Annotated in this window: 54 protein-coding genes and 3 pseudogenes (2 of these 57 only partly in view); 40 read left to right on the top strand and 17 right to left on the bottom strand. The window is 51.9% G+C overall.

Annotation, left to right across the window (positions count from 1 at the left end; translation table 11 throughout):
• The 6 genes from HPC37_RS01395 to HPC37_RS01370 all read left to right on the top strand — a co-directional run.
• Positions 1-338 carry the 3' portion of a cytochrome b562 gene (locus HPC37_RS01395; RefSeq protein ID WP_208121464.1) on the top strand. It extends 58 nt beyond the left edge of the window, so 338 of the gene's 396 nt are visible here — the last part of the coding sequence; the start codon falls outside the window, past its left edge; the stop codon is at positions 336-338.
• Between the two features lie 42 nt (positions 339-380).
• Entirely contained in the window at positions 381-1,235 is an 855-nt protein-coding gene (locus HPC37_RS01390) for a co-chaperone YbbN (RefSeq protein ID WP_208121463.1), read from the top strand.
• A 9-nt stretch (positions 1,236-1,244) separates the two neighbouring features.
• The gene (gene trxB / locus HPC37_RS01385; RefSeq protein WP_208121462.1) at positions 1,245-2,198 is read left to right on the top strand and encodes a thioredoxin-disulfide reductase; all 954 of its coding nucleotides are present in this window, start codon (positions 1,245-1,247) and stop codon (positions 2,196-2,198) included.
• Between the two features lie 43 nt (positions 2,199-2,241).
• Entirely contained in the window at positions 2,242-4,002 is a 1,761-nt protein-coding gene (gene cydD / locus HPC37_RS01380) for a heme ABC transporter permease/ATP-binding protein CydD (protein WP_208121461.1), read from the top strand.
• A 7-nt stretch (positions 4,003-4,009) separates the two neighbouring features.
• Positions 4,010-5,743: a heme ABC transporter ATP-binding protein/permease CydC gene (gene cydC, locus HPC37_RS01375; RefSeq protein ID WP_208121460.1), complete on the top strand. Its 1,734-nt coding sequence runs from the start codon at positions 4,010-4,012 to the stop codon at positions 5,741-5,743.
• Between the two features lie 188 nt (positions 5,744-5,931).
• Positions 5,932-6,885, top strand: a complete 954-nt coding sequence (locus tag HPC37_RS01370) for a sigma 54-interacting transcriptional regulator (protein ID WP_427915938.1) — start codon at positions 5,932-5,934, stop codon at positions 6,883-6,885.
• 57 nt (positions 6,886-6,942) lie between these two features.
• Here HPC37_RS01370 and mglC read toward each other — a convergent pair whose 3' ends face one another.
• From mglC to HPC37_RS01345, 5 genes and pseudogenes are all read right to left on the bottom strand, one after another.
• The gene (gene mglC / locus HPC37_RS01365) at positions 6,943-7,953 is read right to left on the bottom strand and encodes a galactose/methyl galactoside ABC transporter permease MglC (RefSeq protein ID WP_208119578.1); all 1,011 of its coding nucleotides are present in this window, start codon (positions 7,951-7,953) and stop codon (positions 6,943-6,945) included.
• Between the two features lie 19 nt (positions 7,954-7,972).
• A pseudogene (gene mglA, locus HPC37_RS01360) lies at positions 7,973-9,495 on the bottom strand (galactose/methyl galactoside ABC transporter ATP-binding protein MglA).
• A gap of 45 nt (positions 9,496-9,540) precedes the next feature.
• A complete protein-coding gene (gene mglB, locus HPC37_RS01355; protein ID WP_208121458.1) occupies positions 9,541-10,533 on the bottom strand; it encodes a galactose/glucose ABC transporter substrate-binding protein MglB in 993 nt (330 codons plus the stop codon).
• A 210-nt stretch (positions 10,534-10,743) separates the two neighbouring features.
• Entirely contained in the window at positions 10,744-11,745 is a 1,002-nt protein-coding gene (locus tag HPC37_RS01350) for a substrate-binding domain-containing protein (RefSeq protein WP_208121457.1), read from the bottom strand.
• Positions 11,746-11,827: 82 nt separating this feature from the next.
• Positions 11,828-12,547, bottom strand: coding sequence for an MgtC/SapB family protein (locus HPC37_RS01345; RefSeq protein WP_427915937.1), 720 nt, complete (start codon positions 12,545-12,547; stop codon positions 11,828-11,830).
• A gap of 185 nt (positions 12,548-12,732) precedes the next feature.
• Between HPC37_RS01345 and galT the strand changes: the two genes are divergently transcribed.
• The 3 genes from galT to galM are packed head-to-tail and all read left to right on the top strand — an operon-like array spanning position 12,733 to position 15,985.
• On the top strand, positions 12,733-13,785 hold the full coding sequence (gene galT, locus HPC37_RS01340) for a galactose-1-phosphate uridylyltransferase (protein WP_208121455.1): 1,053 nt from the start codon (positions 12,733-12,735) through the stop codon (positions 13,783-13,785).
• A gap of 11 nt (positions 13,786-13,796) precedes the next feature.
• Positions 13,797-14,954 carry a galactokinase gene (gene galK, locus HPC37_RS01335; RefSeq protein ID WP_208121454.1) on the top strand — a complete coding sequence of 386 codons (1,158 nt, stop codon included), beginning with the start codon at positions 13,797-13,799 and terminating at the stop codon, positions 14,952-14,954.
• Entirely contained in the window at positions 14,951-15,985 is a 1,035-nt protein-coding gene (galM, locus tag HPC37_RS01330; RefSeq protein WP_208121453.1) for a galactose-1-epimerase, read from the top strand. The genes galK and galM overlap by 4 nt, the downstream gene beginning before the upstream one ends.
• A gap of 43 nt (positions 15,986-16,028) precedes the next feature.
• Here galM and HPC37_RS01325 read toward each other — a convergent pair whose 3' ends face one another.
• From HPC37_RS01325 to sfsA, 3 genes are all read right to left on the bottom strand, one after another.
• Positions 16,029-16,232: a glycine zipper 2TM domain-containing protein gene (locus tag HPC37_RS01325; protein WP_208121452.1), complete on the bottom strand. Its 204-nt coding sequence runs from the start codon at positions 16,230-16,232 to the stop codon at positions 16,029-16,031.
• 108 nt (positions 16,233-16,340) lie between these two features.
• Positions 16,341-17,528 carry a tyrosine--tRNA ligase gene (gene tyrS, locus HPC37_RS01320; protein ID WP_208121451.1) on the bottom strand — a complete coding sequence of 396 codons (1,188 nt, stop codon included), beginning with the start codon at positions 17,526-17,528 and terminating at the stop codon, positions 16,341-16,343.
• 218 nt (positions 17,529-17,746) lie between these two features.
• The gene (sfsA, locus tag HPC37_RS01315; protein WP_208121450.1) at positions 17,747-18,490 is read right to left on the bottom strand and encodes a DNA/RNA nuclease SfsA; all 744 of its coding nucleotides are present in this window, start codon (positions 18,488-18,490) and stop codon (positions 17,747-17,749) included.
• Positions 18,491-18,719: 229 nt separating this feature from the next.
• On the opposite strand from sfsA, the gene pntA reads away from it, so the two are divergent.
• The 6 genes from pntA (at position 18,720) to hpf (ending at position 23,320) form a co-directional block, all read left to right on the top strand.
• Positions 18,720-20,255: a Re/Si-specific NAD(P)(+) transhydrogenase subunit alpha gene (gene pntA / locus HPC37_RS01310; RefSeq protein WP_208121449.1), complete on the top strand. Its 1,536-nt coding sequence runs from the start codon at positions 18,720-18,722 to the stop codon at positions 20,253-20,255.
• A 10-nt stretch (positions 20,256-20,265) separates the two neighbouring features.
• Entirely contained in the window at positions 20,266-21,636 is a 1,371-nt protein-coding gene (gene pntB / locus HPC37_RS01305; protein WP_208121448.1) for a Re/Si-specific NAD(P)(+) transhydrogenase subunit beta, read from the top strand.
• A gap of 53 nt (positions 21,637-21,689) precedes the next feature.
• Positions 21,690-22,331, top strand: coding sequence for a dephospho-CoA kinase (coaE, locus tag HPC37_RS01300; protein WP_208121447.1), 642 nt, complete (start codon positions 21,690-21,692; stop codon positions 22,329-22,331).
• Entirely contained in the window at positions 22,312-22,524 is a 213-nt protein-coding gene (gene yacG, locus HPC37_RS01295) for a DNA gyrase inhibitor YacG (RefSeq protein ID WP_208121446.1), read from the top strand. Before coaE ends, yacG begins: the two co-directional genes overlap by 20 nt.
• A 9-nt stretch (positions 22,525-22,533) precedes the next feature.
• Positions 22,534-22,794, top strand: a complete 261-nt coding sequence (locus tag HPC37_RS01290; protein WP_208121445.1) for a GNAT family N-acetyltransferase — start codon at positions 22,534-22,536, stop codon at positions 22,792-22,794.
• A gap of 205 nt (positions 22,795-22,999) precedes the next feature.
• Positions 23,000-23,320: a ribosome hibernation-promoting factor, HPF/YfiA family gene (hpf, locus tag HPC37_RS01285; protein WP_208121444.1), complete on the top strand. Its 321-nt coding sequence runs from the start codon at positions 23,000-23,002 to the stop codon at positions 23,318-23,320.
• 41 nt (positions 23,321-23,361) lie between these two features.
• On the opposite strand, the gene HPC37_RS01280 is transcribed toward hpf, so the two are convergent.
• Positions 23,362-24,342 (bottom strand): L-cysteine desulfidase family protein, encoded by a 981-nt coding sequence (locus tag HPC37_RS01280; RefSeq protein WP_427915936.1) that lies wholly within the window; start codon positions 24,340-24,342, stop codon positions 23,362-23,364.
• Between the two features lie 572 nt (positions 24,343-24,914).
• On the opposite strand from HPC37_RS01280, the gene HPC37_RS01275 reads away from it, so the two are divergent.
• From HPC37_RS01275 to HPC37_RS01225, 11 genes are all read left to right on the top strand, one after another.
• Entirely contained in the window at positions 24,915-25,718 is an 804-nt protein-coding gene (locus HPC37_RS01275; protein ID WP_208121442.1) for a gluconate 5-dehydrogenase, read from the top strand.
• Between the two features lie 183 nt (positions 25,719-25,901).
• A complete protein-coding gene (gene rlmN / locus HPC37_RS01270; RefSeq protein ID WP_427915933.1) occupies positions 25,902-27,041 on the top strand; it encodes a dual-specificity RNA methyltransferase RlmN in 1,140 nt (379 codons plus the stop codon).
• Positions 27,042-27,050: 9 nt separating this feature from the next.
• Entirely contained in the window at positions 27,051-27,578 is a 528-nt protein-coding gene (locus HPC37_RS01265) for a type IV pilus biogenesis/stability protein PilW (protein ID WP_208121440.1), read from the top strand.
• Positions 27,579-27,679: 101 nt separating this feature from the next.
• A complete protein-coding gene (locus HPC37_RS01260) occupies positions 27,680-28,723 on the top strand; it encodes a RodZ domain-containing protein (protein WP_208121439.1) in 1,044 nt (347 codons plus the stop codon).
• 10 nt (positions 28,724-28,733) lie between these two features.
• Positions 28,734-29,849, top strand: coding sequence for a flavodoxin-dependent (E)-4-hydroxy-3-methylbut-2-enyl-diphosphate synthase (gene ispG, locus HPC37_RS01255; RefSeq protein WP_208121438.1), 1,116 nt, complete (start codon positions 28,734-28,736; stop codon positions 29,847-29,849).
• A 12-nt stretch (positions 29,850-29,861) separates the two neighbouring features.
• Positions 29,862-31,145, top strand: a complete 1,284-nt coding sequence (hisS, locus tag HPC37_RS01250; RefSeq protein WP_208121437.1) for a histidine--tRNA ligase — start codon at positions 29,862-29,864, stop codon at positions 31,143-31,145.
• Positions 31,146-31,148: 3 nt separating this feature from the next.
• Positions 31,149-31,766 carry a tetratricopeptide repeat protein gene (locus HPC37_RS01245; RefSeq protein WP_208121436.1) on the top strand — a complete coding sequence of 206 codons (618 nt, stop codon included), beginning with the start codon at positions 31,149-31,151 and terminating at the stop codon, positions 31,764-31,766.
• A gap of 29 nt (positions 31,767-31,795) precedes the next feature.
• Entirely contained in the window at positions 31,796-32,620 is an 825-nt protein-coding gene (dapD, locus tag HPC37_RS01240) for a 2,3,4,5-tetrahydropyridine-2,6-dicarboxylate N-succinyltransferase (RefSeq protein ID WP_208121435.1), read from the top strand.
• Between the two features lie 176 nt (positions 32,621-32,796).
• Entirely contained in the window at positions 32,797-33,576 is a 780-nt protein-coding gene (locus HPC37_RS01235) for a hypothetical protein (RefSeq protein WP_208121434.1), read from the top strand.
• 198 nt (positions 33,577-33,774) lie between these two features.
• On the top strand, positions 33,775-34,407 hold the full coding sequence (locus HPC37_RS01230; RefSeq protein WP_208121433.1) for a glutathione binding-like protein: 633 nt from the start codon (positions 33,775-33,777) through the stop codon (positions 34,405-34,407).
• A gap of 1 nt (position 34,408) precedes the next feature.
• Positions 34,409-34,837, top strand: coding sequence for a ClpXP protease specificity-enhancing factor (locus HPC37_RS01225; protein ID WP_208121432.1), 429 nt, complete (start codon positions 34,409-34,411; stop codon positions 34,835-34,837).
• 12 nt (positions 34,838-34,849) lie between these two features.
• Here HPC37_RS01225 and cueR read toward each other — a convergent pair whose 3' ends face one another.
• On the bottom strand, positions 34,850-35,248 hold the full coding sequence (gene cueR / locus HPC37_RS01220; RefSeq protein WP_208121431.1) for a Cu(I)-responsive transcriptional regulator: 399 nt from the start codon (positions 35,246-35,248) through the stop codon (positions 34,850-34,852).
• Positions 35,249-35,318: 70 nt separating this feature from the next.
• Here cueR and HPC37_RS01215 point away from each other — a divergent pair, with 70 nt between their 5' ends.
• Positions 35,319-37,976, top strand: a complete 2,658-nt coding sequence (locus HPC37_RS01215) for a cation transporter (RefSeq protein WP_235961241.1) — start codon at positions 35,319-35,321, stop codon at positions 37,974-37,976.
• 40 nt (positions 37,977-38,016) lie between these two features.
• On the opposite strand, the gene HPC37_RS01210 is transcribed toward HPC37_RS01215, so the two are convergent.
• A complete protein-coding gene (locus tag HPC37_RS01210) occupies positions 38,017-38,394 on the bottom strand; it encodes a surface-adhesin E family protein (RefSeq protein ID WP_208121430.1) in 378 nt (125 codons plus the stop codon).
• Between the two features lie 170 nt (positions 38,395-38,564).
• On the opposite strand from HPC37_RS01210, the pseudogene trmJ reads away from it, so the two are divergent.
• From trmJ to fdx, 8 genes and pseudogenes are all read left to right on the top strand, one after another.
• Positions 38,565-39,289: pseudogene (trmJ, locus tag HPC37_RS01205) on the top strand (tRNA (cytosine(32)/uridine(32)-2'-O)-methyltransferase TrmJ).
• A gap of 109 nt (positions 39,290-39,398) precedes the next feature.
• A complete protein-coding gene (gene iscR, locus HPC37_RS01200) occupies positions 39,399-39,875 on the top strand; it encodes a Fe-S cluster assembly transcriptional regulator IscR (RefSeq protein ID WP_208121429.1) in 477 nt (158 codons plus the stop codon).
• 30 nt (positions 39,876-39,905) lie between these two features.
• A complete protein-coding gene (locus HPC37_RS01195) occupies positions 39,906-41,120 on the top strand; it encodes an IscS subfamily cysteine desulfurase (RefSeq protein WP_208121428.1) in 1,215 nt (404 codons plus the stop codon).
• A 16-nt stretch (positions 41,121-41,136) separates the two neighbouring features.
• Positions 41,137-41,520, top strand: coding sequence for a Fe-S cluster assembly scaffold IscU (gene iscU, locus HPC37_RS01190; protein ID WP_208117689.1), 384 nt, complete (start codon positions 41,137-41,139; stop codon positions 41,518-41,520).
• Between the two features lie 25 nt (positions 41,521-41,545).
• Positions 41,546-41,869, top strand: a complete 324-nt coding sequence (iscA, locus tag HPC37_RS01185; protein WP_208121427.1) for an iron-sulfur cluster assembly protein IscA — start codon at positions 41,546-41,548, stop codon at positions 41,867-41,869.
• 2 nt (positions 41,870-41,871) lie between these two features.
• Positions 41,872-42,387 (top strand): Fe-S protein assembly co-chaperone HscB, encoded by a 516-nt coding sequence (hscB, locus tag HPC37_RS01180; protein ID WP_208121426.1) that lies wholly within the window; start codon positions 41,872-41,874, stop codon positions 42,385-42,387.
• Between the two features lie 39 nt (positions 42,388-42,426).
• Positions 42,427-44,286, top strand: coding sequence for a Fe-S protein assembly chaperone HscA (hscA, locus tag HPC37_RS01175; RefSeq protein WP_208121425.1), 1,860 nt, complete (start codon positions 42,427-42,429; stop codon positions 44,284-44,286).
• Between the two features lie 9 nt (positions 44,287-44,295).
• Positions 44,296-44,634, top strand: coding sequence for an ISC system 2Fe-2S type ferredoxin (gene fdx, locus HPC37_RS01170; protein WP_208121424.1), 339 nt, complete (start codon positions 44,296-44,298; stop codon positions 44,632-44,634).
• Positions 44,635-44,687: 53 nt separating this feature from the next.
• Here the strand turns inward: fdx and HPC37_RS01165 are convergent, their stop codons facing one another.
• Positions 44,688-46,079, bottom strand: a complete 1,392-nt coding sequence (locus HPC37_RS01165) for an MATE family efflux transporter (protein ID WP_427915935.1) — start codon at positions 46,077-46,079, stop codon at positions 44,688-44,690.
• A 536-nt stretch (positions 46,080-46,615) separates the two neighbouring features.
• Between HPC37_RS01165 and HPC37_RS01160 the strand changes: the two genes are divergently transcribed.
• The 3 genes from HPC37_RS01160 to cspD all read left to right on the top strand — a co-directional run bounded on the left by HPC37_RS01160 (position 46,616) and on the right by cspD (position 50,464).
• On the top strand, positions 46,616-47,242 hold the full coding sequence (locus HPC37_RS01160; protein WP_208121423.1) for a riboflavin synthase subunit alpha: 627 nt from the start codon (positions 46,616-46,618) through the stop codon (positions 47,240-47,242).
• Between the two features lie 119 nt (positions 47,243-47,361).
• Entirely contained in the window at positions 47,362-49,962 is a 2,601-nt protein-coding gene (gene topA / locus HPC37_RS01155; RefSeq protein WP_208121422.1) for a type I DNA topoisomerase, read from the top strand.
• Between the two features lie 289 nt (positions 49,963-50,251).
• Entirely contained in the window at positions 50,252-50,464 is a 213-nt protein-coding gene (cspD, locus tag HPC37_RS01150; RefSeq protein ID WP_208121421.1) for a cold shock domain-containing protein CspD, read from the top strand.
• Between the two features lie 55 nt (positions 50,465-50,519).
• Here cspD and HPC37_RS01145 read toward each other — a convergent pair.
• Both HPC37_RS01145 and HPC37_RS01140 read right to left on the bottom strand, forming a co-directional pair.
• A pseudogene (locus HPC37_RS01145) lies at positions 50,520-52,213 on the bottom strand (ABC transporter permease).
• An 8-nt stretch (positions 52,214-52,221) separates the two neighbouring features.
• A complete protein-coding gene (locus HPC37_RS01140; protein WP_208121420.1) occupies positions 52,222-53,397 on the bottom strand; it encodes an efflux RND transporter periplasmic adaptor subunit in 1,176 nt (391 codons plus the stop codon).
• 174 nt (positions 53,398-53,571) lie between these two features.
• Here HPC37_RS01140 and glnS point away from each other — a divergent pair, with 174 nt between their 5' ends.
• Positions 53,572-55,248 carry a glutamine--tRNA ligase gene (gene glnS, locus HPC37_RS01135; protein ID WP_208121419.1) on the top strand — a complete coding sequence of 559 codons (1,677 nt, stop codon included), beginning with the start codon at positions 53,572-53,574 and terminating at the stop codon, positions 55,246-55,248.
• 32 nt (positions 55,249-55,280) lie between these two features.
• Positions 55,281-55,718, top strand: coding sequence for a YcgN family cysteine cluster protein (locus HPC37_RS01130; protein ID WP_208121418.1), 438 nt, complete (start codon positions 55,281-55,283; stop codon positions 55,716-55,718).
• Positions 55,719-55,730: 12 nt separating this feature from the next.
• Here HPC37_RS01130 and HPC37_RS01125 read toward each other — a convergent pair whose 3' ends face one another.
• The 3 genes from HPC37_RS01125 to ycaO form a co-directional block, all read right to left on the bottom strand.
• Complete coding sequence (locus HPC37_RS01125; protein WP_208121417.1) at positions 55,731-56,159, bottom strand: type II toxin-antitoxin system HicB family antitoxin; 429 nt, start codon at positions 56,157-56,159, stop codon at positions 55,731-55,733.
• 29 nt (positions 56,160-56,188) lie between these two features.
• Positions 56,189-56,374: a type II toxin-antitoxin system HicA family toxin gene (locus HPC37_RS01120; protein ID WP_208121416.1), complete on the bottom strand. Its 186-nt coding sequence runs from the start codon at positions 56,372-56,374 to the stop codon at positions 56,189-56,191.
• 172 nt (positions 56,375-56,546) lie between these two features.
• On the bottom strand, positions 56,547-57,444 hold the 3' portion of the coding sequence (ycaO, locus tag HPC37_RS01115; RefSeq protein WP_208121415.1) for a 30S ribosomal protein S12 methylthiotransferase accessory factor YcaO. Its footprint extends 857 nt past the window's final position; 898 of the gene's 1,755 nt are visible here — the last part of the coding sequence; its start codon lies beyond the right edge, outside the window; it ends in the stop codon at positions 56,547-56,549.

Raw genomic sequence — 57,444 nt, 5'->3', positions numbered from 1 at the left:
CACAGGTGCTGGCCCACGGGCAAATCTCACATGATATGCGAGAGATTATGCAAAGCACGCGCCAAGCGCTGCGTGCCGATGACAGTCAATCTTTCCTTAGCGCCATTGACAGCGTGATTGAGGCGGCTAAAAGCAGCAAAGCGCAAACCCCGCACCGCTTAGCCGACCAAGCGCCAGACAGCGAAGCGATGCAGGATTACCAGCACGGCATGCAGGAATTTATCGACACCGCCGAGCAGGCCAAGCGTGATGCCGAGCAAGGCAAGCTTGACGACGCCAAAGCGCAGGTGCAAAAGCTCTATGACCTGCGCGATGTTTATCACCCAAAATATAAATAAAAGCCGCCGCTATCGTGCGGCGTGAGTGTTTCAAGGAGTGTTATGCAAAATCAGCCTGCGGTTATTGACCTGACCCAACACAATTTCAACGATGTGATGCAAAGTGCCGCCCAGCAGCCGATGGTGGTGACCTTTTTCAGCCCGGCCAGCCCGCAATCGCTGGAGTTTACCGCACTGTTAACGCGCATCGCCGAGCAGCACAACGGCGCGTTTTTGCTGCTGAAAGTCAACTGCGACACCGACATGATTGTCGCCCAGCAATTTCAAGTGCAAAGCGTGCCAACCACTTATTTGTTCAAAGACGGCACGCCGTTTGACGCCTTCCCGGGTGTGTTGAGTGAAGAAGAACTCAAAGTGCGGTTGAGCGCCTTGCTGCCGAAAGAAGAAGAGTTGAAATTCAACCTCGCGCTGGATTATTTGCAAGCGGAGGATTACCACAACGCACTGCCGCTGCTCAAAGAGGCGTGGGAGCTCTCGGATCAAAAAAACAGCGACATCGCGCTGCTTTATGCTGAAACCTACATTGCGATGAAAAATGCCGACAGCGCACAGCAGATTTTAAACCAAATCCCGCTGCAAGACAGAGATTCGCGCTGGCAGGGCTTGCAGGCGCAAATTGAGCTGATGAACAATGCGGCCAACACGCCTGAAATCCAGCAGCTGCAAGAGGATTTCAAAAAATCGCCGCGCGCGGATATCGCCTTGAAACTGGCGCTGCAACTGCACCAAGCGGGCAAAAATGAAGAGGCGTTAAAACTGCTGTTGTCATTTTTAAAGCACGATTTAAACGTAGAAAACGGCGAGCTGAAAAAAGAGTACCTCGCGATTTTGCAAGCGCTCGGCACCGACCCGCTGGCCAATCAATACCGCCGTTATATTTATTCACTACTGTATTAAGGATTTTTTATGAGCGTTAAACATTGCAAATTATTAATCTTAGGCTCAGGCCCGGCGGGCTACACCGCGGCGGTTTACGCAGCGCGCGCTAATCTCAACCCCGTGTTGGTCACCGGCATGCAACAAGGCGGGCAGCTGACCACCACCAGCGAAATTGAAAATTGGCCAGGGGATTTTGGCGACACCACCGGCCCCGAGCTGATGCAACGCATGCTACAACACGCGGAAAAATTCAACACCGAAATTGTGTTTGATCACATCAATAAAGTCGACCTCAGCGCTCGCCCGTTCAAACTGTGGGGCGACAGCCACGAATTTACCGCCGATGCCTTGATTATCGCAACCGGCGCCTCAGCCAAATATTTGGGGTTGGAGAGCGAAGAGCAATATAAAGGCAAAGGCGTGTCGGCCTGTGCCACTTGTGATGGCTTTTTCTATCGCAACAAGCCTGTGGCGGTGATTGGCGGCGGCAACACCGCGGTGGAAGAGGCGCTTTATTTAGCCAATATCGCCAGCGTAGTGCACTTGGTGCACCGCCGTGATGAATTCCGCGCCGAGAAGATTTTGATCGACCGTATGCAAAAACGCGTGGCTGAGGGCAAAATTGTGCTGCACACCAACCGCACTTTAGCCGAAGTGCTGGGGGATGACATGGGCGTGACAGGCGTGAAACTGCAAGACACCCAATCCGACGCGCAAGACGAGGTTGCACTCGATGGCGTGTTTGTTGCCATTGGCCATGCGCCGAATACCGCACTTTTTGAAGGGCAATTGACGCTAAACGGCGGCTATATCGTGGTCAACTCCGGCCTCAACGGCAACGCCACCGCCACCAGCGTTGAAGGCGTGTTTGCCGCAGGGGACGTGATGGATCATATCTACCGCCAAGCGATCACCTCCGCCGGCACTGGCTGCATGGCGGCATTGGACGCTGAGCGCTTTTTAGACAACCAAGAACAATAATCACAAACGGGCGACACTGACGTTGCCCGCATCAAGGAGTGACATGGACAAAGCACGCCAAAAGCAGGTCAACCATTGGCTGCGCGCGCAACGCGCGGTGGTTAAACGCCAGCTTAACCTCAATGTGCTGCTCGGCTGCACAAGTGCGGTTTTGCTGGTGGTGCAAACCTGGGGCTTGGCCTTTTTGCTTGAGCAGCTGATCATCAAACAGGTCCAGCCGCGGGCATTTTTGCCTTATTTTGCGGGGCTTTTGGCCATTTTTGTGCTGCGCGCGGGGATCTTATATTGGCGTGAAAAAATCGGTTTTGCCAGTGGCAAGCGCCTGCGCAACCACATCCGCGCGCAGGTGCTCGACAAGCTTGCGCAAATTGGCCCCGTTGCGATGAAACAGCGCCCCGCGGGCAGTTGGGCCACCATTGTGCTCGAGCAGGTGGAAAATCTGCACAATTTTTATGCCCGCTATTTGCCGCAGCAATACCTCTCGATGCTTGTGCCGCTTATTATCGTGGCCGCCGTGTTCCCGATCAACTGGGTGGCGGGTGCGATTTTGCTTATCACCGCGCCGTTGATTCCTGTTTTTATGGCCTTGGTGGGGCTTAAGGCGGCGGAAACCAGCCAAAAAAACATCACCGTTTTGCAGCGCCTTAGTGGCCGCTTTCTTGACCGCCTGCGCGGGCTGGAAACGCTGCGGTTGTTTGACCAAGCCGAGCATGAAAAACAGGCTATGAGCCAAGCGGCGGACGACTTTCGCGTCACCACCATGGACGTGCTGAAAGTGGCGTTTTTATCATCAGCGGTGCTGGAGTTTTTCACCTCGATTTCGATTGCGATGATGGCGGTCTATTTCGGTTTTAGCTACCTCGGCCAAATCGAGTTTGGCCACCACGGCGTGGCGTTAACGCTGTTTGTCGGCTTTTTCTCCTTGATTTTAGCCCCCGAGTTTTATCAACCGCTGCGCGATCTCGGCACTTATTACCACGATCGCGCCGCCGCCATTGGTGCCGCCGACAGCATTGAGGCGTTCATCAGCCAAGATGTGCAAGGCGTGCAAAGTGCTGAGCATTACTTGGCGGATGGCGCGTTGATCGACATCAGCGCGCGCGATCTCGAAGTGCTCACCCCAGCGGGCGAGCCACTGAGTGGCAAATTGAATTTTAGCGTGGCCAAAGGCGAGCGGGTGGCGCTGGTGGGGCAAAGTGGCGCGGGCAAAAGCTCCTTGATGAACGTGTTGCTCGGCTTTTTGCCTTATCGTGGCAGCCTTTTAGTCAACGGCGTGGAGCTGCGTGAGCTGGACTTGCGCGCATGGCGTGAGCACATTGCCTGGGTGGGGCAAAACCCGCTGCTGTTGCCAGGCAGCATTCGTGATAATTTGCTTATCGGCAACCCACAGGCCGATGAGGCTGCACTAATGGCCGCGCTGGAGCAGGCCGATGCCAAGCCTTTTGTGGCGCAACTGGGGCTGGATTACACCTTGCAAGAGGGCAATGCGGGCCTCTCAGGTGGGCAAATTCAGCGCCTGGCCGTTGCGCGCGCGATTTTGCGCCGTAGCCACTTGTTGCTGCTTGATGAGCCCACCGCCAGTTTGGATGCCAACAGTGAAAGTGCGGTTTTGCGCTCACTGGCGGCGTTGAGCCAGGCGCAAACCACGCTGATGATCACCCACCGAATTGAAGACTTGCGCGAAAGTGACCAAATTTGGGTGATGCGCCAAGGTGAAATTGTGCAACACGGGCGCTTTGATGCGCTTGCGCAAACGGGCTACTTCGCACAACTCTTAAACGAACGCCAATATGAGATAAATTGAGGCAACCATGCGAGCGATTTTTCCTTTTCTCGCCCTGTTCAAACACGCTCTTGGGCGCTTGATTTTCGGGGTGGTGTTGATGATTTTGGGCTTGAGCGCCAGCATTGGCTTGCTCACCCTCTCGGGCTGGTTTTTGGCCGCCGCGGCACTGGCGGGCAGTGAAATTATTTTTAACTTTTTCTACCCCTCCGCGGGCGTGCGTGGGCTGGCAATTGGCCGCACCGCCATTCGCTATGCCGAGCGCCTTGTCACCCATGATGCCACCTTCCGCGTGATTGCCAAGCTGCGCATTGCCGTGTTTGCCAAGCTGATCCCGCTCACGCCTGGGGTTTTGGCGCGCTTTCGCAACAGCGATTTGTTAAACCGCCTTGTCGCCGATGTGGATACCTTAGACAACCTCTATTTGCGCCTGACCGCGCCGTTTATCAGCGCGCTGGCGGTGATCGCCTTTTTGTATTTAGGCTTGAGCTTGATTGACCGCACTTTGGCACTGGTGCTGGTGGCCTTTTTGCTGGTGCTGACGTTTTTAGTGCCGTTTATGTTTTACCAACTGGGCAAGCGCTTTGGCCCAGAGTTGACGCACGCGCGGGCCAACTTCCGCGTGCGTTTTATTGACTGGCTGCAAAACCACGCCGAGTTGTTGCTGTTTAATGTTGAATCGCGTGCGCGCGCGGGCTTGACGCAAAAAGAGCAGCAATGGCAGCAGCTGCAAGCCAAAGAAGCTGCACTCACTGGCCTTTCCAGCGCGGTGGTGTTGCTGATCAACGGCGTGTTGCTGCTGGTGATGCTCTATTTGGCGGGCGGCACCGAGTTTGCCCAGCAGCATGATTTTGTGCTGGCGAATATCGCGCTATTCACCTTTGCTGCGCTTGCCTCGTTTGAGATCATCATGCCGCTCGGCGCGGCCTTTTTGCGCCTTGGGCAGGTGATAAGCTCGGCACAGCGCATTAATGATATTATTGAGCAGCCGCCGTTGGTGCGCTTTGACGGCACACGCAGTACACTTTCGCAAAGTGCGGTTGCGCTTGGGCTTGAGAACGTGAGCTTTTGTTACCCTATGACGCAACGCCGTGTGCTGAGTGACATCAACCTGCAAATTAACACCGGCGAAAAGGTGGCACTGCTGGGCAAAACGGGTAGTGGCAAATCCTCACTTTTGCAACTGCTGGTGCGTAATTTTGACCCCAGCGAGGGGCAGATTACCCTTGCTGGCAGCCCGATTAGAGAATATAGCGAGGGTGCGCTGCGCGCGGCGATTAGCCTGATGAGCCAGCGAGTGTATGTTTTCAGCGATACCTTGGCGAATAATCTGCGCCTAGCCAAGCGTGAGGCCAGCGATGAAGAGCTCGAACAGGTGCTCAGTGCGGTCGGGCTTGGGCATTTGCTCACGCAAAACGAGGGGCTGGCGCAGTGGCTGGGTGACGGCGGGCGGCCGCTCTCAGGTGGCGAGCAGCGCCGCTTGGCACTGGCGCGCGTGCTGTTGCGTGATGCGCCGATTGTCCTGCTCGATGAGCCCACCGAGGGGCTTGACCGCGAAACCGAGCGCGAGATGCTGTCGCTGATTTTAAACCACTGCCGAGACAAAACCTTGATAATGGTCACACATCGGCTGACCGCACTTGAGCAATTTGATCGCATTTGTATAATGGATAATGCGCGCTTGGTTGAGCAAGGCCGCTTTGCTGACTTGGCCTGCGCGCCTGAAAGCGTGTTTAGCCGCTTTATTCACCGCATTGGTTAGGAGATGACATGATCCTTAGCATTACCACGGACACCCCCAACGACGCCATTACCCACATTGCGCAGTGCGCGCGCGAGGTTAATTTTGCTATCCGCTCGCTGCGTGAGGCAGGCCAAACACTGCTGCTTGAGCTTGATGATAGCGCCGATGTGGGCACAGTGCTCAACGCCTTGCAACGTGCACCAGCCATCAGCGCGGTGGCCGCGCTCGAGGACAAGCGGGATGACATCATTGCCCAAAGTGCGGTTATGCAAGGCCTGCTTGAGCAGCTTGAAACCTACGCGCAATCCAACGCGCCGCTGCTGATTCAAGGGGAAACTGGCACGGGTAAAGATCTGTTTGCCAAGCGCTGTCACCAACTCAGCCCGCGCCGTGCGCACAAGTTCATTGCCGTGAACTGCGCCGGCCTGCCGCCGGAGGATGCCGAGCAGGAAATGTTTGGCCATGCCAGCGGTGAGCACACCAGCATCGGCTTTTTTGAATACGCCAATCACGGCACCGTGCTGCTTGATTCCATCAATGAGCTCTCATTGGCGTTGCAGGCGAAATTGCTACGCTTTGTCAACGACGGCACCTACCGCCGCGTGGGGGAGGAAAAAGAACACAAAGCCGATGTGCGCGTGATTTGCACCTCGCAAAAGCCGCTGTCTTATTATGTTGAAAAAGGCGAGCTGCGTGAAGATTTATACCACCGCTTGAATGTGCTCAGCCTGGAGATCCCACCGCTGCGTGCTCACGCAGAGGATATTGAACCGCTGGTGCAGCACTTTTTGCCCCACATCAGCCAACAGCTGGGTAAATCTGTGCCGGCCTATGACCGCACTTTTATCCAACAACTTGAGGCCTTTGAGTGGGCCGGCAACGTGCGCGAGCTTTACAACGCGCTTTATCGCAGTTGCGTTAACGCCGCACCCAACGCCTTGCTGCGCTTGACAGAGAGTACTGGCAAACACAGCTATGAAAAAATCGACATTGATGATTTTGCCAACATGACGCTCGATGAGATCATCGGCCAGTATGAAGCGCAAGTGCTGCAAGCGTTTTATCACGCCTACCCCAGCACCCGCAAACTCGCCACCCGACTAGGCACCTCACACACCACCATCGCCAATAAGTTGAAGTTGTATGGGATTAAGCGCTAACGATTTGAGGGCATAAAAAACCGCACTTTAAAGTGCGGTTTTTGTTTGTTGGGGAGGTTATTTTTTCTTGGCGTATTTCAAGGAGTCGATGGCCACCGCGAGGATGATGATCGAGCCTTTGATGATGTATTGCCAGTATGGGTTGACGCCGATGTAGGTTAAGCCGTAGTTGATTACGGTGAAGATCAGCACCCCAGTCACCACGCCAATCACGGTACCGACACCACCGGCGAAGGAGACGCCGCCCACCACGCACGCGGCGATGGCATCCAACTCGTACATAAAGCCGAGGTTGTTGGTGGCAGAGCCGATGCGGCCGGCTTCAAGCATACCGCCGAAGGCGTAGAACATACCCGCGATCATGTAGATCACAACCAAGTTGCGGGTCACGTTCACGCCGGATACGCGTGCGGCTTCTGGGTTGCCGCCGATGGCAAAGATGTTTTTACCAAAGCGGGTTTTGTTCCACATAATCCACACCAGCACGGTGGCGATAATCGCGTAAATGGTGATATACGAGAGCCTAAAGTGCCCGAAGCGGAAGTACCCCTGCGCAAACTCAGAGAAGTTGGCGGTGAAGCCTGCAATTGGTGATGAGCCCACGGCATCGTAGTATAGCGAGTTGATACCATAGACGATAATCATGGTGCCCAAGGTGGCGATAAATGGTGTTACGTTGAGCACCGCGATGATAAAGCCGTTGAGCAAGCCGATGATAGCCCCGATGGCGCACACGGTCAAAATCACCAATGGGATTGGGATTTCAGGCAAATCTGGGAAAACGCGGTTGACGTTGGTAATCGCCTGTAACAAAGTGGCGGACACCACCGCCGCCAAACCCACTTGGCGCCCTGCGGACAAGTCGGTGCCTTGGGTGACCAAAAGGCCTGCCACGCCGAGGGCGATAATCAACCGCACGGAAGATTGGGTCAAAATATTACTAAAGTTGATCAAACTTAAGAAACTGGAGTCTTGGATAATGATAATCGCCAAGAGAATTAACAACACAAAATAAATCGCGTTTTGTTTGAGAAACTCAAGCGACTTGTTTTTTCCTATTTCAGCCATTTTCGTGTTCCTTCTATTTTTATAAGTATTTGGCGGCAAGTTGTAAGATCTCTTGCTGCGATGTTTCTTTGGTGTTGACAATGCCGGCGAGTTTGCCGTTACTCATCACCATGATGCGGTCTGTGATGCCAAGCAGTTCAGGCATTTCCGAAGAGATGATAATAATGCCTTTGTCTTTTTTGGCTAGTTCCATAATTAATTGATAAATCTCATATTTCGCACCCACGTCGATACCGCGTGTTGGCTCGTCGAGCATCAAAATTTCAGGTTGGGTTAAAAGCCAACGGCCGATGATCACCTTTTGTTGGTTCCCGCCCGAGAGGGAGCCGATGGTGGTTTTGTGCGATGGGGTTTTCACGTTCATCGCATCAATCACCCATTGGGTATCGCTTTTCATTTTGGCGCTGCTGAGCAGGCCAAATTTGGTCATATAAGATTTAATATTAGAAATCAGTGAGTTGAACTCAATGGTCAAGTTGGAATAAATCCCCGTTGAGCGGCGCTCTTCGGTGACCAGCGCAAAGCCGTTGTTAATCGCCTCAAGTGCGGTTTTGTTGCGCATTTCTTTGCCATGGAGCTTGATGCTGCCGCCTTTGCGTTCACGAATGCCGAAAATGGTTTCCACAATGTCGGTCCGTTTTGCGCCCACCAAGCCTGCAATGCCGAGAATTTCCCCTTATGCAAGGTGAAACTGACATCTTGCACCGACGGTTGGTTAAGTGCGGTCAGGTGGTCAACTTCCAAAATCACCTCTTTTGGCACATTGGTTTTTGGCGGGAAGCGTTGGGTCAGCTCACGGCCTACCATCATTGCCACAATGCCGTCCATTGTGGCGCCTTTGACGGGGATGGTATTGATCCATTTCCCGTCCCGCAATATGGTGATTTCGTCACAGATTTTGAAAATTTCATCCATTTTGTGGGAGATATAAATAATCCCACAGCCTTTGTTTTTCAGTTTTTCGATGATCGTAAAAAGGTGATTGACCTCTTTTTCAGACAGTGACGACGTTGGCTCGTCCATAATCACGATTTTCGCGTTGTAAGAAAACGCTTTAGCAATTTCGATCATCTGCATTTGTGAAACGGATAACTTGCCGACTTTTTCTTTCGGGTCAATGTCAATATCCAGTTCTTTAAAAATCGCTTTGGTGTCGTTATACATTTTGCTGTGATCAACAAAGCCTGCTTTGGTTGGGTAGCGCCCCAGCCACAGGTTGTCCATCACGCTGCTTTGTTTCACCAAGTTGAGCTCTTGGTGCACCATAGAAATCCCGTTTTCCAGCGCCTCTTTGGAGGTTTTGAAATTCACCGGTTTGCCTAAAAATAAAATATCGCCTTCATCTTTGGCATAAATGCCAAACAAGCATTTTAAAAGCGTGGATTTGCCCGCGCCGTTTTCCCCCATCAGCGCGTGCACGCTGTGTGAGCGAACGGTTAAATTGGCATTATCTAACGCTTTAACACCAGGGAAGGTTTTGCTGACACCTTTCATTTCCAGCAAAATTTCACCTGTTGGAGAAGTGGGTTGTTGTGTACTCATAGCCAACCTCAAGGAAAAGGGGAGAGCACGCTCTCCCTTGATGGATTATTTTAAGAATTTATCTAAGTTATCGGCGTCAACACCCACATAAGGCACGCGCACGTTGCGGTTTTTCACTTCCCATTTGGTGCCTTCGGTGGCTGGTTTGCCTTTGGCAAGGTTGTTTGACAAATCCACAACAGCTTGTGCTTGGTTCACACCATCGTTAAGCACGGTGCCGGCGATTTGGCCGCTTTTAATCAGCTGCAACACTTCAGGCAGGGCATCCACACCAAAGATTGGCAGTTTTTTGCCGTGCGCTTTGGCCGCTTCCAATGCACCCATCGCCATGCCGTCGTTGTTTGAAATGATCATTTCAATTTCGTTCGCTTTAGGGCCTGAAAGCCATGCATCACTTTTATCTTTCGCCAGTGCTGCATCCCACATGCCGGTGTCAACATAGAGTTGCTCGGTTTGAATGCCGTTGGCGTTCAAGCGTTCGATCACGTATTTGGTACGTGCTTCAGCGTCTGGGTGGCCTGGCTCACCTTTGAGCAAGACGTATTGGATTTTGCCGTCTTTGTTCAAGTCAAGCTCTGGGTGGGCTTTCCATTGTTTGGTGATAAGTTCACCTTGGATTTCACCAGACTCTTTCGGGTCGGTGCCCACAAAGTAGGCTTTTTCATAGCTATCTAATGCTGCTTGGCCTGGGTCTTTGTTGAAGAAGACAACAGGAATGTCGTATTCAGAGGCTTTTTTGATAATAGTTGGTGCCGCCGCTGGGTCAACAAGGTTGATCGCCAGTGCTTTCACGCCTTTTGAAATCAACACATCCACTTGGTCATTTTGGATGGATTGCGCATTTTGAGAGTCGTTCATCAACAGTTCAACGTCTTTCAGCGCTTGTGCGTCTTTTTCAATTTCTTGGCGCATTAAAGACATAAAGTTGTCGTCATATTTATAAATGGTTACACCGATTTTGTCTTTTGCTGATGCGCTTGAAACCGCAACACCCATGCCGACAGCTACTGCGATGGCAGATAAAACAGCTTTTTTCATAGTTCTCTCCATATTTATCTATTGAAAGATCTGGATTATCGGCACAATTGCGAAACCGCACTTTTCACCGAGTCCAAGAAATTACCGCCTTGGCGATAACGTGGCTCAAGCATACGCAACAACGTGTGAAAAGTATGTGATCATTTTCACATAATGAAAACGATTACATTATTAAGATAAAAATATGCGACACAGATCACAAAAGTGCAGTTATTTCACGAAATCAACGGAAAAGCGTTTCACTAAAGTTGGATTGAAGGTGACATTTTCTGGCCCTTGCATACGGGCATTGACTAAACTCAGCGCCAATTGTGCGGCATAACTTGCCATCAAATCAATAGGATAACGAATGGTGGTGAGTTTTGGGATCAAATAACTCGCCAGTGGCATGTCATCAAAGCCAATCAGCGAGAATTGCTCTGGCACAGTAATAGCGTTTTCATTGAGAATCGACAAAGCACCGGCGGCCATGGAGTCGTTGTAGCACACCACGGCGGTGAGTTTGTCATTAAAGCTGAGCAATTTCACCATTGCTTCTTCGCCGCCTTGATAATCGGGGCTGGCGCTGACCATATAAGACGGCTGAGAGGGAATATTGTTTACGCTCAAAGCATTGAGATAGCCTTGTTTGCGGTCAATTTCATCGCTGATTTTGTGGTTGGAGCCGATATAACCAATGGCGCGGTGGCCGTGGTTGATCAGCGTTTGGGTGGCGAGAAAAGTGCCTTTTTCGTTGTTGAGATCAACACAGCGCTGCTCAAAGCCAGGCAAAGTGCGGTTGATCAACACCATGCCTTTGTGGCGCTGCATATAATTGCGCAACACCTCATCACTCAAGGCTTTGGCATGTACCACCAGTGCTGAGCAGCGCTTGCGCAAGAGGAGATCGATGGCGGCCTTTTCTTTTTGCGCATCGTGATAGCCAATGCCGATCAGGATATTGTGCGCGTTCGCGCTGGCGACTTGGTCAACGGATTTGACCAAAATGCCAAAAAAGGCGTCGGTTACATCAGTCACCACCACGCCGAGCGCATCGGAGCTTTGGCTGGCGAGGGCTTGGGCGTTGGCGTTAGGGTAGTAGCCGAGCTTTTCCACGGCGCTGAGCACCGCGCGGCGGGTTTTGTCGCTGATTTTGGCATGCCCGTTTAACACGCGCGAAACGGTCGCCACAGACACATTGGCCGCTTGCGCCACATCACGAATGGTAACCATAAATTCCCTTACAAAAAATGTAACCGTTTTCTATGATAGCGACTTTTTTGGCCCTTGGGTAGCCTTTTAAGGCAAAGTGCGGTCAGTTGAAATACTTTATTTCAATATTGCTGATCCCGATCACTTTTTTCAGCTCTTTATACAACTCATAAGATGAGCCATGTTCTGGAATTTGCGCATTGATGGTGACTACCAGCTTGTGCTCGTCTTGCTCTTTGATGCTGATGGTTTCAATGTCGCACGCCTCTCGGTGGAGCACTTTTGACACTTGATTGACCAAATGAGTGTCTTGCATGTCGAGCTTGATCATCACGCGGTTGATGTTTTCATGTTTTGGAATCACTCGCTTGAGCCCCGCGCTGTATTTCAAAATAAAGATGATAATCGCCGAGGCGAACAGGGCATAAAGATAAAAGCCCGCACCTACGGTGATCCCAACCCCAGCCACCGCCCAGATGATGGCTGCGGTGGTGATGCCGGAGATGACATCATTATTTTTTTGCAAAATTACGCCACCGCCGATAAACCCGATGCCGCTGATCACCTGCGCGGCCAAGCGCATTGGGTCGGTGCGGATATTGTTGGAAAGCGAGGCGTAATATTCCGCCGCGTGAATGGAGACAATCGTCAACACCGAGGTGGTCACCGCAATCACCACGCAGGTTTTCACGCCCACGGGCTTGCGTTTGATTTCACGCTCAATGCCAATCAGCCCACCTAAAAGTGCGGTCAGCAGCAATTTGCCGAGCACCTCCACATCCATTTGCTGGCCTAAGCTGGCCAAAAAGTGCGATAAGTTCATCATTTCCTTCATTTTTACCCATCATCGCTTTATTGTAGCCTACTTTGAGGGCAAAAGTGCGGTTAATTGTGGCAATTGAGGGAAGAATTTGCCGGCTCAATGTTGAAACTTGTGATCCATTTAACAGTTTAAAAATACATTCATTGCTAAAGTAGCGATGAAAACGTTTACATTCAGGAGGCGTTATGTCTAGCATAACATTTGATGCAACCGAACACCCGCACCGCCGCTATAATCCGCTCAAAGATGAATGGATCTTGGTCTCCCCGCACCGCGCCAAACGCCCGTGGAGTGGGCAAAATGAAGCGCCCGCGCGCGATGAACTGCCAAGCTATGACCCCAACTGCTTTCTCTGCCCTGGCAACACGCGCATATCCGGCGAGAAAAATCCGGATTATAAAGGCACCTATGTTTTCCAAAACGACTTTGCCGCGTTGATGACCGACAGCCCCGATGCGCCACAAAGTGATAATCCGCTCTTTCAAGTGCAAGGCGTGCGTGGCTTAAGCCGCGTGATTTGCTTTTCACCCGACCACAGCAAAACCCTGCCGGAGCTGGAGTTGAGCGCCATACGCGGCGTGATTGACACTTGGGATGCGCAACTGCAAGAGCTCGGCAAGGAGTATTTGTGGGTGCAAACCTTTGAAAACAAAGGCGCAATGATGGGCTGCTCCCAGCCGCACCCGCACGGGCAAATTTGGGCCAACAGCTTTTTGCCCAACGAAATCGCCACCAAAGAGAAAAACCTCAAAGCCTACTTTGACAAGCACGGCAGCAATTTGTTGCTTGATTACGTCAACGCTGAACTCAAAGACGGCGCGCGCACCGTGGTGGAAACCGAGTTTTGGCTGGCCGTGGTGCCGTATTGGGCGGCGTGGCCGTTTGAAACTATGCTGCTGCCGAAAGTGAAAGTGCGCCGCTTTGATGAGCTCAACGACGCCCAGCGCGATGACTTAGCCGTGGCGATCAAAAAACTCACCACCAAATACGACAACTTGTTCGAGTGCGCCTTCCCGTATTCCATGGGGTGGCACTTTGCGCCGTTTTTCAAAGACGGGCGCAACATCGACCACTGGCAGCTGCACGCCTGCTTCTACCCGCCACTGCTGCGCTCAGCCACCGTGCGCAAATTTATGGTCGGCTATGAAATGCTCGCCGAAGCACAACGCGACCTCACCGCCGAACAAGCCGCCGAGCGCCTGGCGAAATTAAGCGACGTGCATTACAAAGCAAAATAAGGAGATGACAGATGAACCTACAACAAAAAGCCCCGCAAGCGTTTGAACAACAATTTGGCGCCAAGCCTGAACTGAGCGTGTACGCGCCAGGGCGGGTGAACATTATTGGTGAACACACCGACTACAACGATGGCTTTGTGATGCCGTGCGCGATTGATTACGGCACCGCCGTGAGTGGCAAAGTGCGGTCAGACAGCCTGTTTAAAGTCTATGCCGCCGACCTGGACGAATGGGATGAGTTTGACCTTAAAGCGCCGATTGAGCCGAATAACAGCAAAAAATGGACGGGCTATGTGCGTGGCGTGGTAAAATTCATTCAAGAAAAATGCCCGCAATTCACCCAAGGGGCGGATTTGGCGATCAGCGGCAATGTGCCGTTGGGCTCGGGCTTGAGCTCGTCGGCGGCGCTGGAGGTGTCGGTGGGCAAATTCTGCCAACTGTTAGGTGATTTACCACTGAGCAACGTTGAGCTGGCGTTGATCGGCCAAAAAGCGGAAAACAAATTTGTTGGCTGCCAATGCGGCAACATGGATCAACTCATCTCCGCCCTCGGGCAAGAAGATCATCTGCTGATGATTGACTGCCGCAGCCTGGAAACCAAGCCAACCCCAGTGCCAAAAGGCGCAGCGGTGATGATCATCAACTCCAACGTCAAGCACGATCTCGTCACAGGCGAATACAACACCCGCCGGCAACAGTGCGAAAAAGCGGCTGAGTTTTTTGGCGTGAAAGCGCTGCGAGATGTCAGTGTTGAGCAATTCAAAGCCAAAGAGCAAGAGCTTGAAGCGCTGGATAAAGACGTGGCCAAACGCGCTCGCCATGTGGTGACTGAAAATCAGCGCGTGCTCGATGCGGTGAAAGCACTTAAACAGGGTGATTTGGCCGCGTTAGGCAAACTGATGGGGCAATCCCATGACTCGATGCGCGATGACTTTGAAATCACCGTGCCAGAGATTGATTATTTGGTGGAGCTCGCGCAAGAAGCGATTGGCACTACGGGCGGGGCGCGCATGACTGGCGGCGGCTTTGGTGGCTGCATTGTCGCACTAGCGCCAGCGGATAAAGTGGACAGCGTGCGCGCGTACATCGCCAAGCACTACAAAGCGCGCTTTGGTAAGGCGGAAACCTTCTACGTTTGCCACGCCTCACAAGGAGTGCATCAGCTATGACCGAGATGCTCGCCGATGATGGCAAACCCTTCAAACTGATTGAATTGAGCAACACCCACGGCATGCGTGTGCTGCTCACCGATTGGGGCGCAACTTGGCTGGCCTGCTCGGTGCCTGTGGGCGGGCAGCTGCGCGAGGTGCTGTTGCGCGCGGATAACCCGCAAGTGCATTGCGCCCAAGGGGCGTATCTCGGCGCCAGTGTGGGGCGCTATGCCAACCGCATCGCCAACGCGCAATTCACGCTCAACGACCGCACTTTTACCCTTGATGCCAACCAAGATGGCAAGCATCAACTCCACGGCGGGCGTGAGGGCTTTAGCCACAAACGCTGGGCGGTGGTGGAGCAAAGTGAAAGTGCGGTTGTCTTTGCGCTCACCTCCGCTGACGGCGAGCAAGGCTTCCCGGGGGAGGTGAAAGTGCAAGTGCGGTTTTCGCTCAGTGATGACAACGCATTGCGCATTTGCTACACCGCCGAGGCGAGCGCCGACACGCCACTGAATTTGACTTGTCACCCTTATTTCAACCTTGATGGCATCCGCGCAGGGTGCGATGTGCTCGCTCACAGCTTGCATATTGCCGCCAGCCACTATTTGCCAGTCGATAGTGAGGGCATACCGCAAGGTGAGCTCAAAGCCGTGGCGGGCACGGGGTTTGATTTCACTCAACCCAAAATCATCGGGCAGGATTTTATGCGCGATGACGACCAGCACGCCACGCGCGGCTACGATCACGCCTTTTTGTTTGATGAGCAAAGTAGTGAAAAAGTGCAAGTGCGGTTGCAATCCAGACAAGGCGATTTGGGCTTGGCGATCACCACCAATCAGGCGGCGATCCAAGTGTACACTGGCAACTTTTTGCACGGCACGCCCAATAGCCAAGGCGGTGAGTACGCCAATCAATCAGGCGTGGCGCTGGAAACCGAAGCACTGCCTGATGCGCCGAATCACCCACAATGGCTGTGCTATGGCGGGGTGAGCAAGGCAGGTGAGCGCTATTGCAACGACACGCTGTTTACCTTTTACACCCCATAATAAAAAACCGCACGTTAACGTGCGGTTTTTGTATGAAGGGAACTTATTTGACTTGGCTGCCGATCACGCCGCCCAGTGCAGCGCCACCTAATGTTGCGCCTGTGCTGTTGCCGATCACATTACCGGCCACGCCACCAATTGCCGCCCCCACAGCGGTATTTTTTTGCTGTTGATTCATGTTGGAACACGCGGTTAAAAACGCCAAGCTCGCAACCACAGCCACTGTTTTTAATACTGATGTTTTCATAGTTCCTCCTTTTTGATTTCCTTCTATCCTACACAAGGGGGGGAGAAAAAGCAAATTAAACGCAAAAACCGCACCAAAAAGTGCGGTTTTTCAATGAGATAAAACGTGTTATTTGACAGTGACTTTAGCAAAGCGGCGTTTGCCGACTTGATAAATCGCCGTTGATGCGCCAATAAGGCGTTTGCTGTCATCGACTTTTTCACCGTCGATTTTCACCCCGCCTTGTTTCACCATGCGAATGGCCTCAGAGGTGGAGCCAACAAGGCCGGCGTCTTTGAGCAAATTCGCCAGCGGCAGCTCGCCTTCAAGAGTGACTTCTGGGATGTCTTCCGGCATTGCGCCTTTTTGGAAGCGGTTGATGAAGTTTTGCTCCGCTTGCTCGGCGGCGGCTTCATCGTGGAAGCGCGCGACAATTTCTTTTGCGAGCAGCACTTTCACATCACGCGGGTTTTTGCCGCCTTCAACCGCACTTTTGAGTTCTGCAATCTCTTGCAGTGGGCGGAAGGAGAGCAGGTCATACCAGCGCCACATCAAATCATCTGAAATCGACATCACTTTGCCGAACATCTCATCAGGTGCTTCGCTCACGCCGATGTAGTTACCGAGTGATTTCGACATTTTCTTCTCGCCGTCAAGGCCTTCAAGTAATGGCAAAGTGATCGCCACCTGTGGCTTGTGGCCAGCGGATTTTTGCAGTTCGCGGCCAACCAACAAATTGAATTTTTGGTCTGTCCCGCCAAGCTCCACGTCGGCTTCAAGGGCGACGGAGTCATAGCCTTGCAACAGCGGGTAGATAAATTCGTGAATGGCGATAGGTTGTTGGTTTGTAAAGCGTTTTTTGAAATCATCGCGCTCCAGCATGCGCGCCACGGTGTAGCTGGAGGCCAGGCGAATCATGCCCTCAGTGCCAAGGTCGCCAAGCCATTGGGAGTTGAACACCACTTTGGTTTTGGCCGGATCTAAGATTTTGAAAATCTGCTCTTTGTAGGTTTCGGCGTTGCGCAACACGTCTTCGCGTGTCAGCGGTGGGCGAGTGGCGCTTTTGCCGGTTGGGTCACCCACCATGCCAGTGAAATCACCTATTAAGAAGTAAATTTCGTGGCCGAGTTGCTGGAATTGACGCAGTTTGTTGAGCACCACTGTGTGGCCTAAGTGAATGTCGGGCGCGGTTGGGTCAGCCCCGAGTTTGATTTTTAAAGGGCGGTTTTCTTTGAGTTTTTCAATCAAATCCACCTCGGATAAAATTTCTTCAACGCCGCGTTTGAGCTCGGCGAGCACCGTGTTTAACTCCGTCATAGTTTCTACTCAATGTGATAAATAAAAATATTATAGGGATAAATCGGCAAAGATAAAGCCCTTCTCGCCATTTGGGCGGAAAAAGGGCAAAAAAAAGCCTCTTTGTGGGGAAGAGGCGTAAGTGTTGGAGTGATTATTTTTTATCTTATCGTTATCTAGCGGAGTCAATGATAATGGTTATCATTTAACTTTGAAACCGAAATTACATTTTTTTACACTCACCACGTAATCGGCAGGGTTTTCGTCAGCGTGATGGCCTGCGGCACGCCGTGTTGCCGCGCAAAAGCCGCTTGCAAGGCATAAACCTCAACGCCTGCCTCATGGGCGGCATAAAGCAGCTTGGCATAGGCTGGGTCAATCGGCTGGCTGGCGTGCAGCCGCGTGATGCCCTCGTGCAGCGCGGCGTACACCACCGCTGCGCGCGCGCCTTGGGTGTGAATATGCATTAGCTCGCGCAAATGCTTTTGCCCGCGAGTGGTCACAGCATCGGGGAATAAGCCGCTGCCTTTTGGCAGGCTGACCGCACTTTGCGCGTCGCTTAACAACGTGACGGATTTTACCTCGATATAAATAGCCTGACCGCGTTCGTTTTGCAGAAAAAAATCGATGCGGCTGTTTTCTTGGCCGTATTTCACCTCACTTTGCAGCTGGTTGAAGCCGACCAATTCAGGCAAAACCGCACTTTGCAACGCCTCTTTCACCAGCGCGTTGGCGCGGGTGGTGTTAACGCAAATCAAATCGCCGTTGGGCTTTTCGGTCAGCTCCCAGGTGTGGGCGTATTTGCGCTTGGGGTTGTCAGATGTGGAAAACCATACCATGTCGCCTTCATCGGCGCAGCCTGTCATCGCGCCTGTGTTAGGGCAGTGGAGGGTGAGTCGCTCGCCGTTGGGGAGTGTGACATCGGCTAAAAAACGTTTGTAACGGCGAATTAAGGTAGCCGATTGCAAAGCGGGTAGTTGCATGGAGTGCCTCATCAAAAGTGCGGTTGGGGCGCTATTTTAACCCGAAGTGAGATCTATGGCGATTTTTTTGAAAAAATTGCTCAAATTTGGCGTATAAAAATGCTAAAGTTAAAGGCGAATTTTCTGTGTATTGCAGTGATGTCATAACGTCGAAAATCAAGCATTTTGGCGTGGTTAGGGGGGATATGGCTCATATCCAAAGAGTAATTCCAATAAAAGGATAAAGACAATGCGAATTGGTGTACCTAAAGAGCGGCTGGACAACGAAAGCCGCGTGGCAGCCACACCGAAAACCGTCGTGCAGATGAAAAAGCTCGGGTTTGAGGTGGCAATTGAACATGACGCCGGCTTCAAAGCCAGCTTTGAGGATGACATGTATGCCGCCGAAGGGGCGAGCATCGTTGATCAAAGTGCGGTTTGGCAAAGTGACATTATCTTTAAAGTCAACGCGCCAACGGATGACGAAATTGCCTTGATTAAAGAAGGCGCCACCTTGGTGAGCTTTATTTGGCCGGCGCAAAACGAAGCGCTGTTGAAAAAATTAAGCGAGAAGAAAATCAACGTGCTGGCGATGGACGCCGTGCCACGCATTTCACGCGCGCAAGCCCTTGATGCCTTGAGCTCAATGGCCAATATCGCCGGCTACCGCGCCGTGGTCGAAGCCGCCCACGAGTTTGGCAGCTTCTTCACCGGCCAAATCACGGCCGCAGGTAAAGTGCCACCAGCGAAAGTGCTCGTGATTGGTGCAGGTGTGGCAGGCCTTGCCGCGATTGGTGCCGCCAATAGCCTCGGTGCAATTGTGCGGGCATTCGACTCCCGCCCTGAGGTGAAAGAGCAAGTTGAGAGCATGGGCGCGTCCTTCTTGGAAATCGATTACCAAGAAGAAGGTGGCAGCGGTGATGGCTACGCCAAAGTGATGTCGGAAGAGTTCAACCGCCGCGCCTTGGCTCTTTATGCTGAACAAGCCAAAGAGGTGGATATCATCATCACCACTGCACTTATTCCAGGCAAACCAGCGCCACGCTTGGTCACCAAAGAGATGGTCGAGAGCATGAAACCGGGCAGTGTAATTGTCGACCTCGCGGCCGCCACAGGCGGCAACTGTGAGTTGACCAAAGCCGGTGAGGTGGTCACCACCGACAATCAAGTGAAAATTATCGGCTACACCGATTTGCCAAGCCGCTTGCCAACGCAATCATCACAACTGTATGGCACTAACTTGGTCAACCTGCTGAAACTGTTGTGCAAAGAAAAAGACGGCAACATCAACATTGATTTTGACGACGTCATTTTGCGCGGTGTGACCGTGGTGCGTGAAGGCGAAATCACATGGCCTGCGCCACCAATCAAAGTATCTGCCCAGCCGCAACAAAAACCACAAGCGGCCGCCAAAGTGGAAAAAGAAGCGCCGAAAAAGGCGAACCCAAAAATCAAATACGGCGCAATGGCGGCCGTGGCGGTGCTGTTCTTGTGGCTGGCCTCGGTTGCGCCAACGGCGTTTTTATCCCACTTCACCGTGTTTGTGCTCGCCTGCGTGGTGGGTTACTACGTGGTGTGGAATGTCAGCCACGCGCTGCACACCCCGCTGATGGCGGTGACCAACGCCATTTCAGGCATCATCATTGTCGGTGCGCTGTTGCAAATCGGCCAAGGCAATGGGGTGGTGACTTTCTTAGCGTTTATCGCGGTGTTAGTCGCCAGTATTAATATTTTCGGTGGGTTTAAAGTGACCCAACGAATGCTTGCTATGTTTAGAAAAGGGTAAGGAGTCTGCCATGTCAGTAGGTTTTGTACAAGCGTCATATATTGTCGCCGCATTACTGTTTATTATGAGTTTGGCAGGATTGTCGAAACACGAAAGCGCCAAAGCCGGTTGTTGGTTTGGCATCGTGGGGATGACCATTGCCTTAATCGCCACCATTTTTGGGCCGCACACTGAAGGCCACATTTGGATTGTGATCGCCATGGCGATCGGCGCCGTGCTCGGCATCCGCCAAGCCTTGAAAGTGGAAATGACCGAAATGCCAGAGTTGGTTGCAATTTTACACAGCTTCGTGGGTTTGGCTGCGGTGTTGGTCGGCTTTAACAGCTACCTTGAGCACCCTGCATTGGATTCTGTGATGCAAAACATCCACGATGTGGAAGTCTTTTTAGGCATCTTTATCGGGGCGGTGACCTTCACCGGCTCCATCGTCGCCTTTGGTAAACTGCGCGGCATCATCAAATCGAAAGCATTAATGCTGCCACATCGCCACAAATTGAACCTCGCGGCGATCATCGTTTCAGCCTTGTTAATGATCGGCTTTGTTGGCGACGCTAGCCTGTTCCCGTTGATTTTGATGACTATCATTGCGCTGGCCTTTGGCTGGCACTTGGTGGCTTCAATCGGTGGCGCGGATATGCCAGTTGTGGTGTCTATGCTCAACTCTTACTCTGGTTGGGCGGCGGCGGCTGCGGGCTTTATGCTCAACAACGACTTGCTTATCGTCACCGGTGCCTTGGTGGGCTCAAGTGGTGCAATCCTCTCATACATTATGTGTAAAGCGATGAACCGCTCTTTCATCAGCGTTATTGCAGGTGGCTTTGGTAACGACGTGCAAGCGTCAAGCAGCGAAGAGCAAGGCGAGCACCGTGAAATCACCGCTGAAGAAGTGGCAGAATTGCTGCGCAATTCAAGCTCTGTAATCATCACCCCAGGCTACGGCATGGCGGTGGCGCAAGCGCAATACCCTGTGGCGGAAATCACCCAAAAATTGCGTGATGCTGGCGTGAACGTGCGCTTTGGTATCCACCCAGTGGCCGGGCGTTTGCCAGGGCATATGAATGTGTTGTTGGCGGAAGCCAAAGTGCCTTACGACATTGTGTTGGAAATGGATGAAATCAATGATGATTTCAGCGATACCGACACTGTGCTGGTCATCGGCGCCAACGACACCGTCAACCCAGCCGCACTTGATGATCCAAATAGCCCAATTGCGGGCATGCCAGTGCTGGAGGTGTGGAAAGCGCAAAACGTGATCGTGTTCAAACGCTCTATGAACACCGGTTACGCCGGCGTGCAAAATCCACTGTTCTTTAAAGACAACACCCAGATGCTCTTTGGTGATGCCAAAGAGAGTGTGGATAATATCTTGAAAGCACTGTAATCACCAACCCTCAGAAAAGCCGCTTGATAGCGGCTTTTTTATCAGGAGTGACTATGACAATTAAACCCTACGTGGTGGGTCTCACTGGCGGCATTGGCAGTGGTAAAAGCACGATTGCCGATCTTTTCGTCGCCCTTGGTGTGCTTGTGATTGATGCCGATGTGGCCGCGCGCGAAGTGGTAGCGAAAGGCTCGACCGCACTTTCGCGTATTGCTGAGCATTTCGGGCAAGATGTGTTGAATAGCGATGGCACGCTCGATCGCGCCGCGCTGCGCGCGAAAGTGTTTAATGACAAAGCGCAAACAAGTTGGCTCAATGACTTGCTGCACCCGTTAATTCGCGAAAAAATGCTCAGCGATCTCAACGCCGTGCGCGCGCCCTATGCGTTGTGGGTGGTGCCTTTGTTATTTGAAAATCAGCTCGAGGTTTTTTGCGACCGCACTTTGGTGGTGGATGTCAGCCGTGAAACGCAAATTGAACGCGCCACGCGGCGCGATAGCAACAAGCGCGCGCAAATTGAAAAAATCATGGCGGCGCAAATTGACCGCGAAACGCGTTTGACAAAAGCCGATGATGTGATTAACAATGATAAACCATGGCAGGAAAGCCAAGCGGCGATCACCGAACAGGTGATGGCACTACATCAATTTTATTTAGCCCAAGCGAAGAAAAAACATGAAAAAACCGCACGTTGACAGCGTCCCATGCCCGATTTGTAAAAAGCAAGTGGTCTGGAGTGACGAAAGCCCATATCGCCCATTTTGCTCCAAGCGCTGCCAGCTGATTGACCTGGGCGAATGGGCCAACGAAGAAAAAGCCATCAGTGCGGGCAGCGCGGATTTTGCTGAAGATGCGCGCATTAATGAAGGCAGTGACTGGACACATTAAGGAGACACTATGGAAATTCAACAAAGCCACAACACGCAAGGCGGCGCGTTTTTCATCGAGCAAGGCGATGAGCGCATCGCTGAGCTGACGTATCGAAAAATCAATGACGACACCATTGATGCCAACCACACGTTTGTTTCCCCGAGTTTGCGTGGCCAAGGCGTGGCGGATAAACTGTATCAAGCGTTGATGGCCTATGTTGAGCGCGAAAACCTAAAAGTGCAGGCCAGTTGTTCTTATGTGGCGGCCAAGCTTGCGCGGGCAAAATAGCAAAGTGCGGTTTAGGCTCACAATTGACCATATTAGCAACTTGTTTTGTTTAAACCAATAAAAAAATTCGTTGTAAAAGAATATTTTATTGTTTTGTGATCTCACGCGGCAGAATGAACAATTGCCCTTGAAATTTGTGCGCGAGGATACTATGTTAATACTAACCCCACGGGGTTTTTATCACACAAGTCGAGAGGTAGGTACTATGATCGTGAAAATTACAAGTAAACAAATGGACATCACCCCCGCAATTCGTACCCATATTGAAGAACGTGTGGCCAAGTTAGAAAAATGGCAAACTCAGTTGATCAACCCGCACTTTATCCTTAACAAGGTGCCAAAAGGCTTCAGCGCCGAGGCCAACATCGGCACACCGTATGGCGATTTGTTTGCCAGTGCAGAGAATGAAGATATGTACAAATGCATTAATCAGCTTGAAGAGAAGCTCGAGCGTCAGCTCAATAAACTACAACACAAAGATGAAGCGCGGCGCAACGCCGAGCGGCTGAAAGACTCTTTTGAATAATACCTAAGCCAGCGCAAGCTGGCTTTTTTGTGACCGCACTTTTACTTTTTCGGCTTGTTGCTCATGATTTCAATCACTTGCTTGTCGGTGTGCAGCATGCTGCGTGAGGCAATGGCGCAGAGGTTGTTGATGGAGGCATCAATATCAAACTCCACAATCCCTTCGTTGCCTGTCACGTGCGTGTTATCCATCGCCATCAACACCGCTTTATAGCCGCTTGACACACTGGTGGAGACTTTCATCGCGCAGCTGTTGGCTGCCCCATCGCAAATGATGCCACTGATATCGCCGATCATCGAGCAAATGCCCATGCTCACCGTTTCAAACTTGCCTGTCAGCAGCCAAGCAATGCCGGCGCAACTGCCCATCGAGGCGGTGGTCACGGCACACAGCGCAGAAAGTTTTGGCAATTTATTGTGGATGAAAATCGCCATCAAGTGAGACAAAAACAGCGCGCGGGTGAGTTTTTCATCACTCACGCCAAGGTAATTGGCCACCACCACAACGGGCATGGTGGCGGCAATACCTTGATTACCTGAGCCTGAATTACTCATCGCCGGCAGGCTGGCGCCACCCATGCGCGCATCTGAGGCGGCGGTGGTGCGGATGATGATGCGGCTTAACAAATCGTCTGACATCAAGCCACTGCCCACATGCTTTTGCAGCGTGCGGCCGATGTGCAAGCCATAATCTGCTCGCAGCCCTTCATCTGAAAGTGCGGTATTGAGCTTGGCGGCTTGCAGGATAAACGCGATTTTATCTATCGCCACGGTGGTGGCGACATCAAATAGCGCTTTGGCGTGGGTATTGTTGAGCAACTCATGTTCGCTGTCGTGGGTGCAGCCTTTGGGCGCAAGATCTTCAAAGATGACTTCGCCGTTTTTCTCAATCAAAATTACGTTGGTGTGGTGGTCTTGAATGCACACCCGCACCGAGTTTTCACCGGCAAAAAGCGTCGCCTCCGAGTAGAGAATATGCTCCGTGTCAAAAATGCCAACGTCGACTTTGCCTTGGCTGAGCATCGCTTTGGCGCGGTCAAGTTGCTCGGTGGTGATGCCTGCAAGCACCTCAAGCCCCGCTTTTGCGTTGCCACCAAGGGCGCCGATGGCCGCAGCAATCGGCAGGCCAACCATGCCCGTGCCAGGCACAGAAACACCGAGGCCATTTTTCATTAAATTGGGGGAAACTTTCGCCACAATGCGCTTGGGCGCGCAGCCCAAATGCTCGCGCGCAATGGCACAGGCCAGCGCCAGTGAAATCGGCTCCGTGCAGCCTAACGCAGGCACCACATCTTCACGAACAATCTCAATTAAACGGTCTTCAAAACTCAAGCTTGGCATAATCACTCACTTTGGCAAAAAGATGCGCACCATTCTAGCGGAAATTTACGTTATTTTTAATCATCACTGCGCGTTAAAACCGCACTTGGTGATAAAATAACGCACAATTGGCCAGAAATGTGAAATCAATCACGTTCTATTTTCATAATGGGCTAGGATTAAAAATAAAATTGTGGTTTAATAATGCTAAAATTCAGTTTAGCTGAATTGCGTGTTCAAAATATAACCTTGCATAAGGAGTTAAAGGAGCAACTATGTCAAACATTTTAGAACAATTTTCATTAAAGGGTAAAATCGCCTTGGTTACTGGCGCGTCATACGGCATCGGCTTTGCGATCGCCACTGCGTTGAGCCAAGCGGGCGCGAAAATCGTCTTCAACGATGTCAACGAAGAAAACCTCAAAAAAGGCCTTGCCGCGTATAAAGAAGCGGGCATTGAAGCGCACGGCTATTTGTTCGACGTGACCAACGAAAGTGCGGTTAAAGAACACATCGAAAAAATCGAAAAAGAAGTGGGCGTGATTGACATCCTCGTCAACAACGCTGGCATCATCCAACGTATCCCAATGTTGGAAACCACCGCCGCGGATTACCGCAAAATCATCGACATCGATTTGACCGGCCCATTCATCATGTCTAAAGCTGTATTGCCTTCCATGATCAAAAAAGGCCACGGTAAAATCATCAACATTTGTTCAATGATGAGCGAATTAGGCCGCGAAACTGTAGTGGGCTACGCTTCCGCCAAAGGTGGCTTGAAAATGTTGACCAAAAACATCTGTTCAGAATTTGGTGAAGCCAACATTCAATGTAATGGTATCGGCCCAGGCTACATCGCCACACCACAAACTGCACCATTGCGTGAAAAACAACCAGACGGCTCACGTCACCCATTCGACCAATTCATCATCGCTAAAACACCAGCCGCTCGCTGGGGCACCCCTGAAGATTTGGCCGGCGCTGCCGTGTTCTTGTCATCTGATGCATCCAACTTCATCAACGGCCACATCCTCTACGTGGACGGCGGTATCTTGGCTTACATCGGTAAACAACCGTAATCGCCATCACAGATACAAACAAAACCCAACCGCGTGTTGGGTTTTTTGTTTTAAGCTACCGGTTTTGCGATCCCCCTTCCAAAAAAGGCAAAGTGCGGTCGCTTTTTTGTGCGAAAAAGACTAGATTAAATCGCAACAAATCAGTAGAATTGCGCGTTTATTTAATTCAACGGTTTGGCCGTAATGTGTGACAACGAGGCAACAATGACAACACGCACCAATTTACTCAATTTAAATCGCCAGCAGCTGCGCGAGTTTTTGCAAAACTTAGGCGAGAAGCCTTTTCGCGCTGATCAATTGATGAAGTGGATCTATCACTTTGGTGAAGATAACTTTGATAACATGACCAATATCAACAAAGCGCTGCGCGAGAAACTCAAAGCGGTGGCGGAGATTGTTGCACCCACGGTGGCGCAAGAGCAGCGCTCAAGCGATGGCACGATTAAATGGGCGATGCAAGTGGGTAGCCAGCAGGTGGAAACGGTCTATATCCCTGAAGATGACCGCGCTACGCTGTGCGTCTCGTCACAGGTGGGCTGCGCGTTGGAATGTACTTTTTGCTCCACCGCCCAGCAGGGTTTTAACCGCAATTTGACGGTGTCAGAGATCATCGGCCAAGTGTGGCGCGCGTCTCAAATTATCGGCAATCATGGCAAAACAGGCGTGCGCCCGATCACCAACGTGGTGATGATGGGCATGGGCGAGCCGCTGTTAAACGTGGCCAACGTGGTGCCGGCAATGGAAATCATGCTCGATGATTTTGGCTATGGCCTTTCTAAGCGCCGTGTCACGCTCTCTACCTCCGGCGTGGTGCCCGCACTTGACCGTTTGCCGGAGATGATCGATGTGGCGTTGGCGATATCATTGCATGCGCCGAATGATCAGCTGCGTGATGAGATTGTGCCGCTGAACAAAAAATACAATATCGCGATGTTGATGGACTCGGTACACCGTTATCTGGCGCAATCAAAAGCCAACCACGGCAAGGTGACGATTGAATATGTGATGCTCAATCACGTCAACGACAGCACCGAGCACGCGCACCAGCTGGCGAAATTGCTGGCGAATACGCCGTGTAAAATCAACCTGATTCCGTGGAATCCGTTCCCACAGGCGCCGTATAGCAAAAGCTCCAACTCGCGCATTGACCGCTTTCAAAAAGTGCTGATGGAGTATGGCTTGACGGTGATTGTGCGTAAAACGCGCGGGGATGATATTGATGCCGCCTGCGGCCAGCTCGCCGGCGATGTGATTGACCGAACCAAGCGCACCATGAATAAAAAAGCGTTTGGCCAAGCCATTGATGTGGCGCAACCTCGATAAGGAGTCAAAGTGCGGTTAAGCGTTATTTTAAGTTGTTTTGCTATCCTGCTCACTGGCTGCGCCACGCAGCTCAACCAAGACACAGCGCAAGGCAAGGCCTACGCCCGCGCGCAGGTGGCGCTGGGTTATATGCAGCAAAATCAGTTTGATAGTGCTAAGCAAAACATCGACAAAGCGCTGGAATTTGCACCCGATTACTACCTGCCTTATCTTTTGTTGGCGCACTATTGGCAGCAAACGGGCAATGTGATCCAGGCCGAGCATTACTACCAATTGGCGATGGAAAAAGACCCAAGCCAAGGCGATGTGTACAACAACTACGGTGCATTTTTGTGCCAGCAGGCGCGTTTTGGCCAAGCATTTGCGATGTTTGACAAAGCACTGGCGCAAAAATCCTATTACAAAGTGGCGCAAACACTGGAGAACACCGCACTTTGTGCCAATTTAGCCCATGACGCCACCCGCCAAGCGCAGGCATTGCAAAAACTCCACAAACTTAACCCCGAGCGCGCGGCACAATTACGCCAGCAATTGTAATGTAAAAAGCGGAGAAATCGCGCAATATTTTGGATTAATTGTTGCAAATCGTACCTTGTAAATTTAAACTCTTCGTTTGATATTAATTACTGGATAAGCGTATGGACAACGAGCAACAACACACCCCATCAAGCATAACGCTTGGACAACAATTTCGTCAGCGTCGTGAGGCGTTGGGCTTGACAATTGAAGATGTCGTGCAGCAAACCCACCTCAAAACCGCCGTGATCAACCACCTTGAAAACGACGAATTTATTGTGCCGAATTATCCGCCAACGTTCATGCGCGGCTATGTGCAAAACTACGCCAAATTTTTGAAAATCCCGAAAGAGCAGTGGCAAGCCGCTCACATTTCTTTTGGTGCGCCAGTTGAAAACGATCTGCAAAAAAACTTACGCAACAACAATAAAGTCAATCACTATTCCTCATATTCAGGCTGGGTGGGGCGTTTGACGTGGATTATTGTGCTCATCATGATCGGCATGACAGGCTACTGGTGGTGGCAAAACTACTATCAACAATCGCAAAATGAACGCGAAAGCCTGGTGGAAAACTTTTTAAATCAAAATGACACCCAAGCAAACCAAAGCAATACAACAACGCTAGAGCCTGTGGTGGACAACACGCCAACGCAAGCAGAAGCCACCGTGGCACCAACCACTGTGGACGCACCACAAGCAGCCATTGAGCCGGCTGTGGAGCCCGTTAGCGTTGAAGACAAAGCGCTTGAAGCCCCAAGCAATGCCGCGGTGCAAAACGACAGTGCTGTTGATGGCAATAGCGTGCAGGGGCAAACCTCAGGCGAGGTGCTGAGCAACGCGATGGAAAAACTCAACGGCAATGCACAAAGTGCGGTTGAGCAAACTGATGACGCACAAGCCAGCGACACCCCCGCCGCGGCAAGTGAAACCAGCTTGAGCATTGAAATCACTGGCAGCAGCTGCTGGTTGAGTGTCAAAGATGCCAATCGCAAAGTGCTGGCGCAAAAAGAATATAAACGCGGAGAAGTGCTCAACTTTGACGGCAGTGAAGCCTACTCGCTGGTTATCGGCGCGCCACAAAATGTGAAGATCACCTTCCGTGGCGAAGAAGTGCCACTGAAAATCGACGGCCGTGTTGCGCGCTTTAAATTACCGAAAAATTAATTAGGAACCTATGCAAGCTCAATCTCCAATCAAACGCAGAGTGTCGAAACAAATCCACGTGGGCAATGTGCCAGTGGGCGGCGATGCGCCGATTTCGGTGCAGTCAATGACCAACACTCGCACCACCGATGTGGACGCGACCGTGGCGCAAATTCACCAGCTAGAAAAGGTGGGGGCTGACATTGTGCGCGTGTCGGTGCCGACTATGGACGCGGCAGAGGCATTTAAACTCATCAAGCAGCAAGTGAGTGTGCCATTGGTGGCCGACATTCACTTTGATTATCGCATCGCCTTGAAAGTGGCGGAATATGGTGTCGATTGCCTGCGCATTAATCCAGGCAACATCGGGCGGGAAGATCGCATCCGCGCGGTGGTGGACTGCGCCCGTGATAAAAATATCCCGATTCGCATTGGGGTGAACGCAGGCTCCCTTGAGCGCGATTTGCAAGAAAAATACGGCGAGCCAACTCCGCAAGCCTTGTTGGAATCGGCGCTGCGCCACGTGGATATTTTAGATAAATTCAATTTTGATCAATTTAAAGTCAGCGTCAAAGCCTCTGATGTATTCCTTGCGGTGGAGTCCTACCGCTTGCTGGCGGCGCAAATTGAGCAGCCATTGCATTTAGGCATCACCGAAGCGGGCGGCGCGCGCGCAGGTGCGGTGAAAAGTGCGGTCGGGCTTGGTATGCTGTTGGCGGAAGGCATTGGTGACACTTTGCGGGTGTCGCTGGCGGCCAACCCGGTTGAGGAGATCAAAGTTGGGTTTGATATTTTAAAATCCCTGCGCATTCGCTCGCGTGGCATTAACTTTATCGCCTGCCCAACGTGCTCACGCCAAGAATTTGACGTGATCGGCACCGTCAACGCCCTTGAGCAGCGACTTGAAGACATCACCACCGCGATGGATGTATCCATCATCGGTTGCGTGGTCAACGGCCCAGGTGAGGCGTTGGTGTCTGACCTTGGCGTGACCGGCGGCAACAAAAAGAGCGGTTTTTATCTCGACGGCGTGCGCCAAAAAGAACGCTTTGATAATCACGATTTAATCGACCAGCTCGAGGCGCGCATTCGTGCCCAAGTGGCGGTCAAAGATCCTAGCCAACGCATTGATGTAGTTGAAAAATAATAAGGAAGAGTTGTGGCGAATATCATTAAAGCCATTCGTGGCATGAACGATTGCTTGCCAAGCCAAACACCCGTTTGGCAGTGGCTGGAAAAAACAGTGCGCGGCGTGCTGGCGCAATACGGTTATAGCGAAATTCGTATGCCGATTGTGGAGTCAACACCGCTTTTTAAACGTGCCATCGGTGAGGTGACCGATGTGGTCGAAAAAGAGATGTTCACCTTTGATGACCGTGACGGCGAAAGCCTGACCTTGCGCCCAGAAGGCACCGCAGGCTGCGTGCGCGCGGGCATTGAAAACGGTTTGCTGTATAACCAAGAGCAACGGCTTTGGTACATGGGGCCGATGTTTCGCTATGAGCGCCCGCAAAAGGGGCGTTATCGCCAATTTCACCAAATCGGGGTGGAGGTGTTTGGTATCGCCAACCCTGAGATTGATGCCGAATTGATTTTACTCACCGCGCGGCTATGGCGCGAGTTGGGCATTTTTGAGCATGTGACGTTGCAGCTCAACTCCATCGGCTCTGCGCAATCGCGCGCAGTGTATCGCCAAGCGCTGGTAGACTACTTGCAGCAACACATGGACGTGCTGGATGAAGACTGCAAACGCCGCTTGACCACTAATCCGCTGCGTATCCTAGACAGTAAAAACGAGCGCGTGCAAGCGGTGCTTGACCACGCGCCAAGCCTGCAAGACTACTTAAGCGAAGAAGACAAAGCCCATTTTGCCCAAGTGTGCCAAATTCTTGATGACATGGGCATTCGCTATGAGATTAATCCAAAACTGGTGCGTGGCTTGGATTATTACAACAAAACGGTATTTGAGTGGGTCACGACCGCACTTGGCGCGCAAGGCACCGTGTGTGGCGGTGGGCGCTATGACACCTTGGTGGAGCAACTCGGCGGGCACGCCACCTGCGGCATTGGCTTTGCCATGGGCGTTGAGCGCTTGGTGCTGCTGGTGCAAGAGGTCAATCCTGAGCTTGCGATTGAAAGTGCGGTTGACGTCTATATTATCCACAGTGGTGAAGCGGCGCGCCGTGCGGCGTTTCGCATCAGTGAGCAGTTGCGCAGTGATTTGCCAAGCGTGAAAGTGATGCTCCACTGCAGTGCGGGGGCGTTTAAAAAGCAATTTAAACGCGCTGATAAAAGCAATGCGCAGTTTGCCATCGTCATTGGTGATGATGAAGCGCAACAGCAACAAGTGACCATCAAACCCCTTAAACAACAGATTGACCAATTCACCTTGCCTGAGGGCGAGGTGAGTGCGTATTTCGCTGAAAACCTAAACAAGGAGTAACGCGTGTCGTATATTACTGAAGAGCAACAAGTTGAAGAGCTAAAAAGCTGGTGGAAAGAAAATTCCAAAGTGATCATCACCACGCTCATCTTGGTGTTTGCCAGCGTGCTGGGCTGGCGCTATTGGCAAAATTATCAGCTCAATAGCCGCCTTGCGGCCTCCAATGACTATGAGCAAGTGCTCAGTGCCTATCAAGCCGACCCAAAAAACAACGCAGGGCTGCTTGAGCAATTCGTTAAAGAGCACGAAGGCTCAAGCTACGCGGTGTTTGCACTGTTTGAACAGGCCAAACGCGCGCTGGATAACAATCAACTTGAGCAAGCGCAACAATTACTTACCCAAGCGCAAAGCATGAGCAAAGACAGCGAACTGAAAGCCATCGCAACCGTTCGTTTGGCGAGCGTGCAGCTACAAGCCAACGCCTTTGAGGCGGCGGTTAACACGCTCAATAGCCTTGGTGAGGCGGCTTATAACGGCGTGAAACAACGTCTGTTGGGTGAGGCGTACCTTGGCTTAAATGACAAAGAAAAAGCCAAAGCGGCCTTTGAGGCGGCGTTGAAAACGCCAAATTTGGATCAACTGGATATAGATTTGATCCAACTGCGCTTAAATAGCCTGTAATCATTTCAATAACAATAAAAGGAACAATTATGTCTGATTTACAAAACCTGATTGAATCTGCTTTCGAGCGCCGTGCCGAAATTTCTCCAAAAACGGCAGATGCCCAACTACGTGAGGCAGTGGCCCAAGTAATTGCAGATTTAGATTCAGGCAAACGCCGTGTGGCTGAAAAAGTCAACGGCGAATGGGTGGTCAACCAATGGTTGAAAAAAGCCGTGTTGTTATCGTTTCGCATCAACGATAATGTGCTGGTTGACGGTGGCGAAACCCGCTATTTTGATAAAGTGCCGATGAAATTTGCCGGCTACGACCAAGCTCGCTTTGAGCGTGAAGGCTTCCGTGTGGTGCCACCGGCAGCGGTGCGCCAAGGTGCGTTTATTGCGCGCAACACTGTGTTGATGCCATCCTACGTTAACATTGGTGCCTATGTCGACGAAGGCACTATGGTGGACACGTGGGCGACTGTTGGCTCGTGTGCGCAAATCGGCAAAAACGTGCATCTCTCTGGCGGCGTGGGCATTGGCGGTGTGTTAGAGCCACTGCAAGCCAACCCAACCATCATTGAAGACAACTGCTTTATCGGCGCGCGTTCTGAAATCGTGGAAGGCGTGATCGTAGAAGAAGGCTCGGTTATCTCAATGGGTGTATTTATCGGCCAAAGCACCAAAATTTATGACCGTGAAACCGGTGAAATTCACTACGGCCGCGTGCCAGCAGGCTCTGTTGTGGTCTCAGGCAGCCTGCCGTCAAAGTGCGGTCAATACAGTTTGTATGCCGCGGTGATCGTGAAAAAGGTAGATGCCAAAACGCGCGGTAAAGTCGGCATTAACGAATTGCTACGTACAATCGATTAATTTTCACTCAAAGATAGTCATCAATAGGAATTATTTACATTCTTTTGATTGCATTTTGAGCAAAAACAACAAATAATAGTTGAAGTAGCGGGTAAACGCGTTAGAATTTACCCGCTAGTGTAAAAAAATATGTTTCAATTACACTAAATTGACGATCAATAAACTAGGAGTTTAGAATGAAAAAGTTACTATTAACAACCGTATTACTTGGCGCAACCGCACTTGCTGTAACAGGCTGCGATGACAAACAAGTACAGGATGTAAAAGACAGCGTTGCCCAAGCTAAAGATACCGTTGTTGAAAAAGCAACTGAAGCAAAAGACGCTGTAGCGGAAAAAGCAGCGGAAGCTAAAGATGCAGTAGCTGAAAAAGCAGCTGAAGTGAAAGACGCTGTGAACAACAAAGTGGAAGAAACTAAAGACGCCGTTGCCCACAAAGTTGAAGAAGTAAAACAAGCGGCAATTGATGCAAAAGACGCAGCGGCAGACAAAGCTGTTGAAGCAAAAGAAGCAGCTGAACAAGCTAAAGACAGCGCAGCGGCTAAATTGGAAGAAGCTAAATCTGCTGTGGCTGACAAAGTAGCTGACGCGAAAGAAGCTGTAGCTGACAAAGCCGTTGACGCAAAAGAAGCCGCCTCTGATGCTAAACAAGAAGCATTAGACAAAGCAAACGATGTGAAAAATGCCTCAGCTGAAAAAGTGGCTGATGCAAAAGAAGCCGTAGCTGAAAAAGTGGCTGAAGCCAAAGAAGCGGCAGCAGACGTGAAAGCAGAAGCAGCAAGCAAAGCGGCTGAAGTGCAACAAGAAGCTGCTGGCAAAGGTGCTGAAGTGAAAGCCCAAGCTGACGCGGCTGCACAAGAAATCAAAGACAGCGCGAAAGGCGTTGCTGATGCGGTTTCACAAAAAGCTGACGAAGCGAAAAAAATGCTCGATGGCGCAGCTGAAACTAACAAATAATTAAACATATTTGTTTCGAGAAGACCTTTATCCTTCGGGATAAAGGTTTTTTCGTTTTAAATCAATGCAATGAAGATGCTTATTATTATTTTTTACAAAAGGGCGGAGAAAATGTGGTATAATAACGCACTGTAACTGATTTCCTTTCTATATGAAAAGTTTAAACCTCTAAGTAGCACATTGGTGCGGAGTATAAGAATGATAGCAGCAAACAAACGTTCAATTATCACCCTCTTTTTTGGAGAAACTGACCTTGGTTCCCATCAGGTGAAAATGGTATTGGCGGAAAAGGAAGTACCCCACGAGAAAGAGTTGATCGCACCGGATAGTTTGAATGAAGATTTTCTTGAGCTAGGCACTAACGGCGAGTTGCCAACATTGGTGGATCGCGATTTGGTGTTGTATAAACCACGCATTATTTTAGAATACCTCGATGAGCGCTTCCCGCACCCGCCTTTGATGCCTGTTTACCCCGTTGACCGCGCAAAATCGCGCTTGATGATGCATCGGATTGAAAAAGACTGGTTTAGCATGATTGAAAGCGCCGATCAATGTGGAGACGACGCCGAGAAAAAGGCGATTTTGACCCAACTGCGTGATGAGATCCTCTCCTTTGGGCCGATTTTTTCACAAAAACCGTTCTTTTTAAGTGATGTGTTCAGCCTAGTGGATTGCTACATTGCGCCGATTTTGTATTACCTACAAGAGCAAGGCATCAAATTCACAGGCGCTGGCAGCAAAGCCATTAAAGGCTACATGGAGCGCGTGTTCACACGCCCAAGCTTTATCGCCTCAATCAAATCTGGCCCGGTTAAAATTGTTGAGAAATAACATGAGCAGTGCAAAACGTCCTTATTTGTTAAGAGCTTATTACGATTGGTTTTTAGACAACGATCTCACGCCGTATTTGGTGGTTAACGCGCTTTACCCCAACACCAAAGTGCCGCAAGATTTTGTGCGCGACGGCCAAATTGTGCTCAACATTGCGCCTTCAGCCTGTGGCAATTTGCTGCTTGGCAATGAACGTATTCAGTTTTCTGCCCGCTTTCGTGGCGTGCCGCAGGAGATTGTGGTGCCACTGGGCGCAGCCATGGCAATTTATGCTCGCGAAAATGGCGATGGCGTGTTGTTTGAAGACGAAGACGCCTATCAATTAGAGCCTGAGATCACAACCGATCAACCCAATGATTTCAGCGAAGCGGTGGACCCACCGAAAAAGCCAAAGCGCAAAGACGCAGGCCATTTGAAAATCATCAAATAACGCGACCGCACTTTAACGTGCGGTTTTTTGTGAAAACGAATCAATAATCGGGCAGTGGCTGTGCTCGTTGTCTGGGCAGATGTCCACCAGCTGTTGGAGTTGGCCTTTCACCTCTTGCAATTTGGCAATTTGAGCATCAATCAACGCAATTTTATCTTGCGTTTTGGCCTTCACCTCGCAGCTTTTGCGCTGCGGGTCAAGCCACAGCTGCAAGAGCTCTTTTGCCTCCTGTAAATTAAACCCCGCCTCACGCGTACGTTTTAAAAACGCCAGTTGCGCCAGGTGCGCTTGCGTGTATTGGCGGTAGCCATTGGCGCTGCGTGTGGGGGCATCAATCAGCCCTTTTTGTTCATAAAAGCGGATGGTTTTGGCGCTCAAGCCAGTGAGTGAGGCAATCTGATTAATTTGCATTTGTGCTTGACCTTCCAGTTAGGGGAAGGTTTATTCTAATACACAACAATAATCGCAAAAAGGAGTTTTTATGATTTATGCCTTAACAGGTCTGTCATGCCAGCATTGTGTGGCCAACGTGCGCAAGGCGTTGAGCGCGCTGGATAGTGAATGCAAAGTCAACCGCACTTTTGCCGAGGTGAATGACAGTGTGGCAAGCGAGGCGGTGATTGCCGCCGTGGTCAACGCGGGTTATCAAGCCGAATTAGCCACTGCGCCTGCCTATGAACTCAGCCTTAGTGGGCTGAACTGCGGCCACTGCATCGCCAGTGTGGAAAAGGCGCTGGCGGCGTATGACAGCAGCATGATTTACACCATCAGCAAAACCGCACTTGCTGTTTTTGCCCCCAATGATGCCGATGAGGTGATTGCGGTTATTGAACAGGCAGGTTTTGGCGCAAAAAAGCCTGACGGGGCGCAGCCCCCAAAGCCTGAAGGGCTGTCAGACCCAGCTGATAGCCCTGCGCCACAAAAGCCGATTGCTTGTGACACCCAACTTGCCCTTTCAGGCCTAAGCTGCGCGGCTTGCGTGGCGAAGATTGAAAAGGCTCTGCGCGGCGTTGATGGCGTCAGTGCGGTGCAGGTTAACCTAGCGGACAGCACCGCACAGGTGGCGGGCAAGGCTGAACTGAGCGCGTTGCTCGCCGCCGTTGATAACGCGGGCTATCACGCCGAGGTGGTGGAAACCGCGCAAGCCCAGCGGGAGAAAAGCGCCCAGCGCTATGCAGCAGAAATCACCGTGCGCAAGCGCCAAGCGATTGTCGCCTTGGTGCTCGGTGGCGCGCTGATGGCGTGGGGCTTTGCCTTTGGCATGGATGTCAGCTACCCGTCACGCGGCTTTTGGCTGGCCGTTGGGCTGATTTGCCTGGCGGTGATGGCCTACAGCGGCGGGCATTTTTTCCGCAACGCGCTAAATAATCTCCGCCACGGCAGTGCAACCATGGATACCTTGGTGGCACTCGGCACGGGCACAGCGTGGCTGTTTTCCATGTCGGTGGTGGCCTTTCCGCAGTTTTACCCCGAGCATGGTCGGCACCTCTATTTTGAAGCGAGTTTGATGATCATCGGGCTGATTAGCTTGGGCAAATTGTTTGAGGTAAAAGCCAAGCAACATTCCTCTCAAGCGTTGAATAAATTGCTGGATCTCACCCCTGAAAAAGTGCGGTTGATCACCGATGATGGCGAGCGTTTAGTCGCGCTTAACGAGGTGCAACAAGGCATGAAATTGCGCCTTAAAACAGGCGACAAAGTGCCCGTTGATGGTGTGGTTGAACGTGGCGAGGCCTGGCTTGATGAGGCAATGCTCACCGGCGAGCCGCTGCAAGTGAACAAGGTGGCAGGTGACAGTGTGCGTGCGGGCACTTTGGTGGATAACGGCAACCTTGAGATTGTTGCCCAACAGGTGGGGGAGGGCACGCTGCTGGCCAATATCATCCGCTTGGTCAAGCAGGCGCAAAGCAGCAGGCCGAAAATCGCCCAGCTGGCGGACAAAGTCGCCGCCGTGTTTGTGCCAACGGTGTTTGCCCTGGCTGTGCTGGCCTTTGTGTTGTGGCTGGTGTTGCCGCAAACAGCCGATGTGGCGCAAGCGCTGGTGGTGTTCACCAGTGTGTTGATTATCGCCTGCCCGTGTGCGCTGGGTTTGGCTACACCGATGTCGGTCATCGCCTCGGTGGCGCGCGCGGCGCAATTGGGCATTTTGGTGCGTGATGCGCAGGCGCTGCAAAATGCCGCGCATATCGATACCGTGGTGTTTGACAAAACAGGCACGCTGACCCAAGGCAAGCCTGCGATTGTGGATATTGTCGCTCTCGAGCGTGATAAAACCGCACTTTTAACTCACGCCTGCGCGTTAGAACAGGCCGCTAACCACCCGTTGGCTCATGCGTTTTTAGCCGACGCACGGCTTGAAAATATCACGCTGCCGGCGGTGAGTGAGTTTGTCACCCACAAAGGCATGGGCATTTCAGGCGTGATTGATGGCCAAAAGGTGCTGCTGGGCAATGCCGCGCTGATGGCGGAGCACAACGTCGCACTTGAGCGCCTTCAAGCGCAAGCGAAATCCGCGCGCGAGCAGGGCGGCACCGTGGTGTTTATCGCCCAAGATAACGCATTGCAAGGCTTTTTTGTGCTGCAAGATCCATTGCGTGACGACAGCGCGCAGGCGATCGCCAACGTCCATCGCCTAGGGGTGAAAACGGTGATGCTCACCGGCGACAGTGCCGTGACTGCGCGTGCGATTGCCCAGCAACTTGGCATTGATGAGGTGATTGCTGATGTGCTGCCTGATGGCAAAGCCAATGTGATTGCCCAATTGCAACAACGTGGCCACAAGGTGGCGATGGTTGGCGATGGCATTAACGACGCCCCCGCCTTGGCGCGCGCTGATGTCAGCATTGCAATTGCCCAAGGCAGTGATATTGCCATTGAAACGGCGGGCTTAACGCTGATGCACCCAAGTATCAGCGCGGTCAGTGATGTGTTGGCGCTAGCTAACGCGACAATGCGCAATATCAAGCAAAATCTTTTTGGCGCGTTTATCTATAACAGCCTTGGCATCCCGATTGCGATGGGTGTGTTGTATCCGATTTGGGGGATTATGCTCAGCCCCGTGTTTGCCGCAGCCGCCATGGCGCTCTCGTCGGTCACTGTGGTCACCAACGCCAATCGCTTGTTACGTTTTAAACCGTAATAAAAAACCCGAGCTCAGCTCGGGTTTGTTGACCGCACTTTTATTTACGGCAGATGGTTTTTAAAATGCCGTCTTTGGCGGTGTCGGGCACGGGCTGGGCCTGCGGTTTTTTGTTATTTTCTTGGCCAATTTTTTTGTTATGCTTGCCATAAATTAAGGTTTGTCGGTTGGCGATGGTCCATTTTTCGCAGGAATATTGGTACTCCATTAACAAATGGGTGATGCCTTTTTGATCGCCAAGATCATTGCGCGGTTTTCTGAAGTTGACTTTCACCCACACGCGATCGGTGAGCACCTTACTGCGCTCCATATTGATGTAGATTTTATCCCGTGTCACAGTGTCTGCCACGTAGTGCCAATTGCCCGCCCACGCTGGCAGGGCAAGGCAGCAAAGGCCGAAAAGTGCAAATTTTTTCATAACAGCTCCTTAAGGTTTATAATAACTCTAGATTATCACTGTGCTTGACACAACACAATCCATTCACGCGTTAGGCGCAAAAATTCACCCACCGCACGCAAAAACGTCGCCAGCGATTGCCCCGAGCTTGTGCAGGGAGTACAATTGCCCTTCTTGAATTGGGAAAAGTTATGTTAAACAACATTCGAATTGTCTTGGTTGAACCCTCCACAGTGGCAATGTGGGCTCGGTGGCGCGCGCGATGAAAACCATGGGGCTGGCGCAGTTGGTGATTGTCAACCCCAGCTGCATGCTCGACGAGCAAGCCTTTGCTCTCGCCGCCGGCGCCAAAGATTTGCTGGAGCGCGCCGAGATTGTGCCCAGTTTTGCCGAGGCGATTGGTGATTGCACGTTGGTGATGGGCACCAGTGCACGCTTGCGCCACTTGCAAAGCACGCTGGTCAACCCGCGCGCGGGCGCCAGCCTGGCAATTGAGGAATTGATGCAAAACAGCCAAAGTGCGGTTGCTATCGTCTTTGGACGTGAGCGGGTGGGGCTGACCAACGACGAGCTGCTGCAATGCCATTACCACATCAATGTGCCGGCTAATCCTGAATACGCCTCGCTGAATTTGGCGATGGCGGTGCAGTTGGTCTGTTATGAACTGCGCATGGCCTACCTTGAGGCCAGCCACACGGCGGTGAAAACACGGCTGACCAGCGCAGGCTATGCTAGCGTCAGCGAGGTTGAGCATTTGCTCTCCCACAGCGAGCAGACATACCGCACTTTGGGGTTTATCCAAAATGACGCGGTGATGGAAAAGTTGCGCCGGCTGTATAACCGCGCGCGGTTGGAAAAAAACGAAGTCAACATCTTGCAGGGCATCCTAAGTGCGGTCGATAAGCGCATAAAGTAATCACTATCAGCACAATCGCTCAAAACTTACAAAAATAGTCAAGTTTAAAGTTGACTAAATTAGTAAGGTATGAAAAAATTTACTCCATTGATTCAACCTGGAGTGAACTATGAAATTAACCTCAAAAGGGCGCTATGCAGTGACCGCAATGCTCGACATTGCGCTTAATTCTCAAGCCGATGAGAATGAAACGCCTATCACCTTAGCCGACATTTCAGACCGCCAGCAAATTTCGCTTTCATACCTTGAGCAATTGTTTGCCAAATTGCGCCGTCGTGGCTTGGTGAGAAGCGTGCGTGGGCCCGGTGGTGGCTATTTACTCGGGTTGTCGGTTGATCAAATCTCCATTGGCATGATTATCGCCGCGGTGAACGAGAATATTACCGCCACCAAATGCCAAGGCAAAAGCAACTGCCAAGGCGGCGTGCGCTGCTTGACTCACTCGCTGTGGGAGCAGCTTAGTGATGAGATTGAAACCTTTTTAAACGGCATCACGATCGGTGATTTGGTCAACAAAGAAAATCAACGCAACGCATTAAAACAACATAAGCATCATCACAGTTTTGAAGTCGAAACGCGCCTGTAAAAGTGCGGTCGGCTTATTTGAGGAGTGACAATGAAATTACCAATTTATCTTGACTACGCAGCCACTTGCCCAATGGACGAGCGCGTTGCCAAAAAAATGATGGAATACATGACCTTTGACGGCGTGTTTGGCAACCCAGCCTCACGCTCACACCGCTTCGGCTGGCAGGCTGAAGAGGCGGTGGATATCGCCCGCAATCAAGTGGCAGATTTAATTGGCGCGGATTCGCGCGAGATTGTTTTCACCTCAGGTGCGACCGAGTCAGACAACCTCGCGATTAAAGGTGCGGCGCATTTTTACCAAACCAAAGGCAAACACATCATCACGTGCAAAACCGAGCACAAAGCGGTGCTTGACACCTGCCGCCAGCTTGAGCGTGAAGGCTTTGAGGTGACTTATCTTGAGCCTGAAAGTGATGGCTTGGTGGATTTAGCCAAATTAGAAGCGGCGATGCGTGATGACACCATTTTGGTTTCCATTATGCACGTCAACAACGAAATCGGCGTGGTGCAAGACATTGAAAAAATTGGCCAGCTGTGCCGCTCGAAAAAAATTATCTTCCACGTGGATGCCACCCAAAGTGTGGGCAAAATTGACATCAACTTGGCGGAGTTGCCTGTGGATTTGATGTCGTTTTCAGCTCACAAACTCTACGGGCCAAAAGGCATTGGTGGTTTGTTTGTGCGCCGCAAACCACGCGTGCGCTTAGAAGCAATCATCCACGGTGGTGGCCATGAGCGTGGCATGCGTTCAGGCACATTGCCGGTGCACCAAATTGTCGGCATGGGTGAAGCCTATCGCATCTGCAAAGAAGAAATGGCAACCGAAATCCCACGCATCAAAGCGCTGCGTGATCGCCTCTACAACGCCTTGAAAGAAATTGAAGAAACCCACGTCAACGGCTCGATGACGCACCGCGTGGCGAACAACCTCAACATCAGCTTTAACTATGTTGAAGGCGAATCGTTAATGATGGCGTTAAGCGACATTGCTGTGTCCTCCGGCTCAGCGTGTACCTCAGCCAGCCTTGAGCCGTCTTATGTGCTGCGCGCATTGGGGCTCAACGATGAACTGGCGCACAGCTCCATTCGCTTTTCACTCGGGCGTTACACCACCGAGGAAGACATTGACTATACCATTGAATTGGTGAAAAGAGCGGTTCAAAAATTACGCGATCTCTCCCCGCTTTGGGATATGTTTAAAGAAGGGATCGATTTAAGCACGGTGCAATGGACAGCACACTAATTAACGGGAGATTATTATGGCGTATAGCGAAAAAGTGATTGATCACTACGAAAATCCACGCAACGTGGGCTCATTTGACAAAAAAGAACAAAACGTTGGCTCAGGCATGGTCGGCGCGCCGGCGTGTGGTGATGTGATGCAGCTGCAAATCAAAGTCAGCGATGACGGCATTATTGAAGACGCACGCTTTAAAACCTACGGCTGCGGCTCGGCGATTGCCTCCAGCTCGCTTATCACCGAATGGGTCAAAGGTAAATCGTTGGACGAAGCAGGCGCGATTAAAAACAGCCAAATCGCCGAGGAGCTTGAACTGCCACCGGTGAAGGTGCACTGCTCCATTTTGGCAGAAGATGCCATCAAAGCAGCAATTGCGGATTACAAATCCAAAAACAACAAATAAAAGTGCGGTCAACCAAGGACGATGTATGAGCGTGACGCTTTCTGAAAGTGCGGCAAATCGCGTACGCACTTTTTTAACCAATCGCGGCAAAGGCATTGGCCTGCGCCTGGGGGTGAAAACTTCGGGCTGCTCAGGCTTGGCTTATGTGTTAGAATTTGTCGATGAGCTCAATGAAGACGATGAAGTGTTTGAGCAACATGGCGTGAAGATCATAATCGATCGCAAAAGCTTGGTTTATCTTGACGGCACGCAGCTCGATTTTGTCAAAGAGGGCTTAAACGAGGGCTTTAAATTCCACAACCCGAACGTGAAAGACGAATGCGGCTGTGGTGAGAGTTTTACGGTGTAATGATGCAAAATCCGTTTGAATTATTTGATTTGCCACTGGCGTTCAAACTTGACCTAAGCGCGCTCAATGCGCGCTATTTGCAGTTGCAAAAAGCGCACCACCCTGATAATTTCGCAACCGCCTCGAAAGCTGAGCAACTCAACGCGGTGCAACGCACAGCAGACATCAACGAGGCCTATCACACCTTGAAAAACCCATTGTTGCGGGCACAAGCGCTGCTGCAATGGGCGGGCGGTGATGCCTGGGACGGTGAGCAAACGGTGCACGACAGTGACTTTTTGCTCTCGCAATTAAGCCTGCGTGAACAACTTGCCGAGGTTGAGCAAAGCCGCGATGAAACCGCACTTTGCGCATTGCGCGATGAAAACGACAAAATCTATACCGATGCGATGCGTGAGCTTGAAAGTGCGGTTGACAACCGCCACTGGAGTGAGGCCAAGCGCTTTCTCAACCGATTGAAATTCATTGAAAAATTCCAGCGTGATGTGGACGCGTTGGAAGAGCAGTTTTATGATTAATCAGCCTGCCTAGCAGGCGCTTTATTTTGAGTGACCAACATGGCTTTATTGCAAATCGCAGAACCTGGGCAAAGTGCAGCCCCCCATCAACATCGCCTTGCCGTCGGGATTGACCTTGGCACCACCAACACCTTGGTGGCCTCGGTGCGCAACGGCCAAAGCGAGATTTTGCTTGATGAAGAGGACGTGGCGCTGATCCCTTCTGTGGTGCATTACGGCCAAGCGGGCCAAGTGCAAGTCGGCCGCGCAGCGCTGGCTAACGCTATTGATGACGCCAGCCACACCGTGATTTCGGTCAAACGCTTAATCGGCCGCAGCCTGGCCGACATCCACACCCGTTACCCGAATTTGCCTTACGCCTTTGTTGAAAGCGACAACGGCTTGCCGCTGATCCAAACCGCATTGGGGGATTTAAGCCCCGTGCAAATCTCCGCCGATATTTTAAAACGTGTGAATGCGCTGGCCAATGCGCGCCTAGGCGGCGAGTTGGAAGGGGTGGTGATTACCGTGCCGGCCTATTTTGATGATGCCCAGCGCCAAGCCACCAAAGATGCCGCGCGCATTGCCGGCCTCAACGTGCTGCGTCTGCTCAATGAGCCGACGGCGGCAGCCATTGCCTACGGCTTGGATTCTGGCCAAGAGGGCGTGATCGCGGTGTTTGACCTTGGCGGTGGCACCTTTGATATTTCGATTTTGCGCCTGTCTAAAGGCGTGTTTGAAGTGTTGGCCACTGGCGGCGACACCGCACTGGGCGGCGATGATTTTGACCACCTCGTGGCCGATTGGATCATCACGCAATCACAGCACACGCCACAAAACAGCGCGGAGCGCCGAGAACTGATTGAAAGCGCCATTCGCGCCAAAATTGCCCTCAGCGAGCAAGAAAGCACCCAAGTGCGGTTTATGGACTGGGCAGGTGAGCTGACCCGCGCGCAATTTGATCATCTCATCAGCCCCTTAGTCAAACGTGCCATCATGGCTTGCCGCCGCGCGCTGAAAGACGCGGGCGTGCGTGCTGAAGAGGTGCTGGAAGTGGTGATGGTGGGCGGCTCCACCCGCGTGCCGCTGGTGAGAAGCGAAGTGGGTGCATTCTTCAAACGTGAGCCACTGGTGAGCATTGACCCGGATAAAGTGGTTGCGCTCGGGGCGGCGGTTCAGGCTGATATTTTAGTTGGCAACAAAGCCGACAGCGACATGCTGCTGCTGGATGTCACCCCGCTGTCGTTGGGGATTGAGATCATGGGCGGCATGGTGGAAAAAATCGTGCCGCGCAACACCACCATCCCAACGGCGCGCGCGCAAGAATTCACCACCTTCAAAGACGGCCAAACGGCGATGTCTATCCATGTGCTGCAAGGTGAGCGTGAAATGGTGCAAGATTGCCGCTCGCTGGCGCGCTTCACACTGCGTGGCATCCCGCCTATGGTGGCAGGTGCAGCGCATATCCGCGTGACCTTTCAAATCGATGCAGATGGGCTTTTGAACGTCACCGCGATGGAAAAATCCACCCAGGTGCAAGCCGCGGTGCAAGTCAAGCCGTCTTACGGGCTGGATGAAGAGCAAATTCGCAGCATGATCCACGACTCGATTGAGCACGCCGCCGACGACCGCGACGCTCGCCGCCTTAACGAACAACGAGTTGAGGGTGCGCGCGTGATGGAAAGCGTGCGCGAGGCACTCAAGCTTGACCGCACTTTGCTCAGCGACAGTGAATTTGACGCCATCATGCAAGGCATTGACAGCCTTGAGCAGGCCTGCCGCGGTGACGATGCCGAGCAGATCAAGCGCGAGATCAACCAATTAGACAAACTCACGCAAGACTTTGCCGCCAGACGCATGGACAACTCCGTGCGTCAAGTGCTGCAAGGGCAAAAAGTGAGCGACATAGAACAAGAATAAGGACAAGCTATGCCAAAATTAATTTTTCTCCCAAACGAAACCCTTTGCCCTGAAGGCATGGTGGTGGAAGCCGAAAAAGGGGAAAGCATTTTAGACGCGGCTTTGAACGCGGGGATCGAGATCGAACACGCCTGTGAAAAATCCTGCGCCTGCACCACTTGCCACGTGGTGGTGCGTGAGGGGTTTGACTCGCTCAACGAAACATCGGATCTTGAAGAAGATATGCTCGACAAAGCTTGGGGCTTGGAGATGGACAGCCGCTTGAGCTGTCAGGCGATTGTGGGCGATGAAGATTTAGTCATCGATATTCCACGCTACACCGTCAACCACGCGCGCGAAGAGCATTAATTAAAGTGCGGTGATAAAAGTGCGGTTTGCAGCCTAGCCAACCGCACTTTTTGTTATTTGATTTTCTCTAAATAAGCAAGCAGTTGCGCTTGTGGGATAGCTTGAATTTTGCGCATGCGCAGCAGCAAGAGCGCGGCGGCCAGCGTTAAGCACAGCACAAAGCCGACCCAAAAGCCCTCTGCGCCGAGCGGCGGGAAGCCCCAATCCGTCAACGCCGTGATGTACCCCACCGGCATGCCCACCACCCAGTAGCTAAACAGTGAAATAATCAGCACCGCTTTGGTGTCTTTATAAGCGCGCAGCGCACCGCCGGCAATGGCTTGCACCGAGTCGGGCAACTGATAGGCGGCGGCGAAGAGCAGCAGGAACGAGGCCATCTCAATCACCTGCGGGTTGTGCACAAAAATTTGCGCGATTTGAGTGCGAAACGCCAGGGTGATGATCGCCGTGGCGCTGGCGACCAACAGGCCAAGGGCGATGGCGAGATAACTGACGAGCTTGGCGCCGTCGAGATTTTTTTCACCCAAACGTTGGCCGACCAAAATGGTGGTGGCCATCGAAATTGACAGCGGCATCATATAAAAAAATGAGCTGGTATTGAGTGTGATTTGGTGGCTGGCGACCACGTTCGCGCCCAAAGGGGCCAGCAGCAACCCCACCACGGCAAACAGGCTCACCTCCGCACACAAGGTTAAGGCAATTGGCACACCGAGGTTGAGCAATTTGCGCAGTGTGGCAATATTCGGCAGCTCAAAAATGCGCGGGAAGAGGGCCACTTTGCGCAGGTGGCTGGCTTTGATGCAATAGCCAATCAGCATCAGCATCATCAGCCAGTTGACGCACGCGGTGGCAATGCCGCACCCCACCGCACCAAAGGCCGGCAGACCAAGCTTGCCATAAATCAAAATATAATTGAGCACCACATTGAGCAACAGCCCGATAAAGCCGATCACCATCGCGGGCTTGGTTTTGGCCATGCCGTCATTGAGCCCGCGGAAGTTGATCATCACTAAATAGGCCACCACGCCGACGGAAATCGCCTGCAAATAGCGGTTAGAAATATCGCGCAGGCTTGAGTCCATCTCGCGCAGGTTCAGCAAAATATGGCTATTGAAAATCAGCCAGGTGAGCGGGATGCTGACAATCAGCGCAATCCACAAGCCTTGGCGCACTTGATGGGCGATACGCGAGCGCTGGCCGGAGCCGTTTAAATAGGCAATCACCGGTGGCAGCGAGAGCAGCAGCCCTTGCCCGAATAAAAGTAGCGGCAGCCAAATCGACGCTCCAATAGAAATCGCCGCCATGTCGTTGGCGCTCACTCGGCCGGCCATGATGGTATCGACCATGCCCATGGTGCTTTGCGAGAGCTGGGCAATCCAAATTGGGCCTGCGATACGAAACAGTTGCTTGCTTTCATGGCGAATGTTGGCGTTGGATAAGCTTATTTTTAGCATAACGTTGTATGGCACGCGGTTGCGCCATAGCTCCAGTTAAGAATTGAAACGATCGTTGATTTTTTCAGTCAATGTACACAGTTATATTTTATTAATCAAGCGCCATGCATACAAGGGCGCATTTTCCATCGGATTTGCGCGGCTGTGGCACGATTTTTGTGATGTTGCTTGCAAATTCAGACAAATCCTCGCCATTGTGGTAAAATATCAGGTAGAATCTGAAACGTGATTTCATATTATGGAGGCATTATGAGCAAAGAACACCAAACCCGCTATGAGAGCAGCATGTCTGCCGCCCTAGGCCCAATGGACGACGAAGAGTTTAAAAATTTGATCCGCAAAGAGGCGGAAGAGCGCTTTAAATTTTTAACGAGCACCCGAACGCCACTTTCCAAAACCTTACCCTGGAAGAGTGGATTGATATGTTGCGCGAGCAATACGAGCAGTACCGCGATTGGTACCAAAAGCAAAATCCAAATTCATAACTTAATGGCTGATGTCAGTCATTTTTCTTGCAAAAGGTTTTTATGTTCACAGGCATTGTGCAGGGCAAAGCCCGCATTGAAAAAATTATCCGCAAGGCCGACTTTCAAACCCACGTCATCGCGATGCCGACCGCACTTTTAGCCGATTTGACCCTCGGCGCGTCGGTGGCGCACAACGGCGTGTGCCTGACCGTCACCCACATTGAGGGTAATTTGGTCAGCTTTGATCTCATGGCGCAAACGCTGGCCATCACCAACTTGTGCGACGTGCAAGAGGGCGATGAGGTCAACATTGAACGGGCGATGAAGCTCGGCGCGGAAATTGGCGGGCATTTACTCTCTGGGCATATTTTCTGCACCGCTGAGATTGTTGAGATCACGCAACGTAAAAACAACTACAAAGTGCGGTTTCGCCTGCCGGCGAATGCGATGAAATATGTGCTCACCAAGGGCTTTATCGCCATTGATGGTGCAAGTTTGACGGTTGTGGAGGTCAGAGCGGAAGACAACACCTTCACGGTCAGCTTTATCCCCGAAACGCTAGAGCGCACCATCATCGCGCAAAAAGGCGTGGGGGATATGGTGAATATTGAAATCGACAGCCAAACCCAGGCGATCATCGACACCGTTGAGCGCTATTTGGCGCAAAATTTCGCGATCCCAGCCTAAAAAGACGCGAGCTATGTCATAAATTGTCAGGCTAACTATTGTCAAACGAAATAATAGTTGATATTGTCTGTGCAATTTTAAGCGCCTAGTATTAGGTTGAACAGATAAACGGAATAAAAATGAGCAAGTCATTAGTGATCGTGGAGTCCCCCGCCAAGGCCAAAACCATCAACAAATACCTCGGCAAGGACTATGTTGTCAAATCCAGCGTCGGCCATGTGCGCGACCTGCCAACGGTGGGCTCGAGCACGGGCGAAAAGCGCAAAGCGGTGTCGACCAAAGGCTTAAGCGCGAGCGAAAAAGCCAAACTCAAGCGCGAGCGCGAGCAAGAAGCACTGGTCAAACGCATGGGGATTGACCCGTATCACGGCTGGGAGGCCAACTACCAGGTGCTGCCCGGCAAAGAAAAGGTGGTGTCTGAACTGAAATCCGCCGCCAAAAAAGCCGACCATATTTATCTCGCGACCGACTTGGATAGAGAAGGAGAGGCGATTGCTTGGCATTTGAAAGAGCTGATCGGCGGGGAAGACAGCCGCTTTAGCCGCGTGGTATTTAACGAAATCACCAAAAATGCCATCAAAAACGCCTTCGCCCAGCCTGAAAAGCTCAATATGGACCGCGTTAACGCGCAGCAAACTCGGCGCTTTTTAGACCGCGTGGTGGGCTATATGGTCTCACCCTTGTTGTGGAAAAAGGTCGCCCGCGGGCTCTCGGCCGGCCGGGTGCAATCGGTGGCGGTGAAGCTGCTCGTTGAGCGCGAGCGCGAGATTAAATCATTCGACCCGCAAGAGTTTTGGACGATTCAGGCTGATACCACCAACGCCAAGAAAAAGGCGATCACACTCGATGTGACCCACGTGAAAGGCAAAAAATTCTCGCCAGAGAACGAAAAACAAGCCCAAAGTGCGGTCAGCGCGCTAGAAAGTGCCGATTTTGTGGTTGACAGCATTGAAACTAAACCAACCCAATCCCGCGCCAAGCCGCCGTTTATCACCTCCACGCTGCAACAAGCGGCGAGCACGCGCTTAGGCTTTGGCGTGAAAAAAACCATGATGCTGGCACAGCGCCTCTATGAGTCTGGCTACATCACCTATATGCGTACAGACTCCACTAACTTAAGCCAAGATGCGCTCAACATGGCGCGCCACTACATCAGCGAGGAATTTGGCACCGATTACCTGCCAGCGAAGCCGAATTTTTATTCCAGTAAGGAAAACGCGCAAGAAGCGCACGAGGCCATTCGCCCGTCAGATGTGAATGTGTCAGCCGCGGCCGTGAGCGGTGTGGACAAAGATGCTGTGCGTTTGTATGACCTCATTTGGCGGCAATTTTTGGCCTGCCAAATGCCGCCGGCGCAATATGACTCCACCACCTTGTCGGTGCAGGCCGGGGATTACACCTTAAAAACCAAAGGGCGGATCATGCGCTTTGACGGTTGGACAAAAGTGCTGCCACTGGGCAAAAGTGCGGAAGACCAAGTGCTACCTGAGGTGAGCGAAGGCGAAAAACTCACGCTCAACGCGCTCCACCCAGAGCAACACTTCACCAAGCCACCAGCGCGCTACACCGAAGCGGCATTGGTGAAAGAGCTGGAAAAACGCGGCATCGGCCGGCCGTCCACCTATGCGTCAATCATCTCAACGATTCAAGATCGCGGCTATGTGCGAGTGGAAAACCGCCGTTTTTATGCTGAAAAAATGGGTGAAATTGTCACCGATCGCCTCAATCAATCCTTTGGCGATTTGATGAACTACGACTTCACCGCCAATATGGAAGACACGCTCGACCAAATCGCCAACGGCAACGCTAATTGGAAAGAGCAGCTCAACCAGTTTTTCACCGATTTTTCACAACAATTGACCACCGCCGAGCTTGATGAACTCGAAGGCGGCATGCGCCCGAACAATTTGGTGGAAACAGACATAAAATGCCCAACCTGCGGGCGCAACATGGCCATTCGCACCGCCAGCACAGGCGTGTTTTTAGGCTGCACAGGCTATGCGCTGCCGCCGAAAGAGCGCTGCAAAACCACGATCAACTTGATCCCTGAAGCCGAGCTGCTCAACGTGCTTGACGACAATTCAGAAACCGACGCACTGCGCAAACGCAAACGCTGCCCGAAATGCCACACCGCGATGGACAGCTACTTGATTGATGCCCACCGCAAGTTGCACATTTGTGGTAACAACCCAAATTGCGACGGCTTTGTGATTGAAGAGGGCGAATACAAAATCAAAGGCTACGACGGCCCAGTGGTGGAATGTGACAAGTGCGGTGGCGAGATGCACCTCAAACTTGGCCGCTTTGGCAAATACATGGGCTGCACCCTGTGCTCAAACACCCGCAAGATTTTGAAAAACGGCGAGGTCGCGCCACCAAAAGAAGACCCTGTGCCGTTCCCAGAATTGAAATGCGAAAAATCTGATGCCTATTTTGTACTGCGTGACGGCGCAAGTGGCGTGTTTTTATCCGCTCACAACTTCCCGAAATCGCGGGAAACCCGCGCGCCGTATATCGAAGAGCTGGTGCGTTTTAAAGACCGCTTGCCAGAGAAGTTTAAATACCTCGCCGACGCGCCTGAAAAAGACCCCGACGGTAACAAAACCTTGGTGCGCTATTCGCGCAAGGAAAAACGCCAATACGTCACCTCCGAAAAAGACGGCAAAGCCACGAAGTGGATCGCCGATTATGTTAACGGCAAATGGGTGGCGCGCAAGTAGGTTAACAATGTGTTAAATTCAAAGTGCGGTTTGGCCTTCAAACCGCACTTTTTTTTACCTTAATTGCAACAGACACAAAAACTTGCGCTCAATGTCACAAAGTGCGGTCAAATGTCACAAAAATGTATTTATTTTGTGATCCGCTTCTTATTTTGCTCATCTTGTAATTGTAGATTTACACTTTTTAATCAAAAATAGAGATAAAGGTAAGGTCATCAATAGCATAGCTTAAGACAATCCTTGTATAAGCCCGCAAGGGCACATGTTTATTTATAGAGAGAGGTCGATTATGCCAATCGGAACAGTGAAATGGTTTAATAATGCAAAAGGCTTCGGTTTTATTGCAGAAGAAGGCCACGACGAGGATATTTTTGTGCATTATTCCGTGATTGAAATGGAAGGATATCGCTCATTAAAAGCAGGGCAAAAAGTGGAGTTTGAGGCCATTCATGGCGACAAAGGCTCACACGCCACCAAAATTGTCCCAATCAATCAAGATTGATTGCGCGTATGGCTATGGTTTCATAGCCATATTCCTCCCCTTAAAGGCGCAGCACCTATTCTTGAGAGAGTGCCTTAATCGGATTAAGCCGCGCGGCGTTGCGCGCCGGCAAATAGCCAAACAACAACCCAATCACACAGGCGCAAGCCAGCGCCACCACCACCGGCTACGGCGTGAGCAGCATCGTAAATTGCGTGCTGAGCGCGTTGAACACCTGCGCAAACACCAGAGCTGCGATCACCCCAAGCGCCCCGCCGATAAAACACAGCACCATCGCCTCAATCAAAAATTGCTGCAAAATCGCACGCGCACGGGCGCCAATGGCCATTTTGATGCCGATCTCGCGCGTGCGCTCAGTGACAGAAACGAGCATAATGTTCATCACGCCAATGCCGCCGACAATGAGTGAAATCACCGCAATGGAAGAAATTAGCAGCGTCATGGTGCTGGAGGTGTTGGCGATGGTTTGCTTGATGCTATCGCTGTTGAAAATAAAAAAGCTTTTTTGCCGTGGCGCGCGCTGAGCAAGCGGGTGATGTTTTGCTCCACCACCTGCGAGCTGACCGCACTTTGCATTTTCACCGTGATGGAATTGATGTGCCGCTCGCCGGTGATTTTGCGCATCAAGGTGGAATAGGGTAGCCACAGCGTCAAATTGCCTGCGCTGTTGCCAAGTTTTGGCGCCTGCGCCACGCCGATGACTTGCAGCGGGATTTTGTTGAGCATCACCACCTGCCCAAGCGGCGAGCGCTCGCCAAACACTGTGCTGGCAGTCAGTGCGTCAAGCACCACCACCGAGACCATTTGCGTGACCTCATCGGGGCTAAACAGCCGCCCTTGCAACAAAGTGATGCCGCGCACGTCAAAATAGGCCGCGCCCACGCCGCGCGCTTGCACACTGCGGGATTGGTTGGCATAAAGCAGCGAGCCGTTTAAGGTGCTATTGGGCGAGGTGCTGGCAATCTCGGCTTGGCGTGCGAGCAGCTCGGCGTCGGCCACCGTGAGGTTTTTCACTCGATTCGCCCGCCTGTCGCCAAAGCCGCTGCCATTGAAAATATCCAGCGTGTTGGTGCCCAGTGCGCTGATTTCTGACATGATTTTTTGCTGCGAGCCGTTGCCGAGCGCCACCACGCAAATCACCGAAGCTATGCCGATGATAATCCCAAGCATGGTTAAAAGCGAGCGTAACTTATGCGCCACAATCGCCATCACCGCCTGCCCACTGTGGGAGTCCAAGGCGCCGGTGGGTTCATCAGCCAAAATCACCTCGCCGCCGTTCATCAGCGCACGCGCGATGCTGACACGCTGTTGCTGCCCGCCAGAGAGCTGGTTGGGGTAGTGTGTGGTTTTATCGCTCAAACCTAAATCGCTTAAAAGCGCGCTGGCACGCAAAGTGCGCTCCGCCTTTGGCTGGCCGGCATAAAGCGCCGGCAGGGCAACGTTATCGAGCGCATTAAGGCAGGCAATCAAATTATAACGCTGGAAGATAAAGCCAAAGGTGCGCTCACGCAGCGCGGCGAGCTGGTCGCGATCAAACTCACTGCAATCGTGGCCATGAATGAAATACTGCCCCTCATCGGCCACATCCAAGCAGCCCAATAGATTCATCAAAGTCGATTTGCCCGAGCCCGAAGCGCCGACAATCGCGACAAATTCGCCTTTGTTAATCGTGAGATTGATGTTGTTTAAAATCGCGCTGCGGGCTTCCCCAGAGCCTGCGAATTTTGAGACATTGCGCAGTTCAATCATCGCGCACCTCACAGCCTTGGCATGCGCAGCCGCGCGCCGTTTTGCCCCTCGCTTTGGCGCACGGTGTTGGTGATGACCTTCTCCCCTTGCTGCACGCCTTCGAGCACCTCGGTATAAATGCCGTCACTGAGGCCTAAGCGCACCGACCGCACTTGCGGTTTCCCGTCAATTAGCACTTGCACTTGCGCTTTGTCGCCTTGCCGCTCAATCGCGATGTTGGGGATAGCAAGGCGCTGTTGACTTTCAGCCACGATAATTTCCGTTTGCGTGGTCATGCCAATGCGCAAAGTGCAGTCAGGGTTCGGGACTAAAATATTGGCATAAAAATAAACTGCCGAGCTGCTGCCGGCGCTGGTTTTATATTCGCCGTCCGTCAGCGTGGTCAGTGCGGGGTCAACGGAGTCAATCACGCCTTCAAGGGTTTTGTGTGGCTCGGCTAAAGTGGTGAAGCGCACCCGTTGGCCAGCTTTGACGAGTGCAATGTCGCCTTCGGCCACCTCAGCTTTGATCAACATCTTCTCCAAGTCAGCAATTTGCACCACGGTCGGCGTATTTTGTCGCGCGTTGAGCGTTTGCCCCACCGTGACAGGGATAGACACCACCGTGCCACTCATCGGCGCGGTGATGCGGGTGTAGCCCAAATCCGTCTGTGCGGTGGCCAGCGCAATGGTGGCTTGCTTGATGTCGGATTCGAGCGTGCTGACCTGCGCTTTAGCCTGTGCCAGCGCCGTTTGCGCGCTTTCAAGGCTGGTTTGGCTGCTGGCGCGCTGGCTTAACAGCTGGGTTTGACGCTGGCGGTTTTTCTCCGCCACGCTAAGGGTGGTGTTGGCCGCGCGCAATTGTGCGTTGAGCGCACTTAAGCGCGCTTGAGCGGTATTGACGGCATTTTGCTGCGTGGTGGCATCAATTTCAGCAATCACATCGCCTTTGTGTACAAATTGCCCAAGCGTAACATAAAGTGCGGTCAGCTGGCCGGTGACTTGCGCGCCCACTTCCACCCGTGATTGGCTGCGCACGGTGCCAGTGGCCAGCACACTTTTGTGAATATCACGCAGGCCCACCGCTTGAGTGGTGTATTCGACCTCATCATTGGTGGCGTTGTGCTGCCAATAGAGCAGCGCGCCCAGCACAATGAGCAAAACAAGCCCCAAGCCTAACATCCAACGTCGAAAAATTGCGCGCATACTACCTCTTGTATGAAATTTTTGTCTATTGTACTTAGTTGTGGCGATTATCTCAGCAAAAAATCGTCAAAATTCGCAAGCCCAACGCCCGATGCGCGCAAGGTGAGTTTTGTTCTTGCCTAAAACTGTGTAAAATGCGATCCTTAACCTTATTTTTATGTTTCAAGGATTGTTATGAGCGAACATCACGACGACGTGGCGGAATCAGCCCGCCCAAGCAACTTTATCCGACATATTATCGACGACGATCTCGCCGAGGGTAAAGTCCAGGAGATTCACACCCGCTTCCCGCCGGAGCCGAATGGCTACTTGCACATTGGCCATGCCAAATCGATTTGCTTGAACTTTGGCATCGCGCAGGACTACCAAGGCCTGTGCAATTTGCGCTTTGACGACACCAACCCAGTGAAAGAGGATGTGGAGTATGTGGATTCCATCAAGCAAGATGTCGAATGGCTCGGCTTTCACTGGGCCGGTGATGTGCGCTACGCCTCGGACTATTTCGACCAACTCCACGGCTATGCCATTGAGTTGATTGAAAAGGGCCTGGCCTATGTTGATGAGCTTTCACCCGATGAAATCCGCGAATACCGTGGCACACTGACCGAGCCTGGCAAAAACAGCCCGTATCGCGACCGCAGCGTGGAAGAAAACTTGGCCTTGTTTGAAAAAATGCGCAACGGCGAGTTTGCCGAAGGCAAAGCCTGCCTGCGCGCCAAAATCGACATGGCCAGCCCATTTATGGTGATGCGTGACCCCGTTTTATATCGCATCAAATTCGCCAGCCATCACCAAACAGGGGATAAGTGGTGCATCTACCCGATGTATGACTTCACTCACTGCATTTCTGATGCCATTGAGCGCATCTCTCACTCGCTGTGTACGCTGGAGTTTCAAGACAACCGCCGCCTTTATGACTGGGTGCTGGAGAACATCTCAATTGAGCGCCCACTGCCGCATCAGTATGAATTTTCCCGCTTGAATTTGGAAGGCACGCTCACCTCCAAACGCAAGCTGCTCTATTTGGTGCAAAACGGCATTGTCGACGGCTGGAATGACCCTCGCATGCCAACCATCTCCGGCCTGCGCCGCCGTGGCTATACGCCAGCCTCCCTGCGTGAGTTTTGTAAACGCATTGGCGTGACCAAGCAAGACAACGTGGTGGAATATTCTGCGTTAGAATCTTGCATTCGTGATGACCTTAACGTCAACGCGCCGCGCGCGATGGCAGTGATTGACCCGGTGAAAGTGGTGATTGAAAACTTCAACGGCGAGGCTGAAACCCTCACCGCGCCAAATCACCCAAATCGCCCAGAGCTCGGCGAGCGCCAACTGCCGTTTAGCCGCGAGATTTATATCGACCGCGCTGACTTCCGCGAAGAGGCGAACAAAAAATACAAACGCTTGGTGCTAGGCAAAGAAGTGCGGTTGCGCAATGCCTATGTGATCAAAGCTGAGCGCGTTGAAAAAGACGCCGAGGGCAACATCACCACCATTTTCTGCACTTATGACCCTGACACACTGGGCAAAAACCCAAGTGACGGGCGCAAAGTGAAAGGCGTGATTCACTGGGTGGACGCCAACACCCACCACCGCGCTGAGTTCCGTCTTTATGATCGCCTATTCAACGTGCCAAACCCAGGGGCGGCGGAGGATATTGAATCTGTCCTCAACCCAGATTCCCTACGCATTGCCCACGGTGTGGTGGAGCAAAGCTTAGGCAACGCCCAAGCCGAGCAAGCCTATCAGTTTGAGCGTGAGGGCTATTTCTGCGCCGATAGCAAAGACTCCAGCCCAGAGCATTTGGTGTTCAACCTCACCGTCAGCCTCAAAGAGAGCGCAGGCTTTTAACAAAGTGCGGTCAACCGCACTTTGGCTAAGTTATGGCATTTTGGCAAGACAAACCCCTCGCGCAACTGAGTGAGGAAGAATGGGAGCAGCTGTGCGACGGCTGTGGCTTGTGCTGCTTTCATAAAATGATCGACGGCTACGGCATTCATGAAAAGCTCTATTTCACGCGCATCGCCTGCAACCAGCTAGATCTTGCCACCTGCCAGTGCAGCAACTATGCCGAGCGCTTTGCACTCGAGCGCGAATGCACCAAACTCACGCGCGACAACTTAAGCGAATTTGCCTGGCTGCCCGCCACTTGCGCCTACCGCCTGCGTGCCGAGGGCAAGCCGCTTTTCCCTTGGCACCCGCTGATTTCTGGCTCTCCTGAGAGCGTCAAACAAGCCGGCATCGCCATCCAAAACGGCGTACACGAGCGCCACGTCCGCGACTGGACAGATTACATCATCGCCGTTGAAAACGTATACTGACCGCACTTTGGATTAAAGGTGCAGCTCTTTTTGTGTCGCTACAGCGATAAAATGGCTGCGATCTTTATACACTGGATTGCTTGCCACGCGGCTGTCGATACGTTGGATTAAATATTCTGGCAAGCTGATATTAATCCGCTGGCGCTTGCCTTGATAAGCGCTCAAGTCCACATCCAGCAATAGCCAGGTGTCGCAGTGGTTGAATTCTTCTTGTGATTGGTAATAGCGATAGCCTTTGTCCTTAAGCGCGGTGATATCCTCACCACATTCAACCATCATTTCCAAAATAGAATGAATCGCATCAAGCGCTTGAGTTGGAATCTCTTCAAGCGTGTCGGCAGCACTTAGGCAGGCGTAGCGCTCGGTGAACAGCACAGGCACCGCAATGCCATAGGCCTCATGGTCATTTTGTGGGGTTTCAATGCCGATCGTCATTAACATAATTACTCCTTGTTCGAGGCTCGGCAGAGCTATAAAAGCCCTGCCGATTTTTTGATGGATCTTAAGGTGCCGATTGCGAGATCTTGCTTCGGGTGCGGCACAGGAAAGTGCTTCCCGGTAATGGGTGAGTACCAAATTTGGTGATCACCCTTGCCTTGCCGAACAAGCGTGCAACCAGCACGTTTAAGCTCCTTGATTAAGTCACGTGAGTGCATGCTTCCTCCTTGCCTTAATCAGTTTTGATTATACACACGCATACACACACAATCAAGCAAAGAACGATGCGCGAGCATTGATTTTGGTGTATGCCCAGAAGTTGAAAGGCAAGAGCAAAAAGGTTGTGTCGATTCAATGGCAGTAACAAAGCGCCAGTGTGGCGCTTTCCCCTCACACCGCACTTTCCCTTTTCGCTTGCTGCAGTTTGTCGTAAACGGCGAGCAGCGCTTGGTGGGGGGCGAATGGGGTAAGAGTTTCGTCGGCAGCATTGAGGCCATAGAACGGGTTGCCAACGTCGATTGCTTGCCAGCACGCGCGCACGATCTCGTCACCGAAAAGTGCGGTGAAGGCGCGCTGATATTGCTCGCGTTCGCGCGTGTCATCAAGGGCCAACTCGAGGGATTGCACCAAGCAGTGGTAATAACGAATCCGCTCAGGGCTGAGCACCGACTCGCTGCTTTCCAGCGTCCATTGTGCCCAGTCAAGTGCGGTTTCAAGCTCCCCGGCGGCCAGTGCCAGCATCGCTTTTAGCTCGCCGATGCGCAGGGTGTGCCATGCGCTGGTTTTTTCCACCGCAATGCCTAAAAACTCCCGCACGCGGGTGTAGTCATCAATCCCTTGCTCGTCGAGTGCAAGCAGCATTTTTTGATAAACGTGCGGTTGCTGGTCAAAGTTTGGCAGGGCTAAAATCGGCGCACGCCATTCCATGCCCATGTTATTGTTGGCATAAAGCAAATCATCGACAGGGTAGATGTCCGACATCCCTGGCACAATGATGCGGCAGGCATACACGCCCAAGTGGGTGTAATCCATAATGTACACGTCTTGCTCAAGTGCGGTGAAAATCGCCATCAAGTTGTCAAACTCCTGCGCGGTGGTGCCGGAGAAATCCCAATCGACAAAGTCAAAATCGCTCTCTTGCTTGAACAAATCCCACGAGATTAAGCCGCTGGAGTCGATAAAATGCGTTTCCAAATTGGCGTGCTCGGCCACGTCGTCATCCGCAAACGACGGCGGCGAGAACACATCCAAATCTTTCAAACTGCGCCCTTGCAGCAGCTCTGTCACC

It is taken from the genome of Spirabiliibacterium mucosae, from assembly GCF_014884965.1.
GTDB lineage: Bacteria > Pseudomonadota > Gammaproteobacteria > Enterobacterales > Pasteurellaceae > Spirabiliibacterium > Spirabiliibacterium mucosae.
The sequence above is the reverse complement of the archived record's forward strand: the minus strand, read 5'-3'. Positions and strand labels throughout refer to the sequence as shown.

Coding starts and splice junctions, on each gene's coding strand:
- HPC37_RS01130 (WP_208121418.1), top strand. CDS start 55,281: ATGGCATTTTGGCAAGACAAACCCCTCGCGCAACTGAGTGAGGAAGAA.
- HPC37_RS01350 (WP_208121457.1), bottom strand. CDS start 11,745: ATGGTTACCATTCGTGATGTGGCGCAAGCGGCCAATGTGTCTGTGGCG.
- hpf (WP_208121444.1), top strand. CDS start 23,000: ATGATCGTGAAAATTACAAGTAAACAAATGGACATCACCCCCGCAATT.
- cydD (WP_208121461.1), top strand. CDS start 2,242: ATGGACAAAGCACGCCAAAAGCAGGTCAACCATTGGCTGCGCGCGCAA.
- hscA (WP_208121425.1), top strand. CDS start 42,427: ATGGCTTTATTGCAAATCGCAGAACCTGGGCAAAGTGCAGCCCCCCAT.
- HPC37_RS01160 (WP_208121423.1), top strand. CDS start 46,616: ATGTTCACAGGCATTGTGCAGGGCAAAGCCCGCATTGAAAAAATTATC.
- HPC37_RS01260 (WP_208121439.1), top strand. CDS start 27,680: ATGGACAACGAGCAACAACACACCCCATCAAGCATAACGCTTGGACAA.
- yacG (WP_208121446.1), top strand. CDS start 22,312: ATGAAAAAACCGCACGTTGACAGCGTCCCATGCCCGATTTGTAAAAAG.
- pntA (WP_208121449.1), top strand. CDS start 18,720: ATGCGAATTGGTGTACCTAAAGAGCGGCTGGACAACGAAAGCCGCGTG.
- galM (WP_208121453.1), top strand. CDS start 14,951: ATGACCGAGATGCTCGCCGATGATGGCAAACCCTTCAAACTGATTGAA.
- cspD (WP_208121421.1), top strand. CDS start 50,252: ATGCCAATCGGAACAGTGAAATGGTTTAATAATGCAAAAGGCTTCGGT.
- HPC37_RS01235 (WP_208121434.1), top strand. CDS start 32,797: ATGAAAAAGTTACTATTAACAACCGTATTACTTGGCGCAACCGCACTT.
- galK (WP_208121454.1), top strand. CDS start 13,797: ATGAACCTACAACAAAAAGCCCCGCAAGCGTTTGAACAACAATTTGGC.
- cueR (WP_208121431.1), bottom strand. CDS start 35,248: ATGCAAATTAATCAGATTGCCTCACTCACTGGCTTGAGCGCCAAAACC.
- HPC37_RS01275 (WP_208121442.1), top strand. CDS start 24,915: ATGTCAAACATTTTAGAACAATTTTCATTAAAGGGTAAAATCGCCTTG.
- rlmN (WP_427915933.1), top strand. CDS start 25,902: ATGTGTGACAACGAGGCAACAATGACAACACGCACCAATTTACTCAAT.
- galT (WP_208121455.1), top strand. CDS start 12,733: ATGTCTAGCATAACATTTGATGCAACCGAACACCCGCACCGCCGCTAT.
- HPC37_RS01390 (WP_208121463.1), top strand. CDS start 381: ATGCAAAATCAGCCTGCGGTTATTGACCTGACCCAACACAATTTCAAC.
- iscU (WP_208117689.1), top strand. CDS start 41,137: ATGGCGTATAGCGAAAAAGTGATTGATCACTACGAAAATCCACGCAAC.
- mglC (WP_208119578.1), bottom strand. CDS start 7,953: ATGGCTGAAATAGGAAAAAACAAGTCGCTTGAGTTTCTCAAACAAAAC.
- HPC37_RS01140 (WP_208121420.1), bottom strand. CDS start 53,397: ATGCGCGCAATTTTTCGACGTTGGATGTTAGGCTTGGGGCTTGTTTTG.
- coaE (WP_208121447.1), top strand. CDS start 21,690: ATGACAATTAAACCCTACGTGGTGGGTCTCACTGGCGGCATTGGCAGT.
- HPC37_RS01215 (WP_235961241.1), top strand. CDS start 35,319: ATGATTTATGCCTTAACAGGTCTGTCATGCCAGCATTGTGTGGCCAAC.
- HPC37_RS01210 (WP_208121430.1), bottom strand. CDS start 38,394: ATGAAAAAATTTGCACTTTTCGGCCTTTGCTGCCTTGCCCTGCCAGCG.
- pntB (WP_208121448.1), top strand. CDS start 20,266: ATGTCAGTAGGTTTTGTACAAGCGTCATATATTGTCGCCGCATTACTG.
- HPC37_RS01325 (WP_208121452.1), bottom strand. CDS start 16,232: ATGAAAACATCAGTATTAAAAACAGTGGCTGTGGTTGCGAGCTTGGCG.
- fdx (WP_208121424.1), top strand. CDS start 44,296: ATGCCAAAATTAATTTTTCTCCCAAACGAAACCCTTTGCCCTGAAGGC.
- HPC37_RS01225 (WP_208121432.1), top strand. CDS start 34,409: ATGAGCAGTGCAAAACGTCCTTATTTGTTAAGAGCTTATTACGATTGG.
- sfsA (WP_208121450.1), bottom strand. CDS start 18,490: ATGCAACTACCCGCTTTGCAATCGGCTACCTTAATTCGCCGTTACAAA.
- mglB (WP_208121458.1), bottom strand. CDS start 10,533: ATGAAAAAAGCTGTTTTATCTGCCATCGCAGTAGCTGTCGGCATGGGT.
- glnS (WP_208121419.1), top strand. CDS start 53,572: ATGAGCGAACATCACGACGACGTGGCGGAATCAGCCCGCCCAAGCAAC.
- HPC37_RS01125 (WP_208121417.1), bottom strand. CDS start 56,159: ATGTTAATGACGATCGGCATTGAAACCCCACAAAATGACCATGAGGCC.
- HPC37_RS01230 (WP_208121433.1), top strand. CDS start 33,775: ATGATAGCAGCAAACAAACGTTCAATTATCACCCTCTTTTTTGGAGAA.
- hscB (WP_208121426.1), top strand. CDS start 41,872: ATGCAAAATCCGTTTGAATTATTTGATTTGCCACTGGCGTTCAAACTT.
- HPC37_RS01290 (WP_208121445.1), top strand. CDS start 22,534: ATGGAAATTCAACAAAGCCACAACACGCAAGGCGGCGCGTTTTTCATC.
- dapD (WP_208121435.1), top strand. CDS start 31,796: ATGTCTGATTTACAAAACCTGATTGAATCTGCTTTCGAGCGCCGTGCC.
- HPC37_RS01120 (WP_208121416.1), bottom strand. CDS start 56,374: ATGCACTCACGTGACTTAATCAAGGAGCTTAAACGTGCTGGTTGCACG.
- HPC37_RS01195 (WP_208121428.1), top strand. CDS start 39,906: ATGAAATTACCAATTTATCTTGACTACGCAGCCACTTGCCCAATGGAC.
- HPC37_RS01345 (WP_427915937.1), bottom strand. CDS start 12,547: ATGAACTTATCGCACTTTTTGGCCAGCTTAGGCCAGCAAATGGATGTG.
- iscR (WP_208121429.1), top strand. CDS start 39,399: ATGAAATTAACCTCAAAAGGGCGCTATGCAGTGACCGCAATGCTCGAC.
- cydC (WP_208121460.1), top strand. CDS start 4,010: ATGCGAGCGATTTTTCCTTTTCTCGCCCTGTTCAAACACGCTCTTGGG.
- topA (WP_208121422.1), top strand. CDS start 47,362: ATGAGCAAGTCATTAGTGATCGTGGAGTCCCCCGCCAAGGCCAAAACC.
- ispG (WP_208121438.1), top strand. CDS start 28,734: ATGCAAGCTCAATCTCCAATCAAACGCAGAGTGTCGAAACAAATCCAC.
- iscA (WP_208121427.1), top strand. CDS start 41,546: ATGAGCGTGACGCTTTCTGAAAGTGCGGCAAATCGCGTACGCACTTTT.
- trxB (WP_208121462.1), top strand. CDS start 1,245: ATGAGCGTTAAACATTGCAAATTATTAATCTTAGGCTCAGGCCCGGCG.
- HPC37_RS01280 (WP_427915936.1), bottom strand. CDS start 24,342: ATGCTCAGCCAAGGCAAAGTCGACGTTGGCATTTTTGACACGGAGCAT.
- tyrS (WP_208121451.1), bottom strand. CDS start 17,528: ATGACGGAGTTAAACACGGTGCTCGCCGAGCTCAAACGCGGCGTTGAA.